Annotated in this window: 49 protein-coding genes, 1 tRNA gene and 1 pseudogene; 23 read left to right on the plus strand and 28 right to left on the minus strand. The window is 63.3% G+C overall.

What is annotated here, in order from left to right; translation table 11 throughout:
- Position 1: 1 nt before the first annotated feature.
- A complete protein-coding gene (locus tag MESS2_RS25855; RefSeq protein ID WP_008877526.1) occupies positions 2–868 on the minus strand; it encodes an SDR family oxidoreductase in 867 nt (288 codons plus the stop codon).
- Positions 869–1,045: 177 nt separating this feature from the next.
- Here MESS2_RS25855 and MESS2_RS25860 point away from each other — a divergent pair, with 177 nt between their 5' ends.
- A complete protein-coding gene (locus MESS2_RS25860) occupies positions 1,046–1,312 on the plus strand; it encodes a type II toxin-antitoxin system VapB family antitoxin (protein ID WP_008877527.1) in 267 nt (88 codons plus the stop codon).
- A complete protein-coding gene (locus MESS2_RS25865; RefSeq protein ID WP_008877528.1) occupies positions 1,309–1,698 on the plus strand; it encodes a type II toxin-antitoxin system VapC family toxin in 390 nt (129 codons plus the stop codon). The genes MESS2_RS25860 and MESS2_RS25865 overlap by 4 nt, the downstream gene beginning before the upstream one ends.
- Position 1,699: 1 nt before the next feature.
- On the opposite strand, the gene MESS2_RS33095 is transcribed toward MESS2_RS25865, so the two are convergent.
- Positions 1,700–2,365: a helix-turn-helix transcriptional regulator gene (locus MESS2_RS33095; RefSeq protein ID WP_008877529.1), complete on the minus strand. Its 666-nt coding sequence runs from the start codon at positions 2,363–2,365 to the stop codon at positions 1,700–1,702.
- A 7-nt stretch (positions 2,366–2,372) separates the two neighbouring features.
- Complete coding sequence (locus MESS2_RS25875) at positions 2,373–3,245, minus strand: S1C family serine protease (RefSeq protein WP_008877530.1); 873 nt, start codon at positions 3,243–3,245, stop codon at positions 2,373–2,375.
- A gap of 170 nt (positions 3,246–3,415) precedes the next feature.
- On the opposite strand from MESS2_RS25875, the gene MESS2_RS25880 reads away from it, so the two are divergent.
- Positions 3,416–4,363 carry a S1C family serine protease gene (locus MESS2_RS25880; RefSeq protein WP_008877531.1) on the plus strand — a complete coding sequence of 316 codons (948 nt, stop codon included), beginning with the start codon at positions 3,416–3,418 and terminating at the stop codon, positions 4,361–4,363.
- Here the strand turns inward: MESS2_RS25880 and MESS2_RS25885 are convergent.
- Together MESS2_RS25885 and MESS2_RS25890 are read right to left on the minus strand one after the other, a co-directional pair.
- The gene (locus MESS2_RS25885; RefSeq protein ID WP_040594054.1) at positions 4,330–5,262 is read right to left on the minus strand and encodes an arginase family protein; all 933 of its coding nucleotides are present in this window, start codon (positions 5,260–5,262) and stop codon (positions 4,330–4,332) included. The two genes, MESS2_RS25880 and MESS2_RS25885, sit on opposite strands and share 34 nt — an antisense overlap.
- Before the next feature lie 110 nt (positions 5,263–5,372).
- Positions 5,373–5,798 (minus strand): VOC family protein, encoded by a 426-nt coding sequence (locus MESS2_RS25890; RefSeq protein WP_008877533.1) that lies wholly within the window; start codon positions 5,796–5,798, stop codon positions 5,373–5,375.
- A gap of 66 nt (positions 5,799–5,864) precedes the next feature.
- On the opposite strand from MESS2_RS25890, the gene MESS2_RS25895 reads away from it, so the two are divergent.
- A complete protein-coding gene (locus MESS2_RS25895; protein ID WP_008877534.1) occupies positions 5,865–6,491 on the plus strand; it encodes a TetR/AcrR family transcriptional regulator in 627 nt (208 codons plus the stop codon).
- Here the strand turns inward: MESS2_RS25895 and MESS2_RS25900 are convergent.
- Positions 6,424–7,380 carry a LysR family transcriptional regulator gene (locus MESS2_RS25900; protein ID WP_008877535.1) on the minus strand — a complete coding sequence of 319 codons (957 nt, stop codon included), beginning with the start codon at positions 7,378–7,380 and terminating at the stop codon, positions 6,424–6,426. The two genes, MESS2_RS25895 and MESS2_RS25900, sit on opposite strands and share 68 nt — an antisense overlap.
- Positions 7,381–7,486: 106 nt before the next feature.
- Between MESS2_RS25900 and MESS2_RS25905 the strand changes: the two genes are divergently transcribed.
- Both MESS2_RS25905 and kce read left to right on the plus strand, forming a co-directional pair.
- Positions 7,487–8,125 carry an FMN-dependent NADH-azoreductase gene (locus tag MESS2_RS25905; RefSeq protein WP_008877536.1) on the plus strand — a complete coding sequence of 213 codons (639 nt, stop codon included), beginning with the start codon at positions 7,487–7,489 and terminating at the stop codon, positions 8,123–8,125.
- 295 nt (positions 8,126–8,420) lie between these two features.
- Positions 8,421–9,353, plus strand: coding sequence for a 3,5-dioxohexanoate:acetyl-CoA acetone transferase (gene kce, locus MESS2_RS25910; protein ID WP_008877537.1), 933 nt, complete (start codon positions 8,421–8,423; stop codon positions 9,351–9,353).
- Between the two features lie 38 nt (positions 9,354–9,391).
- On the opposite strand, the gene MESS2_RS25915 is transcribed toward kce, so the two are convergent.
- From MESS2_RS25915 to MESS2_RS25955, 9 genes are all read right to left on the minus strand, one after another.
- Positions 9,392–9,688: an HlyU family transcriptional regulator gene (locus MESS2_RS25915; protein WP_008877538.1), complete on the minus strand. Its 297-nt coding sequence runs from the start codon at positions 9,686–9,688 to the stop codon at positions 9,392–9,394.
- A 214-nt stretch (positions 9,689–9,902) separates the two neighbouring features.
- On the minus strand, positions 9,903–10,589 hold the full coding sequence (locus MESS2_RS25920; protein WP_008877540.1) for a PadR family transcriptional regulator: 687 nt from the start codon (positions 10,587–10,589) through the stop codon (positions 9,903–9,905).
- 117 nt (positions 10,590–10,706) lie between these two features.
- A complete protein-coding gene (locus tag MESS2_RS25925; RefSeq protein ID WP_008877541.1) occupies positions 10,707–11,075 on the minus strand; it encodes a thiol-disulfide oxidoreductase DCC family protein in 369 nt (122 codons plus the stop codon).
- Positions 11,076–12,149 carry a DMT family transporter gene (locus MESS2_RS25930; protein WP_008877542.1) on the minus strand — a complete coding sequence of 358 codons (1,074 nt, stop codon included), beginning with the start codon at positions 12,147–12,149 and terminating at the stop codon, positions 11,076–11,078.
- 45 nt (positions 12,150–12,194) lie between these two features.
- Entirely contained in the window at positions 12,195–12,830 is a 636-nt protein-coding gene (locus MESS2_RS25935) for a sulfotransferase family 2 domain-containing protein (protein ID WP_008877543.1), read from the minus strand.
- A 109-nt stretch (positions 12,831–12,939) separates the two neighbouring features.
- Positions 12,940–13,233, minus strand: coding sequence for a GYD domain-containing protein (locus tag MESS2_RS25940; RefSeq protein WP_008877544.1), 294 nt, complete (start codon positions 13,231–13,233; stop codon positions 12,940–12,942).
- A gap of 187 nt (positions 13,234–13,420) precedes the next feature.
- Positions 13,421–15,445: an RNA polymerase sigma factor RpoD gene (rpoD, locus tag MESS2_RS25945; protein WP_008877545.1), complete on the minus strand. Its 2,025-nt coding sequence runs from the start codon at positions 15,443–15,445 to the stop codon at positions 13,421–13,423.
- A 416-nt stretch (positions 15,446–15,861) separates the two neighbouring features.
- Positions 15,862–17,817: a DNA primase gene (dnaG, locus tag MESS2_RS25950; protein ID WP_008877546.1), complete on the minus strand. Its 1,956-nt coding sequence runs from the start codon at positions 17,815–17,817 to the stop codon at positions 15,862–15,864.
- 148 nt (positions 17,818–17,965) lie between these two features.
- A complete protein-coding gene (locus MESS2_RS25955) occupies positions 17,966–18,337 on the minus strand; it encodes an RcnB family protein (protein ID WP_008877547.1) in 372 nt (123 codons plus the stop codon).
- Between the two features lie 387 nt (positions 18,338–18,724).
- Here MESS2_RS25955 and MESS2_RS25960 point away from each other — a divergent pair, with 387 nt between their 5' ends.
- From MESS2_RS25960 to MESS2_RS25975, 4 genes are all read left to right on the plus strand, one after another.
- Positions 18,725–20,386 (plus strand): Na/Pi cotransporter family protein, encoded by a 1,662-nt coding sequence (locus MESS2_RS25960; RefSeq protein ID WP_008877549.1) that lies wholly within the window; start codon positions 18,725–18,727, stop codon positions 20,384–20,386.
- Between the two features lie 149 nt (positions 20,387–20,535).
- Positions 20,536–20,745, plus strand: coding sequence for a DUF2061 domain-containing protein (locus MESS2_RS25965; protein ID WP_008877550.1), 210 nt, complete (start codon positions 20,536–20,538; stop codon positions 20,743–20,745).
- A gap of 123 nt (positions 20,746–20,868) precedes the next feature.
- Positions 20,869–22,050: an MFS transporter gene (locus MESS2_RS25970; protein ID WP_008877551.1), complete on the plus strand. Its 1,182-nt coding sequence runs from the start codon at positions 20,869–20,871 to the stop codon at positions 22,048–22,050.
- A 26-nt stretch (positions 22,051–22,076) separates the two neighbouring features.
- On the plus strand, positions 22,077–22,388 hold the full coding sequence (locus MESS2_RS25975) for a Rossmann-fold NAD(P)-binding domain-containing protein (protein ID WP_008877552.1): 312 nt from the start codon (positions 22,077–22,079) through the stop codon (positions 22,386–22,388).
- Positions 22,389–22,418: 30 nt separating this feature from the next.
- Here the strand turns inward: MESS2_RS25975 and MESS2_RS25980 are convergent, their stop codons facing one another.
- Both MESS2_RS25980 and MESS2_RS25985 read right to left on the minus strand, forming a co-directional pair.
- A complete protein-coding gene (locus tag MESS2_RS25980) occupies positions 22,419–22,976 on the minus strand; it encodes a GNAT family N-acetyltransferase (RefSeq protein ID WP_008877553.1) in 558 nt (185 codons plus the stop codon).
- A gap of 46 nt (positions 22,977–23,022) precedes the next feature.
- Positions 23,023–23,472, minus strand: coding sequence for a GatB/YqeY domain-containing protein (locus MESS2_RS25985; protein ID WP_040594065.1), 450 nt, complete (start codon positions 23,470–23,472; stop codon positions 23,023–23,025).
- A gap of 329 nt (positions 23,473–23,801) precedes the next feature.
- On the opposite strand from MESS2_RS25985, the gene carA reads away from it, so the two are divergent.
- Positions 23,802–25,007, plus strand: a complete 1,206-nt coding sequence (gene carA / locus MESS2_RS25990; RefSeq protein WP_008877555.1) for a glutamine-hydrolyzing carbamoyl-phosphate synthase small subunit — start codon at positions 23,802–23,804, stop codon at positions 25,005–25,007.
- 18 nt (positions 25,008–25,025) lie between these two features.
- Here the strand turns inward: carA and MESS2_RS25995 are convergent, their stop codons facing one another.
- The 4 genes and pseudogenes from MESS2_RS25995 to mntR all read right to left on the minus strand — a co-directional run bounded on the left by MESS2_RS25995 (position 25,026) and on the right by mntR (position 28,377).
- Positions 25,026–25,772 (minus strand): DUF899 family protein, encoded by a 747-nt coding sequence (locus MESS2_RS25995; protein ID WP_008877556.1) that lies wholly within the window; start codon positions 25,770–25,772, stop codon positions 25,026–25,028.
- Between the two features lie 364 nt (positions 25,773–26,136).
- Positions 26,137–26,622: pseudogene (locus MESS2_RS26000) on the minus strand (MFS transporter); the annotation flags it as partial.
- Positions 26,623–26,775: 153 nt separating this feature from the next.
- Positions 26,776–27,708: a KPN_02809 family neutral zinc metallopeptidase gene (gene ypfJ / locus MESS2_RS26005; protein WP_008877560.1), complete on the minus strand. Its 933-nt coding sequence runs from the start codon at positions 27,706–27,708 to the stop codon at positions 26,776–26,778.
- 216 nt (positions 27,709–27,924) lie between these two features.
- On the minus strand, positions 27,925–28,377 hold the full coding sequence (gene mntR, locus MESS2_RS26010; RefSeq protein ID WP_008877561.1) for a manganese-binding transcriptional regulator MntR: 453 nt from the start codon (positions 28,375–28,377) through the stop codon (positions 27,925–27,927).
- Between the two features lie 237 nt (positions 28,378–28,614).
- Here mntR and MESS2_RS26015 point away from each other — a divergent pair, with 237 nt between their 5' ends.
- The 3 genes from MESS2_RS26015 to MESS2_RS26025 all read left to right on the plus strand — a co-directional run bounded on the left by MESS2_RS26015 (position 28,615) and on the right by MESS2_RS26025 (position 31,663).
- Positions 28,615–29,982, plus strand: a complete 1,368-nt coding sequence (locus tag MESS2_RS26015; protein WP_008877562.1) for an Nramp family divalent metal transporter — start codon at positions 28,615–28,617, stop codon at positions 29,980–29,982.
- A gap of 59 nt (positions 29,983–30,041) precedes the next feature.
- Positions 30,042–30,881 carry a protein-L-isoaspartate O-methyltransferase family protein gene (locus MESS2_RS26020; protein ID WP_008877563.1) on the plus strand — a complete coding sequence of 280 codons (840 nt, stop codon included), beginning with the start codon at positions 30,042–30,044 and terminating at the stop codon, positions 30,879–30,881.
- A gap of 128 nt (positions 30,882–31,009) precedes the next feature.
- Complete coding sequence (locus MESS2_RS26025; RefSeq protein WP_008877564.1) at positions 31,010–31,663, plus strand: dihydrofolate reductase family protein; 654 nt, start codon at positions 31,010–31,012, stop codon at positions 31,661–31,663.
- Positions 31,664–31,724: 61 nt separating this feature from the next.
- Here the strand turns inward: MESS2_RS26025 and MESS2_RS26030 are convergent, their stop codons facing one another.
- Positions 31,725–32,630 (minus strand): LysR family transcriptional regulator, encoded by a 906-nt coding sequence (locus MESS2_RS26030; RefSeq protein WP_040594058.1) that lies wholly within the window; start codon positions 32,628–32,630, stop codon positions 31,725–31,727.
- Between the two features lie 57 nt (positions 32,631–32,687).
- Here MESS2_RS26030 and MESS2_RS26035 point away from each other — a divergent pair, with 57 nt between their 5' ends.
- Positions 32,688–33,287 (plus strand): LysE family translocator, encoded by a 600-nt coding sequence (locus tag MESS2_RS26035; RefSeq protein ID WP_008877566.1) that lies wholly within the window; start codon positions 32,688–32,690, stop codon positions 33,285–33,287.
- A 15-nt stretch (positions 33,288–33,302) separates the two neighbouring features.
- On the opposite strand, the gene MESS2_RS26040 is transcribed toward MESS2_RS26035, so the two are convergent.
- Positions 33,303–34,094: an SDR family NAD(P)-dependent oxidoreductase gene (locus MESS2_RS26040; protein WP_008877567.1), complete on the minus strand. Its 792-nt coding sequence runs from the start codon at positions 34,092–34,094 to the stop codon at positions 33,303–33,305.
- Between the two features lie 187 nt (positions 34,095–34,281).
- Between MESS2_RS26040 and MESS2_RS26045 the strand changes: the two genes are divergently transcribed.
- Entirely contained in the window at positions 34,282–34,746 is a 465-nt protein-coding gene (locus MESS2_RS26045) for a MarR family winged helix-turn-helix transcriptional regulator (RefSeq protein ID WP_008877568.1), read from the plus strand.
- A gap of 29 nt (positions 34,747–34,775) precedes the next feature.
- Here the strand turns inward: MESS2_RS26045 and MESS2_RS26050 are convergent, their stop codons facing one another.
- Positions 34,776–35,954, minus strand: coding sequence for an MFS transporter (locus MESS2_RS26050; RefSeq protein ID WP_008877569.1), 1,179 nt, complete (start codon positions 35,952–35,954; stop codon positions 34,776–34,778).
- A gap of 193 nt (positions 35,955–36,147) precedes the next feature.
- Here MESS2_RS26050 and MESS2_RS26055 point away from each other — a divergent pair, with 193 nt between their 5' ends.
- From MESS2_RS26055 to MESS2_RS26075, 5 genes are all read left to right on the plus strand, one after another.
- Positions 36,148–36,501, plus strand: a complete 354-nt coding sequence (locus tag MESS2_RS26055) for an ArsR/SmtB family transcription factor (RefSeq protein ID WP_008877570.1) — start codon at positions 36,148–36,150, stop codon at positions 36,499–36,501.
- Positions 36,502–36,737: 236 nt separating this feature from the next.
- Positions 36,738–37,490: a metallophosphoesterase family protein gene (locus MESS2_RS26060; protein WP_040594061.1), complete on the plus strand. Its 753-nt coding sequence runs from the start codon at positions 36,738–36,740 to the stop codon at positions 37,488–37,490.
- Positions 37,491–37,704: 214 nt separating this feature from the next.
- Positions 37,705–38,622 carry an SH3 domain-containing protein gene (locus MESS2_RS26065; RefSeq protein WP_008877572.1) on the plus strand — a complete coding sequence of 306 codons (918 nt, stop codon included), beginning with the start codon at positions 37,705–37,707 and terminating at the stop codon, positions 38,620–38,622.
- 327 nt (positions 38,623–38,949) lie between these two features.
- Positions 38,950–42,453: a carbamoyl-phosphate synthase large subunit gene (carB, locus tag MESS2_RS26070; protein ID WP_008877574.1), complete on the plus strand. Its 3,504-nt coding sequence runs from the start codon at positions 38,950–38,952 to the stop codon at positions 42,451–42,453.
- 187 nt (positions 42,454–42,640) lie between these two features.
- Positions 42,641–42,922 carry a hypothetical protein gene (locus MESS2_RS26075; RefSeq protein WP_008877575.1) on the plus strand — a complete coding sequence of 94 codons (282 nt, stop codon included), beginning with the start codon at positions 42,641–42,643 and terminating at the stop codon, positions 42,920–42,922.
- On the opposite strand, the gene MESS2_RS26080 is transcribed toward MESS2_RS26075, so the two are convergent.
- Positions 42,909–43,511 carry a hypothetical protein gene (locus tag MESS2_RS26080; RefSeq protein ID WP_008877576.1) on the minus strand — a complete coding sequence of 201 codons (603 nt, stop codon included), beginning with the start codon at positions 43,509–43,511 and terminating at the stop codon, positions 42,909–42,911. The two genes, MESS2_RS26075 and MESS2_RS26080, sit on opposite strands and share 14 nt — an antisense overlap.
- 413 nt (positions 43,512–43,924) lie before the next feature.
- Between MESS2_RS26080 and MESS2_RS32480 the strand changes: the two genes are divergently transcribed.
- Together MESS2_RS32480 and MESS2_RS26085 are read left to right on the plus strand one after the other, a co-directional pair.
- Positions 43,925–44,323, plus strand: coding sequence for a hypothetical protein (locus MESS2_RS32480; protein WP_157357851.1), 399 nt, complete (start codon positions 43,925–43,927; stop codon positions 44,321–44,323).
- Positions 44,324–44,360: 37 nt separating this feature from the next.
- Positions 44,361–44,455 (plus strand) — tRNA-OTHER (locus MESS2_RS26085).
- A 145-nt stretch (positions 44,456–44,600) separates the two neighbouring features.
- Here the strand turns inward: MESS2_RS26085 and MESS2_RS26090 are convergent.
- From MESS2_RS26090 to MESS2_RS26100, 3 genes are all read right to left on the minus strand, one after another.
- Positions 44,601–44,993: a RidA family protein gene (locus MESS2_RS26090; RefSeq protein ID WP_008877578.1), complete on the minus strand. Its 393-nt coding sequence runs from the start codon at positions 44,991–44,993 to the stop codon at positions 44,601–44,603.
- A gap of 71 nt (positions 44,994–45,064) precedes the next feature.
- The gene (locus tag MESS2_RS26095; RefSeq protein ID WP_008877579.1) at positions 45,065–45,532 is read right to left on the minus strand and encodes a DUF6644 family protein; all 468 of its coding nucleotides are present in this window, start codon (positions 45,530–45,532) and stop codon (positions 45,065–45,067) included.
- Positions 45,533–45,922, minus strand: a complete 390-nt coding sequence (locus MESS2_RS26100) for a DUF6152 family protein (RefSeq protein ID WP_008877580.1) — start codon at positions 45,920–45,922, stop codon at positions 45,533–45,535.
- Positions 45,923–46,130 lie beyond the last annotated feature (208 nt).

Raw genomic sequence — 46,130 nt, forward strand, 5'->3', positions numbered from 1 at the left:
ACTAGTAGATTCTTTTGATGCTCGTCTCTGAATTCGCGAACACCTCGTCCGGCACGAAGAAGTCGCCGGCGAGCGGGCCGGTCGCAGCGGGCGCATAGATTGAAAAATCGCTGACGCCCTCGGCGCGCAGCACCTCCTCGTCGATGTAGAAATTGCCGGTCGCCTCGCGCGATGGCCGCATGAAGATCGCATGCGCGGCATCGGCCATGATGTCGGGCGAACGGCTCATCGCCACAACCGTCGCGCCGCCGAGAAGATTGCGCACCGCAGCCGTGTCGATGGTCGAGATCGGCCACAGCGAGTTGACCGCGATGCCGTCCTTGGCGAACTCCGCGCTCATGCCCAGCGTGCACATCGACATGCCGAACTTGGCCATCGTATAGGCGACATGGTTCTTGAACCACTTGGCCTTCATGTCGAGCGGCGGCGCCAGATTCAAAATATGAGCATTCTTGGCCAACTTCAGGTGTGGTATGCACATTTTGGAAACCAGGAAGGTGCCGCGCGTATTGATCTGATGCATCAGATCGTAGCGCTTCATGTCGGTCTCCAGCGTGCCGGTGAGCTGGATGGCGCTGGCATTGTTGACGCAGATGTCGATGCCGCCAAATTTTTCGACGGTTCTGGCGACCGCCTCGGCAACCTGCCCCTCCTCGCGTATGTCGCACAGAACAGGCAAGGCCTTGCCGCCGGCCTGCTCGATCTCTTGCGCCGCCGTATGGATCGTGCCCGGCAGCTTCGGGTGCGGCTCGGCGGTCTTGGCGGCGATCGTCACATTGGCGCCGTCACGCGCCGCACGCAGCGCGATCGCCAGGCCGATGCCGCGCGACCCGCCGGAGATGAACAGCGTCTTTCCCTTGAGCGACATTTTTGCTCCGCCTCGTTATGCCTCTTGCGCGATCCTTGCCCTCGCCCGCTTGCGGATACAAGACCTTGCTGCTCGAAGCCATGGTGACGCTGCGGACGCTGGCCCGGGTCTCTGCTGACAGCTGTTGGATTAGCCGAATGGTCGGTATATATTCTATATAAATAGGTAGATGATAGAATGGCTCTGTCGATTAAGAACTTGGAAGTCGAGCAACTGGCCCGCGAACTCGCTCGCCGCCGCCGCGTGTCGGTGACGGAAGCCATCCGGCAAAGCCTCGAGCGCGAAGTTGCACGCGAGCGGCTTGTGCCGCGCGATGAGAACAGTGACCTTTTTCAGCGCTTGATGGCGATTGCTGAAAGGGCCGCACAAATACCTGAGCGCGAAGACGCGATGAGCGACGATGAAATCCTCGGTTACGACGAACTGGGAATCCCAACGCGATGATCGTCGATTCTTCGGCGTTGGTCGCCATTTTGCGCACAGAACCAGGCTATGACCGTTTCGTCTTGGCAATTGCCCAGGCTGAAAGACGTTTGCTTCCGGCACCGGCGCTGCTTGAAACGACAATGGTGCTCGTCGGCCGCTGGCAGGACCAGATTATCGATCGCTTGGAAGCATTCCTGCACACCGCCTCGATCGAGACGATCGCCTTCACCGCCGACCACGCCGCGGTCGCCCGTCAGGCCTTCCTGCGATATGGCAAGGGCCGGCATCCGGCTGCACTGAACTTCGGCGACTGCATTGCCTATGCCACGGCCCGGCTCGAAGCCATGCCGCTGCTGTTCAAGGGTGACGATTTCCGGTTGACCGATATCGAACCGGCCGTGTAGGTCAGACAAGCACCAGGCCCTGCCGCATGGCGATAGCGATCGCGTCGGTGCGATTGGCGGCGCCAAGCTTGATCAGGATCGCCGCGACATGGAATTTTGCCGTGTGTACGGAAATGTTCAGCCGGCGCGCGATCACCTTATTGGGCGCGCCTTCGGCCAGGAGCGCCAGCACCTCGCTCTCACGCGGCGAAAGCGCCGGCCGAACGGCTCCATCGTCGACCGGCTCCTCGTCCAGCGCGTCGCCGTCGTGGAAAGCGAAATCATCATGCCTGCCCGTCATGCGGCGGGACCCGTCGGAAATCCGGTAACCTGCCGCGGCAAGCCGAACGGCAGCGGCGACCAACAAGTCGTCGGCCGCCGCCGGCAGCACGGCGAAAAGATTGTCGGCTGGCGGCTCGTGGCCGGCCCGTTGGGATAGCAGCACCCGAGGCATGGCGGGGTCGATGGCCAAGCGTTGCAGGTTCCGCTCGTCGACGACAGCGACATCCGCTCGCTCGCCGCCACCGCCGCTGCCGGCCGTGACCGGCAGGATATCCCCGCTCGCAGCGAGCGCCGAGGACAGGTGCCCGGCATGCGCCGCATCGGCAAGCGCGATCAGCACGGTCAGCCGCTGTTCCGCGACCACGCCATCCGCGGTCCTGTCCCTTATGATCGCCTCAACGGCCATGGATGCCTCAGCTCAGCGGCTTCTCGCCGATTGTGACCGCGACGTCACGCTGCTCGCCGCCGCGCACCACGCCGAGCGTTACCGGGGCGCCGGCGCTGTCCGGCCCAAGTCTGCGGATCAGGTCGCGCGGACCGTGCACGGCCTCGCCGTTCCACGCCACGATGATGTCGCCGAGCAAGAGGCCGGCCGCTTTTGCCGGGCCATTGTCATCAAGGCTCATCACCATCGCGCTATAAGCGTCGCGATCGCGGACCGGATGCAGGCCGGCGCCGAGATAACCGCGCGCGACATGGCCCTTCTCGCGCAGCGTCGCCACTGCCCGTTCGATCGTCTCGTAAGGCATCACCAGCGCCCGCCGGCGCGGCCCGAACAGGAGCATGCCTATCAGCGCGCCCTTGCCATCGAGCACCGGGCCGCCCTCGAAACGACCGCCGGCATTGACGGCCAGATTGATGCGCCGGTCGATCGTGCCGCCGCGCATCGAACGCCAGACAGGACCAACCTCGCCGACCGTGCCGAATACGGCAAGCGCGGCACCTTCGCTGTTACCGACCGTGACGGCCAGATTACCAGGCCGCACGACCTCCGCCCTGGCCAGTGAGTGCACGTCAGCGGCAGCGGCCGGCTTCAGCAGCGCGACACCGGTCGATGGATCGCGGCCGACCAGCTCGGCCTTCACGGTCTCGCCCGAAGCCAGCGTCAGCTCGATCTCCTCGCCGGTTTCCACCGCCTCCTCGGCGGTGACGAAGTAGCCGTCGCGCCAATGGAAAGCGCTGGCTGTGCGATGGTGATGCGTGGCGAAGCTCGCTGTCGCTGGCGCCGCCTTGGCGGCGATATCGGCAACGGCGTCGGAAAATGCGCTCAGGTTGAAATCGCTCATTATTTGTCTCCTGGGTTTTCTCATGCCCCAGATATCGCTCGGCAGCACGTTGGCCGGTACTCGCCTGACGGCTAGTTGAGCTGCGCACTGGCCATCTGGTCAGGTCGCGGCCGCACGAGCCGCTCCGCACATATAGTTACAATTCAGCCCGATAACACAGAGCCCCGCCGATGGCCCTCGCCGCCCAGAAACTGCAACCCGACGACGACCTGCTCGATGCCTATTCGACGACGGTCGCAGATGCTGTCGACCGCATCGGTCCGGCCGTCTGCCGCATCGAGCGCATCGGCGGCGCCGGCGGCCATGGCTCCGGCTTCGTCATTGCCCAGGACGGACTGGTCGTCACCAACTTCCACGTCGTTGGCGATGCGCGCGCGGTGCGCGTCTCGATGCCGGATGGCGCCTCGCGGGAAGGCCGTGTGCTCGGTCGCGACCCAGACACCGACATTGCGCTGGTGCGGGCCGACGGCAACTTTGCCGATGTCGCGCCGCTTGGCGATTCCAAACGCCTGCGGCGCGGCCAGATTGCGATCGCCATCGGCAATCCGCTCGGCTTCGAGTGGACCGTCACATCGGGCGTCGTCTCGGCGCTCGGCCGCTCGATGCGCGCCTCCACCGGCCGGCTGATCGACGACGTCATCCAGACCGACGCGGCGCTCAACCCCGGCAATTCAGGCGGACCCCTGGTGTCCTCGGCGGGCGAGGTCATCGGCGTCAACACCGCCATGATCCACGGCGCGCAAGGCATCGCTTTCGCGGTTGCCTCCAACACCGCCAATTTCGTCATTTCGGAGATCATCCGCTTCGGCCGCGTCCGCCGCGCCTTCATTGGCGTCTCCGCCGACACCACCAGTCTGCCGCGCCGCGCAGCACTTCTGTCGCAAGTGTCGAGCAGCACGGCGGTGCGGCTGCGCAGCGTCGAGAAGAACAGCCCGGCGGCCAAGGCCGGCCTGAAGGAGGGCGACATCATCGCCGCCATCGACGGCCGCCCGGTGAGCGGCGTCGACGACCTCGTGCGCATGCTCGACGCCGAGCGTATCGGCCGCGAGACGCTGTGCACGGTGGTGCGCCGCTCCGGCATTGCTCAGGTCACGCTGATGCCGGTGGCGCGAAGCTGAAAGACCCGGCCAAGCAGCGAAACCAGCAGCACTGCCAGCTCGCCGGTCGGATCGAGATCCGGATCGAAGATCGTGATGTCCATTCCGGCGCAGCGCGGGTCCGCCACCAGCGCCGCGAGGACGACGACGAGATCGTCCGGATTGATGCCGGGGCTGCCCGGCGAATCCACCGCCGGCATCACGGTCTGATCGAGTGCATCGACGTCGAAATGCACCCAATACGGCCAGCCGGTTCGCGCCAGCGTTGCCCGGGTCTTTTTGAGGACCTTTGCCGCGCCAAGCTCTCGCGCGGCAAAGACGTCGATCAGCGTCATCGCGGTCGAATTGATGTCCGGCCAGGCGAAGTCGGGATTACGGTTCTCGCGTTCGCCGATCTGGATCACCTGTTCGTCCGCAACAAGCGGCCCGGCGATATCAGGCCAGTCGGTCAGCAAGGGCTCGCCACGTCCGGTGGCGAGCGCAAGATCCATACCCGCGGCCGAGCCGAGTGATGCGTTGATATCGTAGTTGCCGGGGTGGCGGAAATCGCTGTGGCCGTCGACATGGATCAGCGCGAGCGGACCAGAACGCCGCGCTGCGGCCAGCGCGCCAAGCAGAATCGCGCAATCACCGCCGACGACCAGCGGTAACTCGCCCCGTCCGAGGGCGCTGGCGACGATCTCCGCAAGCTCCAGATTGAAGCTGCGTATCGCGTTGCCGTTGCGCAACCGGGTACCCAGCTGTGGCTCGGTGCTGTAGGCGGGCCGATCGAGATCGACCAGCTTGGCGGGCGAAAGCATCTCGATCAAGCCGGCTTCGGTCAGCGCCTGCGGTGCGCGCCACGTCCCCGGTACGTGACCCGGCCGCAGCGGACGAAGACCAAGGTTGGAGGGTGCGCGGACGATGCAGGTTTCACGCATGGAAAAGGGCCCAGAATTGCCAAGCTCACCATAGACCGCGAATGCCAGTCCGGTCACGCGGCTGGAGCCGTCGCCTCACCTCTGCCGACAGTTCCTGCCAGAGCGGTCGTTCAGGTTCCCGCTGCTCCTTCAACAAACTGCGCCAGGAACTCCGGGCTCGGCGGGATCGGCTTGATCACGTCGATCAGCACGCCATTGGGGTCTTTCGTGATGAAATGGCGCTGGCCGAAGGGCTCGTCGCACAAGGATCGCAGGATCGGCAGGCCGGCGGCAAGGATCCGTTCGTAGACCGCGTCCGGATCCCTGACCTCGAAGTTGATCAGCAGGCCCGACGTGCGGCCACGCCCCTCTTCCGGGATCGTCTCGTGGTCGCCATGGACGATACCGAGATTGACGCGACGGTCCTCGACAGATTGCAAATGCGCATACCAGTCGCTCGCAAACAGTGGCTTGAAGCTGAAGTGCTTGATATAAAAGGCCTTCGTGCCGGCCACGTCGCCCGTCATCAGCACTGGATAATAGCTCGTTGTCTTCATCTTTCCTTCTCCCGCTAGATCACATACACTCTGTATGTAAATGTTATTAACATACAGGCTGTATGTATGCAACAGAAATCCGGGCGCCGTTCCAACCGTGATCGCACCGAAGCAACGCGTGCCGACCTCATCGCGGCGGCACGCAAACTGTTCACCGAAAAATCCTATGCCGAGACCGGCACGCCGGAGATCGTCGCCGCGGCCGGCGTTACGCGCGGCGCGCTCTACCACCATTTTGCCGACAAGCAGGCGCTGTTTGCCGCCGTGGTCGAGCAGGAGGCGGCGGTTGTCGCCGAAGAGATCGAGCGCGCCTCGCCGCCGTCGCTGTTTGCCCGCGACGCGCTGATTGCCGGCTCCGATGCCTACCTCGCCGCCATGCGCGCGCCAGGCCGCACGCGGCTCTTGCTGCTTGACGGACCAGCCGTGCTCGGCCGCGCCGCCATGGACGAGATCGACAACCGCCACGGCAACCGTACCCTGCGCGAAGGCCTCGTGGCGGCGATGCGCGCGCAATCCATGGTGAAATTGCCGGTGGAAGCGCTGACTGCGCTGTTTGCGGCCGCCTTCGACCGTGCTGCTCTTGCGGTCGATGCCGGCGCTTCAGCCGACGACTATCGCGCCGTTCTCATGGCGTTGATTGATGGGCTGTCCCCGGTTCCTCATCAGGCACCTCGCCCGGCTCGAACTCGTTGAAACAGCCAAGCTGGCGCTTGAACTGGTCGATCAGCCAGGCCGCCGCCGGTTTCGGACTGCGGTCAGCCCGGTGCATGGCATAAAGCGGCGAGCGCACCTCGTTGTAAGGTTCCAGATCGAGCTCCACCAGCCGGCCGCTGGCCAGATCGTCGGCGATCAGCCATCGCGGCAAGCCGCCCCAGCCCAATCCTTCGCGCATCAGCGTGTGCTTGGTCCGCACATCCGTCAGCCGCCAGGTGCGGTAGGCAAAGACGCCGTAGTCGCGCCCCTTGGTGCGCTCGGACTGGTCGGAGACGACGAGCTGGATATGTTCGCGCACCTCCTCGAGCGGCACCGGCTTGGGAAGCAGCGCCAGCGGATGGTTGGGCGCGGCGGCCGGCACCATCGACATGAAGCCGATGCGCACAAGATGCGCGTCGACCTCGCCCAGCAGGCCGCCGATGCCGAGATCGGCCTGTCCATTGACGACATGATCGGGGATCAGGCCGAGCGTGCCGATATGCAGGCGCAGCATCACGGTTGGAAACTGCGCCTCGAACGCCTTCAGCACCCGAACCAGAACCGGTGACGGCAGTGTCGCGTCGACCGACAGCGCCACTTCCGCCTCCAGCCCCTGATGGTGGCCGTCGACGCGCGAACGGATACGCTGCAGCATGCCGACCATGCGCCGCGCATCCTCCAGCACCGCCCGGCCGATCTCGGTCAGTTGCGGCTCGCGCGTGCCCTCGCGCTCGAAGAGTTTCAGCCCCAGCTGGGCTTCAAGATTGGCAATGGTGTAACTGATGACGGACTGGGCCCGGTTAAGCTTGCGGCCGGCGGCCGAAAAACTGCCGGCTTCGGCCACCGCAACAAGCACCTGAAGTTGATCGAGCGTCGGATTGGGCTGCATTCACATATCCAAAAATTAGATGGGTTACATATAAAATATACCAGTTTTACGAATAGGTCGATGGCCCCACATGTGGCGGGACAATTCACCCGCTGGAGAGCCCGCCATGTCCATTCTTCTTGTTACCTCGAGCCCGCGCGGCAGCGCCTCGCACTCGACCCGCATCGCTACCGAATTTGCCGACAAGCTGGTTGCCGCCGATCCCTCGGCAACGCTTGTCGTGCGCGACCTCGTCGCCAATCCGCTGCCGCATATCGATCCCGACTATTCGACCGGCATCTATACGCCGGTTGAATCCCGCACGCCGCGTCAGGCGGAAGTGGTCGGCGTTTCCGATGCTGTGCTCGAAGAACTGCTCGCCGCCGACACCATCATCCTGGCCACCGGCTTCATCAATTTCAACATCTCCTCGACCCTGAAGTCCTGGGTCGATCATGTCACCCGTTCCGGCAAGAGCTTCGTCTATGGTGAGAATGGCCCGAAGGGTCTCGTCACCGGCAAGAAGGTCTATATCGTGCTCGCTTCCGGCGGCATCTATTCCGAAGGCGCCGCCGTGCAGATGGACCACGCCATTCCTTATTTGCGTAGCGTGCTCGGCTTCATCGGCATGACCGATATCGACGTCATCCGCATCGAAGGCGTCGCCATGGGCCCGGACACGGTCGAAGCCGCCCTGGCCAAGGCAACAGCTAAGGTCGATGCGGTGGTCACGGCCACAAGCGAGCGTGTCGCAACGGCGGCATAAAGCATCGGCCATCAGTCATCGAGTTGAAGAAGGCAGGCGCCCCGGCGCCTGCTTTTTGCATTTGTCGCCTGGCACGGTGGCATCTGGCCGGTCAACCCTGGAATCGCCTTGTCGGCCTATCGGTCCAGGCTGAGCGCTGGTGCTGACGTTTCGCCCGGCTGACACTGGCGGCGCTGCCGATAACACTGCTTATGTGGTGCTGTCGAAGCAGTTCATATCGGGTATCACCCAGGGGCGCAGTCAAATAGGGTGCGGTCAAATAGGGCGCGGTCAGACAAGGCAAGGAATTCGAGACGTGGCCAATCAGAACAAGATCATCATCACCTGTGCGGTAACGGGATCGATCCATACACCGTCAATGTCGCCGCATCTGCCGGTAACGGCGCAGGAAATCGCACAGGCAGCGATCGAGGCGGCCGAAGCCGGCGCGGCCATCGTCCATCTTCATGCGCGCAACCCCGCCGACGGCCGGCCCGATCAATCGACAGAAGCCTTCGCGCCTTTTCTGCAGGTGATCAAGCAGCGCTCCGACTGCGTGGTCAACATCACCACCGGCGGCGCCGCGACCATGACCGTCGAGGAGCGGGTCAAGCCAGCCGCGACCTTCGCCCCGGAAGTTGCCTCGTTGAACATGGGGTCGATGAATTTCGGCCTTTATCCGATGCTGGAGCGATTCACGACATTCCAGCATGACTGGGAGCGGCCCTATCTCGAAGGCTCGCGCGACCGCATCTTCCGCAACACCTTCGGCGACATCGAGCATATCCTGCGGACCTGCGCGCAAAATGGCACCCGTTTCGAAATCGAATGCTACGACATCGGCCATCTCTATACGCTTGCCCATTTCGTCGAGCGCGGCCTGGTGAAGGCGCCTTTCTTCGTGCAGAGCGTGTTCGGCATATTGGGCGGCATCGGCGCTTATCCGGAAGACGTGGCGCATATGAAGCGCACGGCTGACCGCCTGTTCGGCAACGACTATCATTGGTCGGTGCTCGGCGCCGGCCGCAATCAGCTCCCCATCGCCACGCAGGCCATCGCGCTGGGCGGCAATGTCCGGGTCGGGCTCGAGGACTCGCTGTGGATCGGCAAGGGGCAATTGGCGAAATCCAACGCCGATCAGGTGAGGAAGGTCCGCCAGATCATTGAGGGGCTCGGCGCCTCCGTCGCCACGCCCGACGAGGCGCGGCAGATCCTGCAACTCAAGGGCGGCGACAAGGTTTCTTTCTGACGTCGCTCCGAAGCCGGGCGACATCGTCATTCGTCAAACTATCCGAAAATCTTCTCGCCCTGCTCATCGACCAGTTGCATGCCCTTCTTGATCGAGATGTCGACGGCGTCGTCCAGCCCGGTGAACCGGTCGGCGCGGATGAATTTGTGTTCCTTTATTACGCCGTCGATCTCTTTCGAAACCACGCCGCAGGTCTGGTACTGGCCATCCGTCTTGTAGGGCGTTGCGCTGATCAGGAATCCCTTGTGCTCGACCTGCTTTGCCGGGGCTGCACTTTTCGGTTCGCCGGCGTCACTGCCGCCACCGCCGCCGAAAAGACGCTTCAGAAAAGACATGGGGTATCCTCCAACAGCAACCACCCTGCACCACATAGCGCGGCACAGGGTGATTTTCACTACCGGGCCTTGGCGAAACGGGCAAGGGCCGCATAGAGCGACGTGCGTCCACTTGGACGCACAAAGTACGCTCTAACATCTTGAATCTACGCATCGTGCTTTTCGAAAATCGGTTCCGATTTTCGGGCCGATGCGGCAGCTCGCCTGCTGGAGGTCAGCGGCGCGACAGCGCCTCGAGGGCTTCGGCGGTGTCTTCCAGGATGCTCATCGCCTGGGCCTGCTTTTCTTCGGACGCATCGACGATGTCGCTGAGCGCCGCGCGCAGGCGGTGGCGCACAGCACGGAATTCGTCGCGCTTTTCCGAACGGCCGCGGCCACGCCGCCCGCCATCCTCGCCGTCGTCGTTCCAGCCGAACCAGTCGCGCGCCTTGGCCATCTTGCGGCCGAAACGCTCGAGGTGGTCGAGCACGTGGTCGATCATCTCGCGGTTTTCGTCGAGATGCGCCTGCCCGGCATCGGTGATCGAGAACACCTTCTTGTTGCCTTCCGCCGACGAGACGGCATAGCCGGCCTCTTCCAGGAAGGTCAGCGTCGGATAGACCACGCCTGGACTTGGGCTGTAGACGCCGCTGGTGCGCTCCTCCAGCGCCTTGATGATGTCATAGCCGTGGCGCGGCGCCTCGGCCAGCAGCGACAGCGTAATCAGCTTGAGATCGCCGTCGGCCAGCATCCGCCCGGCGCGGAACATGTCGCCCGGCCCGCCGCGTCCGCCGCCACGACCGCCATGGCCGAACGGGCCGAAGCCGCCGCCACGACCGCCGAACCTGCCGGCCATATGCATGAAGGCGCGCAAGGGGTGCTCGCCGAAATGATGATGCCCGAAATTATCATGTTTGTGCATCGTTTTCTCCTAAGTTATGTCTTACGATATATCTTAGTTAGGCAAACAGGACGTGTGAGTCAAGATATATCTTACGATGTATCTGGAACGGCGCCAGCGGGATTGACTTGTTAAGCGCTACCAGCGGCCCTTGTGCCGGTTCCAGCCATAGAGGAGATCGGCGAAGCGATCATAGATAAAGCGCGTCAGCGGCAGCGCGACGGGGTTGCCGAGCAGCGTTGCCAGCCAACCCTCGCCCGGCGTGGCCTTCCAGACGGCAATCGCGACATCGGCGCCGGCCAGCAGCCTGCCGTCGGCGTCGGTTGCGTGCAGCCGGCGGCGGATGTCCTCCAGCGACACGCCGTAGCCGGCCAGTGCCGCTGGTTCGGCATTGATGTCGCGAAACGCGATGCGGCCGGCCTTGACCGCTTCGATCAGCCGCCGCTTCTGTCTGGCAATGCCGGCATCGCAGACCGGACAGCGGGTATTGTACCAGACGGTCAGCATCTAGGCGTGATCATGCCGGTGATGCATATCTGGATAATGCGGATGCTTGTGACGCATCGGCGAATGCCGGTGCCAGTGCGAATGCGGCTCCGTCACCGCTCCATCATGGTCGTGCCCGTCATGGTCGTGCCTGTGATGCTCGTCATGCACATGGCTGTGTTCGTGTTCCAGCGCCTCGTGCTCGTGCTCGTGCTCGTGGCGCTCCGACAGATGCAGCCAAAGGCCGACGCCCATCAAAAGCCCCGCAATCGCCAGCCTGAGCGACAAGGGATCACCAAGGATGGCGATTGCAAGCAAAGCTCCGATGAAGGGCGCAAGCGAGTAGTAGGCACCTGTTCGCGCCGTACCGAGATGACGCAGTGCCAGGATGAACATCACCAGGCTGACACCGATGACGAAGAAGCCGACTGCGGCCGCAGCGGCGACAAAGGGTGCGGCGGGAAGCGACGCGCCGGCAACGAGGCCCAGCCCGAGATTGACAATGCCTGCCACCAATCCCTTGAGCATCGCGATCACGACCGGATCGGTTGCCGAGATTTTGCGCGTGAAATTATTGTCCAGTCCCCACGCCGCGCAAGCGCCGGCAACAAGCAGGGCACCCAGGTTGAAGGCAACACCGTTGCCTTCCCAAGACAACAGGACCGCACCGGCAAGTATAGCGAAGGCGCCGAAAAGCAGCCGCCGGTCGACATTCTCGCGGTAGACGACCCAGGCGATCGCCATCGTCGCCAGGCCTTCAAGGTTGAGCAGCAAAGCCGAACTGGACGCCGTGTTGAGCGTGAGACCGAACATCAGCAGCACAGGCGCGACGACACCACCCATGCCGATCGCCAGCGCCAGCCATGGAATATCCTTTCGGTCGAGTTGTGCTTCGCTGGCTTTCGCCTCCCTCCCCCGGAGCAGCCGATAGATGGCCAGCCCGATACCCGCGCCGAAATAGAGCAGGCCGGCCAGCATGAAAGGATCGACCGTATTGAGCAGTAATTTGGAGAGCGGAGGCGCTGCGCCAAACAAGGCGGCAGAGCCGAGAGCGAGCGGCACACCGGGCCACAGATATGAATGCGGTTCGGCCATGCCCCATCCTATCACAATGCCGCATCCTGTCCTGCTCTTGCAAAATCAGAATGCGTAGCCGAAACGCTCGAAATCCCTGGAATAGAGCCGTTGGACGATGCTCCTGGCTTCGTCATCGTAATGCGCGCGATAGTCGAAAGGCGTGCTGACGTTCGTCCGGGGAAGCTTTATCTCGCCAGGCAGTCCGAGCCTTCCCACCATGATATTGAATTCTTCGGCTAGCCTTTCGAAGCGCAGGACCTCGTCGACGATCAGGTTTCCGCGCCGGTCCGAAATCCAGCTCGTCTGATCCACGCGCATAAACCGGTTCTTGCGTTCGAGATAGCGCAGGAACGTCTTGAAGTCCCAGTTCTGGGCCTGGCGATGCCGACGCCGCGTCGTGCTTCTGCGCAAGTGATGATAGTTGGAGACGGCCAGATCGAAAGGATTGCGCACCACGGCGAACTTGCAGGCGCCCTCGTAGAGCGGATAGGGCAGCTTGCGCCGTACCCAGTCCGCCTTGTCGTGCTGTCTGAGCACGGCCTTTTCCGGCGTCTCGCGAACCGGCAGATGCGACAAGAGACGCCGCCACTGCGTCCGCTTCGGCTTCAGGCACCATGGTCTGAGCGCATGCGTGATCGACGACCCGGCCGTCTTCGGGATGTGGATGAAAATGAAGTTTTTCTCGAGCGAGAGGAGCATTTCCTCTCATATCGTCAGATCAGGCGCCGTCAAGCGACGCCTGACTGCAAACTTCCCACGAAGCTTCTCAATCTGTGCGACACGCCTGTACGCTTGAGCCTGCAAGAGCTCACCCGAGCGAGGCGATGATCTCGCGATAGGCGAACTCCGGGAAAGCCTTGAGCGTCCGCGTCTTCACGTTGCCGCCTGCCGCCAGGATCAGCGCGAAACGGGCGAGCACCGCGTCGTCCGGCGCCTCGACCACCGCCACCATGTCGCATTCGCCCATGGTCAGGTAGAACGCCTTGAACGTGCCACCCATGTCTCCCAGCAGCTTCTTGGCGGCATCGAGCCGCTTCGGCGAGTCGCGCACATTCTTGGCGCCCTGTTCCGTCCAGTTGATCAGCACGATGTAAGTCGTCATGGCACACCTCCCTCCGGCGCCACGGAGCACGGCGGTTGGCCGTTCACGGCCAACGCCGGGGCGGGCATCCGGGTTGTCGCCCAGAAATGCATCCGACATGAAATTATCCTCCCGACCGGCACGAGCCGCAAGAATGAAAAAGGGCGCCATCGGCGCCCTTCAATTCATGCATGGCCAATTGCCGGCCTCAGCTGTCGAGGAAGCTCCTGAGCTTGCGCGAGCGGCTTGGATGCTTGAGCTTGCGCAGCGCCTTGGCTTCGATCTGGCGGATACGCTCTCGGGTGACCGAGAATTGCTGGCCGACCTCTTCCAGCGTGTGATCGGTGTTCATGCCGATGCCGAAGCGCATTCTGAGCACGCGCTCCTCGCGCGGCGTCAGCGAAGCCAGCACGCGCGTGGTGGTCTCGCGCAGATTGGCCTGGATAGCCGCGTCGATCGGCAGGATTGCCATCTTGTCCTCGATGAAGTCGCCGAGATGCGAATCCTCCTCGTCGCCGACCGGCGTTTCGAGCGAGATCGGCTCCTTGGCGATCTTCAATACCTTGCGCACTTTTTCCAGCGGCATGGCGAGCTTTTCGGCCAGTTCCTCCGGCGTCGGCTCGCGGCCGATTTCATGCAGCATCTGGCGCGAGGTGCGCACGATCTTGTTGATCGTCTCGATCATGTGCACCGGAATGCGGATGGTGCGCGCCTGGTCGGCGATCGAACGGGTAATCGCCTGCCGGATCCACCAGGTCGCGTAGGTCGAGAATTTGTAGCCGCGGCGGTATTCGAATTTGTCGACCGCCTTCATCAGGCCGATATTGCCTTCCTGGATCAGGTCGAGGAACTGCAGGCCGCGATTGGTGTATTTCTTGGCGATGGAAATGACCAGGCGCAGGTTCGCCTCCACCATTTCCTTCTTGGCGATCGCGGCTTCGCGCTCGCCCTTCTGCACCTGGTTGACGATCTTGCGGAATTCCAGGATCGAGATCGCCGTTTCGGTGGCGAGGTTCTGGATTTCGGCGCGCAGGTCGCGGATCGCGTCCTTCTCGTTCTTGGTGAATTCCTTCCAGCCGCGCGAGGTCAGATTGCCGATCGAGCGCGTCCAGTTCGGGTCGAGTTCCGAGCCCTGATATTCCTTCAGGAACTCCTCGCGGCGCACGCCATAGCTTTCGGCGAGCCTGAGCAGCTTGCCCTCGTTCTGCACCAGACGCTTGTTGATGTCATAGAGCTGCTCGACCAGCGCCTCGATGCGCGCCGTGTTCAGGGACAGCGACTTGACCGCCTTGATGAGTTGGTCCTTCAGCTCCTTCAGCCGGCGATCCTGGCTGGGCGACAAGGTGCCGGCGGCGGCCAGCCGGTTCTCGACCTGCTGGTCCTGCAGCTTGCGCAACTTCTTGTAGGTGTCGGCGATGACGTCGAGCGTCTCCATCACCTGCGGACGCAGTTCGGCTTCCATCGCCGCCAGCGACAGGCTGGCCTCGTCCTCGTCTTCCTCGTCGTCGTCAGTCAGGCCGCGCGTGTCGCCACCGACATTGGTGATGTCTTCTTCCTCGTCGCGCGAACGGCGCGGCTTGTCCTCGACCTTGGCGACCTCTTCGACCCGCTCGACCACTGGCGCCTGCTTGGCTTCCGGCCCGGCATAGGTCGCCTCGAGGTCGATGATCTCGCGCAAAAGGATCTTGGATTCGTTGAGCTCGTCGCGCCAGATGATGATGGCCTGGAAGGTCAGCGGGCTTTCGCACAGGCCCGCGATCATCGTCTCGCGGCCGGCCTCGATGCGCTTGGCGATCGCGATCTCACCCTCGCGCGACAAAAGCTCGACCGAGCCCATCTCGCGCAGATACATACGGACCGGGTCGTCGGTGCGGTCGGTCGGTTCCTTCTTGGTGGTGGTGGCCGCAACCGCCGTGCCGGTCTGCTCGGCCAGCTCGTTGGCGTCCTCCTCGGCGTCGGCGGTCGTGTCGGCGGCTTCGGTTTCCTCGCCCTGCTCGTCGTCCTCGACCACATTGATGCCCATGTCGGAGAGCATGGCCATCGTGTCCTCGATCTGCTCGGAGGTCACTTCCTCCGAGGGCAGCACCGAATTCAATTCGTCCATGGTGACATAGCCGCGCTTCTTGGCGGCCTTGATCATCTTCTTGACAGCATCGTCGGAAAGGTCGAGCAAGGGGCCATCGGTGGCGCCTTCACGTTCGGTCTCGACCTCTTCCTTTTCCTTTGTCGCCATTCTTTATCGTCTCCAAGCGGCTGCGTATCTAAGCCGCGTAAGCTGCCGGGCCGGTCAAATCGGATGCGCTCGCTTCAAACGCGCTTCACCGGGCCAGTAACCGCATCAAGTCTTTGTTTTTATGCCCGTTGCCCCAAAACCGGTGTCCACTTTTGGGCATCATGCATTAAGTCCAGATTAACCCTGATATCTGTGGCAGGACGTCGGCCTGTCCAGTAACCAAAGCCTTACATCGCTCATTTCCCGTCGACGCCGGGCACGGGTTAACGTTTCGAATCGTCCTGATTCCGCCATTCTGCAAGAAGGTCAAGCGCCTCTCGCATGATTCGCATGAAAAAAGCGAATCAATTACCCGACTTAGAGGCGTCGATTCGACGCGCCGCCCGTTTCCACTTCATTCTTTGCGCAGGTTTTACCTATGCGCGTCCAGCCCTGCCCGAGGACACGCCGAACCCTTCGATTAGCGCTTCCGTTGCTTGTACATCATTGAATTGCGCCTGAATCTCGAGCAGATGCCGGAAGTTTTCGTCCGAGGGATCCTGATCGAGCGTTGCCTGCGCCTGTTTCAGCTCTCTATGTAAGGTGCGCGCGCTGCGCTGCAAGTGCAGCGCCTGGTTGAAGGCATCGCGAGCATCGTCAAGTCCCGCGGTTTCCAGCGCCGGCCATTGCCGCGCGCGCTTGATCAGCGCCACCGCGCGTTCCCAGATCTCGCCGCAGCCGGCCCGCTCGATCGTCGCGATGACCGCATTGCGGTCGTCGGCCATGTCATGCGCCATCGCATCGAGGATTGCCGCATGCAGCCGCCTCAGGTCGGTGTTGGCGAGATCGAGAAATTCGACGTGGGCGAAATTCTCGTCGATCAGCGCCGGATGGTTGATCAGCGCCACGATGATCGTCGCCTCGCGCACCGACATGCCCTCTGCGCCGCGCTTGACCAGCGCAGAGCGGCCAAGGCTTTCCGTGATCGCGGTGCGGCCGCCGGCATTGCCGCCGCGTGCGAACTGTCCGCCCGGCGCCGCACCCTTGCCCTGGAAGCGCTCGCCTGGCCGGCCGCCTTGGCGCCCGCCGCGCTGGCTGCCGAAGAAGCTCAGCACCCGCTCGCGCATCTCCTGTTGGTAGTGATAGCGCAGGCTCTCGTCGCGGATGCGGCTGGTCAGTTCGCGCAGCGTCTTTTCCAGTTCCGCCCGCCGCTCCGGCGTGTCGAAGACGCCGACCGATGTTTCGCGCATCCACAAAAGGTCGGCGAGCGGCCGCGCTTCGGCAAGCACCGCGCGGAACGCGTCCGGGCCCTCGGCCTTGACCAGGTCGTCCGGATCCTTGCCTTCCGGCAGCAGCGCAAAACGCGCCGAACGGCCGGCCTGAACCGCCGGCAGCGCCATGTCGGCGGCCCGCCATGCCGCCTTCAGCCCGGCCTGATCGCCGTCGAAGCATAAGACTGGCTCGCCGGCCATCCGCCACAGAAGTTCGAGCTGGTTTTCGGTGAGCGCTGTGCCGAGCGGCGCCACGACATTCTCGAAGCCGGCCTGGGCCAGCGCGATCACGTCCATATAGCCTTCGACGGCAATGACGGTGCCGCCCTTGGCCAAAGCCCCCTTTCCCAGCGCTTGGCGGGCGCGGGCGAAATTGTAGAGCACATTGCCCTTGTGGAAGAGTTCCGTGTCGGGTGAATTCATGTATTTGGCCAGCGCATCCGGCGCCAGCGCCCGCCCGCCGAAGGCAATGATCTTGCCCCTGGAATCGGGGATCGGAAACATGATGCGGTCACGGAACCAGTCGTAGGAGACCGGAATGTCGTCGCCGTGGCGCACCAGACCGCAGGCCTCGATATCGGCCTTGGGCACGCCCTTGGCGGCAAGATGCTCCTTCAATGCATTGCGGCTGTCCGGCGCGTAGCCGAGGCGGAACGACTGCTGCGTCGCCGGCGTCAGCCCGCGCTCTCGCAGATAGGCGCGGGCTTTTGCGCCCTCCGGTCCCTGCAGCCGCTCCTGGAAGAAGGTCGTCGCCATCTCCATGACATCGGTCAGGCTGGCGCGTTCCTTCTCGCGCCGCTCCTCCTCGGCATCGCGCACCGGCATCGGCACGCCTGCCATGTCGGCGATCTTCTCGACAGCTTCGGGAAAGCTCATCCCGTCAAGCTCGGTGAGGAATTTGAAGTGATCGCCCGAGACCGAGCAGCCGAAGCAGTGATAGCGGCCCTTCTTGTCCTCGCAGTGGAAGGACGGGCTCTTCTCGCCATGGAACGGACAGCATGCCCAATAATCGCCACGCGGCGCGTTGGTCTTCCTCCTGTCCCACGCGACGCGCTGGCCGATAACCGATGAAATCGGCACGCGGTCGCGTATCTCGTCGAGGAAGGCGGGCGGAAAGCGCATGAGGAACTCTTTTCCCCACCATATAATCATACCTGCGAAGTCCGACGACCCCGAATACCGACCATACCCGGTTTCCACAGGGCAAAAAGAAGGCGGCCGTTTCGGGCCGCCTTCTTTCAGGTTCCAGCATGGCTGGCACAACGGGACTTTACTGCGCGGCGATGGCGCCGAAGATGATGCCGGAGGCAATGCTGACCAGCACGTAGTCGTTACCGACCCGGATCCACTCCTGGCCGCGGCCCGGACGGTGCAGGCCATAGCGGCCGTAGTCGCGGATCGGCTGGTGGCGCTTCCAGCTGGAATATCTCTGGCCGTTGCGCCAATGGCTCCTTTTCACGACGACCTTCTTCTTCACAACGACACGCTTCTTCACGTCGACGTGCTTGCCGGGCTTCTTCCAATCGACCTGACTGTAGTTTGACTGCGGGGCAACAGGCGCATTGAGCGGCGCTGCCTGGCCGGTCAGGGACGTGGCGGCCAGCATCGAGAGAGCGACTGCGGAAAGAATGATGCGTTTCATGGTGGGTACTCCTGGTTGTCGATGCGCAAGCAGTAGCTCCCGAAGGATGAACCGAAACTGAATATGCAGATTACGTTTTTGTAATGATTACCTATATTTACATCATCTAATTCAACACTCTCATCAAACCGGAGTTAAACCTATCGCCCGCACCTGATCGAGCGGGCCCGCACTGGGCGGCAGCCTGTGCAACCATTTTGCCATTCATCCATTTCCGACACGCCCTGTCGCGCGCCGGCCGCAGCCCGTATCGGGCAAAAATTATTATCCGGCTAAGCGTAATCAGAGTAATCTCGGCTTTGCAATGTCCATGATTCCAACCCTCTTCCGCCAGTTCGCCATCACGATGCACGTGCTGTTGGCGCCCGTCGGATTGCTGAGGCCGGCATGAGCGGCTCCGTCGTCCTCCTGCATCTTGCCGGCGCTGTGGCCCTGATGCTGTTTGCCACCCGCATGGTGAAGACCGGCGTCGAGCGCGCCTATGGCGATGTGCTGCGCCACAAGCTGCGCGCCACCATGCGCAATCCTTTCATGGCGGTCCTGGCCGGCTGCGGCCTGGCGGTCGCGCTGCAAAGTTCCACCGCCGTCACCTTGCTGGTCGGCTCGTTCGCCGGCGCCGGCATCGTCAGCGGCATGTCGGGCCAGCTTGCCGTGCGCGGCGCCGAGATCGGCTCGGCACTGGTGGTCAAGCTGCTCACCTTTGATCTCACGCTGCTGGTGCCGGTCTGCCTTGTCGCCGGCACCGTCATGTTCATGGCCACCGAACGGCGCGACTGGCGCCAGTTCGGCCGCATCCTGGTCGGTATCGGCCTGCTTGTCCTGTCGCTCGAAATGATCGGCCAGGCGTCGGAGCCGCTGCGCCAGAGCACGCTGATGCCGGTCATCGTCAATTACTTCTCCGGCGATCCGGTCACCGCCTATTTGCTGGCCGCGCTGGTCACCTGGCTGTTCCATTCCTCGATCGCCGCGGTCCTGCTTATGGTCACGCTTGCCGGCCGTGGCTTCATCCCGCCCGAACTCGGCATCGTGCTGATGCTCGGCGTCAATCTCGGCTCGTCGATCATCGCGCCGCTGCTCACCCGCAATGCGGAGCCAGCCGTGCGCGTGGTGCCGATCGGCAACCTCTTGATGCGCGGCATGAGCTCGCTGGTCATGCTCATCCTGTTCCTGTCGTTCGAGCCGCCGGTCGCCTTTCTTGGCGCCACCGTGCCCGACCAGATCGTCAACGCCCATATCCTGTTCAACGTCCTGATCCTGCTTGCCGGCCTCCCGCTGGCCGGCCTCGTCTACCGCGCCTCGGAGAAGATCGTCGCGCTGGGCACCAAGCCGGCGGCCGAAGGGCTCGAAATCATCGAGCTGTCAGCGCTCAACGACAGCGCTCTCGACACGCCGAGCCAGGCGCTGGCCAACGCCACCCGCGAGGTGGTCCGTGTCTGTGAAACGGTCGAGATCATGCTGAAACGCATCATCGAGCTCTACGAGAGCGCCGACGCCGGCAAGATCAAGGCGCTGGCTGCGCTCGACGATCGCGTCGACAAAAAGCATGCGGCGATAAAGCTCTATCTCGCCAAGGTCACCAAGAACCCGCTCTCCGAGGACGAGGCATTGCGCTGCCAGGAGCTGATCGGCGCCTGCGTCAAGCTCGAACAGGTCGGCGACATCATCGTACGCAACATGCTGGTGCATGTCAGGAAGAAGCTCGAACGCGGGCTGGAATTCACGCCCGAAGGCTGGCGCGAGCTGTCCGCCTTCCATGCCTCGGTGCTGGCTAATGCGCGACTCGCCTTCAACGTCCTGGTGTCGCGCGATCCCGAGACCGCCCGCCAGCTGGTGCTCGAAAAGGACCGGCTGCGCGATCGCGAGAAGGAAACCAGCGCCAGCCATTTCGTGCGGCTGCGCGACGGCAGCGCCAAGAGCGTCGAGACCAGTTCCATCCATCTCGACACGATCCGCGACCTGAAGCAGATCAACTCGCTGCTCGCCTCGATGGCCTATCCCGTTCTGGAAGAACGCGGCCTGCTCGGCGGCTCGCGGCTGAAGGCCGGTTAGGCCGGGCCTGCAAGCCGAAAATTGCTGTCGGGAATAGCGGCTTGGAACCAGATTCTACCTTTCGGGCCAAACCAGGAAAATTAGTCTTTGCTCATCCTTGGGTGTCTCGGCTAAGGATCACCCCGGTCTATTGGGAGGATAATCGGTCGATGGATACCCATTCGCGCAGCTTCGCCAAGGCGCTCTCCTGGCGCGTTACCGGCACCATCGACACGATGATCATTTCGCTGGTCGTGACCGGAAGCATCAAGCTCGCCGCGGCCATCGGCCTGACCGAGGTCGTGACCAAGTCGCTACTTTATTATTTTCACGAGCGGGCCTGGCTGAGAATTCCTTACGGCAGGAAGACAGCCGCATAGCCCTGCCGGCATCAACTGGCCAACAGCTCAAGAAAACCTAAAGCGGCCTCGACAATTTCTGCATTGCCCGCGGCTCTTATCCGTGATTTGAGGCCAACTCATTCAAGGATCGCTTTTCGCGTCATGCTGCCCCTCTTCGCCCTGTTCTTTGCCGCCTTCGCCTTCGGCACCACCGAGTTCGTCATTGCCGGCGTGCTGCCGCAAGTGGCGCAAGGGCTTGGCGTTTCGGTTCCGACCGCCGGCTATCTCGTCTCCGGCTATGCCGGCGGTATCGCAGTGGGCGGTCCGTTATTGGCCCTCGCCACCAACGGCATTTCGCGCAAGGCCTTGCTGCTCGGCCTCGCCATCGCTTTCACCATCGGCCAGGCCGCCTGCGCGCTGGCGCCCGACTTTTTATCCATGCTGCTTTTGCGCATCGCCGTGGCCGTGGCGCATGGCGCCTATTTCGGCGTCGCCATGGTGGTCGCGGTCGGCCTCGTTCCCGAGGACAGGCGCGGCATGGCCGTGGCGGTCATCCTGTCCGGCCTCACCGTCTCCAACGTCATCGGTGTGCCGGCCGGCACGGCGATCGGCACCCTGTGGGGCTGGCGCGCCACCTTCTGGGTCATGTGCGCGCTGGGCGTGGTGGCGACCCTGGCCATGCTGGCGCTTCTGCCGCGCACGACAGGTGCATCGAACCGAACGGCGGGGTTCGCCCGCGAGGTGCGTGTGCTGGCCCGCCAGCAGGTCTGGACCTCGCTGATCCTCATGCTGATGCTGATGATCGGCCAATTCACCCTGTTCACCTACATCACGCCGACATTGCTTGAAGTCACCGGCCTCGACGAGAGCCTGGTGCCCTGGGTGCTGCTGCTCAACGGCGTCGGCGCCACGATCGGCGTCTTTCTCGGCGGCAAGCTTTCCGACTGGAAGCTGATGCCGTCGCTGATCACCATGCTTTTCCTGCAGGCGGTGATGCTGGCGGTGATCTATGCCGTCAGCCCGTACCCGGTTCCGATGATCGTTGCGATCGTCATCTGGGGTGGCCTGAACTTTGCCATCGGCACGCCGATCCAGACCCGCATCCTGACCTGGACAGCAGACGCCTCCAACCTTGCCTCCTCGCTGATCCCATCCGGCTTCAATGTCGGGATCGCGCTGGCAGCCTCGCTGGGAGCCGCCATGCTCAATGCCGGCTACGGCTACCGCAGCCTGCCGGCGATTGGCGCAATCGCCATGCTGGTCGCCGTGGCTGTCGCGCTCGCCTCGCATGTTTCGGAATGGCGCAGCAAGGCCGCGCCGCCGCTGCCCGCTGCCGCCGAGTAGACGACACCGGGCCGCGCGGATAGGCCTTGTTCAGCCTGCCTGGACCGGCGCGGACAAACTTTGCGGCCGGCCTGGTCAGCGCCGAGCCTACGGACGCCTATGGGAACACGCCGGTCGGTGATATGCGCCGGGCTTTTGTCGAAGGTTCGTTCGAAGTGAAGGGCGATGCGCGGAAAATGGCCGAAGCGATGATCGCCTCAGTCGAACAGAATACCGCCCCCCGGCGGTTGACCTTCGGCGCCGCCGCCTACGCCTCGATCAGCAACGCGCTCCGGAGCAGGCTCGCCGAACTCGAAGACCAGAGGGATGCCGCTTTGTCGATGGATTTCGACGGCTGACGGATCAATCCGGCAATGCGTCTCCGAGCCCTACAGATTTATCCGGAAGCGCAGGCTTTCCGCGCCGCCATAGGCGGCGTCCTCGAAGAAGCGGTCGACCAGCTTGCCGCCATTGGCCAGGATCACCTTGTGCGACGCCGGATTATGCGGCTTGGCGGTGATCTCGACAAAGGGCAGACCGACCGCCCTCGCCTCGGCGAGCATCAGCCGCAGCGCTTCGGTCGCATAGCCGCGCCGCCGCTTCCACGGCACCTCCGCATAGCCGATATGGCCGAGCACATGCGACGGCAGTGCGGCGGTGCCGTGCTGCCAGCGAAAGCCGATGGAACCTGCGGCTTCGCCGTCCCAAATCCAGCGCCGGAAGCCCGGCAGCCGCGGCACTTTCGTGCCGTCGGGCAAGGTGACCGGCGGCCCCTTCGCTTCCGGATCGTCGAGGCCGGCCAGGAAGGCCACCGGATCCACCTCGATGGCCGCGAGCTGCTCGCGCGTCGCTTCCTCAAGCCGCACATTGTCGGGCGACCAGCCACGCTCCAGGGCGGCCTTGTAGGACGGAAGGTGCTCGAGCCCCGGTTTGACGATTTCGACCATGAGCCATGCTCCGCTGCCCAACCCACAAGGATGGGCGCAAAGAACCCTACTGCAGCAGGCTCTTGACGATGCCGCTGGCTTTGCCGAAATCCATCTGGCCGGCATATTTCTGCTTCAGCACCGCGATCACCTTGCCCATGTCCTTCTGGCTCGCGGCACCTGTGGCGGCGATGGCCTCGCGCGCCGCGGCCGTTATGGCGGCATCATCCAGTTGCGTCGGCAGAAAGCCGCGGATGATCTCCATCTCGCCGCGCTCCTGCGCGGCGAGTTCCGGCCGCTTGCCGTCTTCGAAGGCCTTGGCCGACTCTTCGCGCTGCTTCACCATCTTGGCCAGGATCTGCAGGATCTCCTCGTCGCTGGCCGGCTCCTTGCCGGCGCCGCGATTGGCGATGTCGCGGTCATGGATGGCGGCCTGGATCAGCCGCAGCGTCGGCAGCCGGTGCTTGTCCTGCGCCTTCATCGCGCTCTTCAGGGATTCGGCGATTTTTGCGCGCATCATGCTTTCTCCTTCGAACGCGGCGGAACATAGCCTCGCCGAAAGCACAAGGCAAATTTCGATTAGGCCGGCAAGCCACTGATATTGTTCGACGATTGTTCGACGAAATAAATCGCTGGCGGTCACTGGCTGTATCATTGACCGTTCTGGCGCCTTCCCCTATGTACTCGGCCTTGCATAAGACAATGAGTTTCATGTCGCCCAAACTGCGTAGCGGTTTTGGGACACCGACATGAACAGGACAGAAAATTGAGGCGCAGGCTCGAGAAATCGCTGCCGCGCGGTTTGCTGCGCCGGACAATCCGCACGCGGCGTTTAGGAGTGCCGCCATGGCGACGACGACCGCCCCCTGGGCCACCGAGAAGCCGACCGCCCTTTTGGTGCTGGCAGACGGCACCGTCATCGAGGGTCGCGGCCTTGGCGCTACCGGATCGGCTGTCGCCGAAGTCTGCTTCAACACAGCGCTGACAGGCTACCAGGAGATCCTCACCGACCCCTCCTATGCCGGCCAGATCGTCACCTTCACCTTCCCGCATATCGGCAATATCGGCACCAATGACGAGGACATCGAGGACCTCAATCCTGTCGCGCGCGCCGGCGCTGTCGGCGCCGTGTTCAAGGCCGACGTCACCAACCCCTCCAGCTACCGCGCCGCGGCCGGCCTCGACCAGTGGCTGAAGAAGCGCGGCATCGTGGCGCTGTCGGGCATCGATACCCGCGCGCTGACCGCGCTGATCCGGGAAAAGGGCATGCCCAACGCCGTCATCGCGCATGCGCCCGACGGCGTCTTCGACCTCGACGATTTGAAGCGCCGCGCGGCTGCATGGTCCGGGCTGATCGGGCTCGATCTCGCCAAGGAGGTCACCTCAGGCCAGTCCTCGGTCTGGCGCGAAACGCCCTGGGTCTGGAACGAGGGCTTCGGCGAACAGGCCGAACCGTCCATGCATATCGTCGCCATCGACTACGGCGTCAAGCGCAACATATTGCGCCTGCTTGCCGGTCTCGGCGCCAAGGTCACCGTGGTGCCGGCCAGGACCGGCGCCGAGGAGATCCTCGCCATGCAGCCCGACGGCATCTTTCTGTCGAACGGCCCCGGCGATCCGGAAGCCACCGGCGATTATGCCGTACCGGTCATCCAGGATCTGTTGAAGACGGACATCCCGGTGTTCGGCATCTGCCTCGGCCACCAGATGCTGGCGCTGGCGCTGGGTGGCAGCACCCAGAAGATGCATCAGGGCCATCACGGCGCCAACCATCCGGTCAAGGACCACACCACAGGCAAGGTCGAGATCGTCTCGATGAACCACGGCTTTGCCGTCGACGCCGACTCGCTGCCCGAGGGCGTCGAGGAAACCCATGTCTCGCTGTTCGACGGCTCGAACTGCGGCATCGCGCTGACCGGCCGTCCCGTGTTCTCGGTCCAGCACCATCCCGAGGCCTCGCCCGGCCCGCAGGATTCGCACTATCTGTTCCGCCGCTTCGTCAACCTCATTCGCGAGAAGCGCGGCGAGGAATTGCTGGCGGAGCGCGCCTGATCTTCCGGTGTCGCAGGTTCAACGTCTGCCGGTTCCCAGATCGTCGGAGTAACCGGCCTTGAGCCGAGCCCATTGGGCGGTGGGGCGGCCATCGGTGCGAATGCGCTGCTTGCCTTCCCACCATTGCGGCCAGCCGGCGGGAGAATCCTCCCACTTCTCCTGTCGTCCGTAGACGGTCAGGTCGATCAGGCGATAGCTGTTGTCCATCGCCTCGACACCGCGCATGGTCGTCCAGTAGGTCTCGTAGACATCGGATCCCTGCCTGAGATAGCAGATGAGGTACATGATACCCGCTGGGCGTCCGGCGAGCAGCGTGTCGAGCGAACCTTGCGCCGAATACCAGGACATCTCCCAGCCCATGAAGTCGCGGTAGCGGGCGCTCTCTTCATAGGGGCCCTGGCAGAAGGTGGCGTAGGTGATGTCGCGGGCATGGATGTAGGATAGCTCACGCACCATTGACGTCACCCAGGTGCAGCCCTCGCACTGGTCCGGCGCCGGCTTTCCGGTATACCACATGAAGTAATAGGCCATCAGCATGCGGCGGCCCTCGAACGCATCGAGCAGCGTCAGAGCGCCCTTCTCGCCGGTCAGCACTGCCGTGCCATCCACCTTGACCATGGGCAGCCGCCGACGGGCGGCGGCGATGGCGTCGCCCTCGCGCGTGTGCGCCTTCTCGCGCAGCCTGAGCTTGTCGATGCCAGCCTGGAAAGTTGGCCGGTCGACGATCTCCGGCGTTGGGAAATCGGTCTTCGTCATGCCTTTCATCTTCTTCTCCCTTGGTTTTCGCTGATCCCGGTCACGGCGCGCCGGTGGCGGCGTGCTTCTCGATCAGGTCGGCAACCGCATCGGGATTGTCGGCCAGCACGCAGTAACTGGCGTCGGGAATCTCGGCGCTCTCGTCTCCGACTCAGACCCCGCGTTGTTCCGACATAAACTAGGGCGGGAACTCGAATGGCCAGAGTTACAAATTCGGCGCGAATGCGTCGAAGCCGGATCGTGCGATACCGGCGGTTGCTTCGTCACCCTCATTCCCATCTCCATTTTCGACGGGATCCTTCAAAACCGGTCAACCGGTCTGTTTATGGTGAAGGGTGGGGACGAGCGGCGAAGTTCAAATCCCGTCGGTCGCCGCTTCCTGCCCGAACGTGCCGAGCAGCCCGATGACGAAGCCGACGCCGAACGCAATGCCGAGCAGGCCGAAATTCTTCGCCCGGTTCTCGTCGGTCGAAATGTCGGCGATAAATGCGGATGTCGTGGAATAGCTGGCGCCGGAAATGCCGGCCAGCACGCGCCCGATGAACAGAATCGGGTAGGACCAGGCGATGGCGCAGATCAGATTGTCGATGGAGAAGGTGAGCACGGAGGCGAGCAGGATCGGCCGCCGTCCGAACCGGTCGCTCAACCCGCCCATGATGGGCGCGAAAACGAACTGCATCGCCGCATAGACGAACAACAGCCAGCCGCCCTCGATGGCCGCCTCGCTGATGCCGACGCCGGTCAATTCCCTGAGATAGGCCGGCAGCACCGGCATGATCATGCCGAAGCCGACAATGTCGAGCAGCAGCGTGGTGAAAACGAGCGCAAGGCCCCGCCTGGCGGTTTTTGGGTCGATCACGACGGTTACCTCCTCGGGCCGCCCGGGGCGAAGGCGAAGGCACCTTATAGGTGAGCACGGCGCTGGGAACAATGCGGGAACAGGCGGGATGTCTCCATCTTGACATCCCCTGACGGCAATGCTGCCGTCGGATCAGCGAGAAAACCAGGTGCTTCAGATCGGATTGTTGAACGTATCGCAATCCGAAAGCTTGCCGCTCTTGTAGCCGCGCACCAGCCAGGTCTGCCGCTGCTGCGAGGTACCATGGTTGAAGCTTTCCGGCACGACATAGCCCTGCATCTTCTTCTGCATCGTATCGTCGCCGATCTGCTTGGCGGCGTTCAGCGCCTCTTCCATGTCGCCCTGTTCCAGAATGCCCTTCTGCGCGGTGAAATGCGCCCAGACGCCGGCGAAGCAGTCGGCCTGAAGCTCGACCCGCACCGACATCTGGTTGGCTTGGGCCTCGCCCATCTGCTGGCGCATCTGGTTGAACTTGGGCAGGATGCCGGTGAGGTTCTGCACATGATGGCCAACCTCGTGCGCGATCACATAGGCCTGGGCGAAATCGCCCGAAGCGCCGAATTGCTGGTCGAGCTGTTGGAAGAAGGTGGTGTCGAGATACGCCTTGCGGTCGCCGGGGCAGTAGAACGGACCGGCGGCCGAAGAGGCGAAGCCGCAGGCCGAGCGAATCTGGCCGCTGAACAGCACCAGCTTCGGGTTCTCGTAAGTCAGGCCCTCCGACTGGAAGATGCCAGTCCAGGTGTCCTCGGTCTCGGCCAGGACCGTCGAGACGAACTGCTTCATCTCGTCGGAAGCCGGCGCGCCGGTGCCACCGCCCTGGCTGCCGCTATTGTCGGTGATCTGGCCGCCGCCGCCCGGCATCAAGCCGCCGCCACCGTTCAGAATCTGCATGGGATTGATGCCGAAAACACCCCAGGCAATCAGGGCAATCACGCCCAGGATGATGATGCTCGACAGCGACATGCGGCCGCCACTGCTGCCACCGATCGGGATGCGGAACTGACCGGGACTGCCGCCGCCGAATCCGCCACCCTGGCCGCGTTGATCCTCGACATTGTCACTCTGACGACGGCCCTTCCAGAGCATGGCAACTCCCCGCGACGCAAATTTCCGGTTGATCGGGCTCAAGTCTCGATCCGATCGGACCCGACAACAATTATCTCAACGGCCGCGCCAAGTCACAGCATTTTTCTTTCCTTGAAGGGGCAGCAGCCTCATCGAGGCAGCGGTCCCGCAGGAGACGCTTGGGACGCGCGGCAGCGTCCGTTCACCAAATGCCGAAAGGACGGAATGGATTTCGGATCAGCGGGCCGCGATCATCGCCTTGCGAAACGCTTCGAGCGTCTCGGCGCTGACATGGTGCTCGATGCCCTCGGCATCGATGCGCGCGGTCTCGGCGCTGACGCCGAGCGAGCGCAGGAAGGCTTCCACCGTCTGATGGCGGATGCGGCTCTCTTCCGCGACTTTGCGGCCAGCCTCCGTCAGGAACACGCCACGGTAGGGCTTCCTGGACACCAGCCCATCGGCGCACAGCCGCGTCAGCATCTTGGCGACCGTCGGCTGGGCAACGCCGAGCCGCGCCGCGATATCGACCTGCCGCGCCTCGTTGCCGTCCTCGATCAGGTCGGCGATGAGTTCAACATAATCTTCTACCAACGCGCTGCGGCGCGCTTCGCGCGTCTGCCGGAAACCCTCCGAATGAACGTCGGCATCGGGCAACGGTTCGCGCAGGACCGGTTTCTTCTTCAGCGCCAATATGCGCTCCTCCTCGACTGTCGGCGGATGAGCCGGTGTGCATATTCATAGCACGGCGTCCATTGTTCCGGCCGTTTATTTGCATTCCAAGGCGGGCGCAACCGGCGTTCGCGGCTAACCATCCGAGCATTGATCGAGCACATCACAAAAGCATGATCAATGAAACATAGCATATTGCATAATGTTGAGCTGCGGCATAGATAGGGGCGCAACCCTCCATTCAAGCGGAAAGCCTCCATGTCAGACGCCGAAGCCACATCAGCGCCTCGATCCATGTTGCGGTTTGCCCGGCCGGAAGAAGACGAGCAGCCCAGCCTGCGCGAGGTCAACGCCTCGATCGCGGTGCCGCGGACCGGCGTCTGGTTTCGCCGCCTGTTCGCCTTCATGGGGCCGGGCTACATGGTTTCGGTCGGCTATATGGATCCGGGCAACTGGGCGACCGACCTCGCCGGCGGCGCCCAGTTCGGCTATACGCTGCTCTTCATCATCATGCTGTCGAACCTGATGGCGATCCTGCTGCAGGCGCTCGCCGCCAGGCTCGGCATCGCCACCGGCCGCGATCTCGCCCAGGCCTGCCGCGCCTACTATCCGCGACCGGTCAATTTCATGCTGTGGATCGCCTGCGAACTGGCCATCATTGCCTGCGACCTGGCCGAGGTCATCGGCACGGCGATTGCGTTGCAGCTCCTGTTCGGCATTCCGCTGATCGGCGGCGCCGTCTTGACCGCCCTCGACGCATTCCTCGTGCTGCTGCTGATGAACAGGGGCTTCCGCTACCTCGAGGCTTTCATCGTGGCGCTCCTGATCATCATCTTCGGCTGTTTCGCCATCCAGATCTTCGCCGCCGCTCCTCCGGTAGGCTCGATCCTGCATTCGATGTTCGTGCCGTCGTCCGAAATCGTCACCAACCCGGCAATGCTCTACATCGCCATCAGCATCATCGGCGCCACCGTGATGCCGCATAATCTCTACCTGCATTCCTCGATCGTGCAGACCCGCGCCTATGAGCGCACCGAGGCCGGCAAGCGCGATGCCATCAAATGGGCAACGGCGGATTCGACCATCGCCCTCATCCTGGCGCTGTTCGTCAACGCCTCCATCCTGATCGTGTCGGCCGTGGCCTTCCATGGCACCGGCCATCAGGACGTCGCCGAGATCGGCCAGGCCTTCGAGCTTCTGTCGCCGCTGCTTGGCCTCGGCATCGCCTCGATCCTGTTTGCCGTGGCGCTGCTTGCCTCCGGCCTGAACTCGACGGTAACGGCGACGCTCGCCGGGCAGATCGTCATGGAGGGTTTTCTTCGCTTGCGCATCCCGCAATGGGCGCGCCGCCTGTTGACGCGCGGCATCGCCATCATACCGGTCGTGGTCGTCACCGCGCTCTATGGCGAGAAGGGGACCGGACAGCTCCTCGTCTTCAGCCAGGTGATCCTGTCGATGCAACTCCCCTTCGCGGTGATTCCGCTGGTGCTGTTCGTGTCGGACAAGAAGAAGATGGGCACGTTCGCCATTCCGCGCGCCGTCGCCGCACTTGCCTGGGTGGTTGCCGCCGTCATCCTGGTCCTCAACTTCAGGCTGCTCTACGACGCCATCGCCGGCATTGGGTGAGAGTTCTCTCAGCCAGAACGGCCGCGACAAATCGGCAATCCGCGCTATCTTGCCAGGCCATGACGCAGATTGCCGAAGCTCGAAAATTCTACGCGCGGCTGCTGGCCGCCCATGCCGGCTCGGCCGATCCTCGCCTCGAGGCGGTTTTCACTGAGGTGCCGCGCGAAGCCTTTCTCGGCCCCGGACCATGGACGGTCATCGCCGGCAACGCCACGCTCGAAACGCCGAGCGCCGATCCGGTCCATATCTACCAGAATGTGCTGGTGGCGCTCGACGCCGCCAAGGGCATCAACAATGGCGAACCGGTCCTGCACGCCATGTGGATCGGCAAGGCGGCGCCAAAGCCCGGCGAGGCCGTCACCCATGTCGGCGCCGGAACCGGCTACTACACCGCGCTGCTGGCACGGCTGGTGTCGCCCGGCACCGTCACCGCCTTCGAACTGGAGGCCGATCTTGCCGCCCGTGCGGCGCAGAATCTCGAACCCTATGGCAATGTGACCGTCATCCATGGCGATGCGGTGACCGGCGGCCTGCCGCCGTCCGACATCATCTATGTCAATGCCGGCGTCGTGGCGCCGCCCGCCGACTGGCTGAAGGCGCTGAAGCCCGGCGGCCGCCTGGTCTTTCCCTGGCGTCCGGCCGAGCGCGTCGGCCTGGCGGTCATGGTCATCCGCGCAGAAAAAGGTTTCACCTGCGATCCGTTCATGCGGTCATGGTTCATCCCTTGCGTCGGCGCCTCGCTCGCAGGCCCCATGGCGAAAATCCCCGACCGCGACAAGGCCGCGCGCAGCCGCTCGATCTGGCTGACGGCCGACAAGGCGCCGGACCGCACCGCCATCGCCATCATCGGCGACGTCTGGTTCTCGTCGAAAGACATTCGCAGCCGACCGGCAGGCTGAAATCATCGGGTTGGATGAGCTGGGGTGTCAGAAATTTTTCCCGGCCCTGTCGGATGAGCGGCTGCCGGCCCGTCCTTTGGTTCGAAATCCGGCTCCAAGGGCATGGATGACAAAAAGGAGAACATCCAATGAGGAAGATCATCGCCTCGACATTCGTCAGCCTCGACGGCGTCATGCAGGCGCCCGGCGGACCGGAGGAAGACCCGGTCGGCGGCTTTGAATTCGGCGGCTGGACGTTCCATTACTGGGACGAAATGATGGGCGCCGCGATGGATGAGACGTTCTCGAAACCTTTCGCGCTGCTTCTCGGCCGCCGGACCTATGACATCTTCGCTGCCTATTGGCCCTATCAGAAGAACGGCCTGATCGCCGACAGTTTCAACGCCGCCACCAAATATGTGGCGACGCACAGGCCGGACTCGCTGTCCTGGCGGAACAGCCAGTCGCTTGGCAATGATGTCGTGGCCACGCTGCGCCGGCTCAAGCAGGAAGCTGGCCCGGACCTGCTTATCCAGGGATCGAGCGAACTGATCCAGACCTTGCTCGCCAACGGCCTGATCGACGAGATCACCCTGCTGATCTTCCCGCTGGTGCTGGGCAAGGGCAAGCGGCTGTTCGGCAATGACGCGATGCCCGCTGCCTTCAAGCTCACCAAGTCGCTGGCTTCGAGCACGGGCGTCATCATGGCGAGCTATGAACGCGGCGGCGAGATCAGGACCGGGTCTTTCGCCACGGAAGAGCCTTCAGAGGCCGAGATGGAGAGGCGCAGGAACTGGAAGTAGAACTAGGTTCCTCGCCCCCACGAATGTGGGGGCGAGGAACCCAAGTTTTGCAAAAGACCGTTCAAGCCGCCTCTCGCCGCCGCGCCAGTCCCTCGCGGATACACGCGGCAAACTCCTGCGCGGCCGGCTCGATGCCATGCTTCGGCAGATGCAGGTTGATCGAAAAATTCGGCAAGGCCGGTAGCTCCGGATCGGACAGGATGTCGAGATCGCCCGGCACAGTGGAGGCCAGCCAGGTGGTGACGGCAAGGTCCGAGCGCACCGTCGCCGTCGTCGCGTCGATATTGCCGTTCTCGAATACGGTGCGCCATTCCAACCCGTTCTCGTCAAGCGCCGAAATCACCGCCGGGCGGAAGGCACAGGTGTCGGCCACCATCGACACCGGCAAGGGGCGCTTGGCGCGCGCGACGCCGCCCTTCGCGCCAACCCAGACCAGCCGGTCGACCAGCAGGCATTCGCCGGCGGACGGGCCGACCCGCTCCTCGATCACGGCAAGGTCTATGGTTCCGGCCGCGAGCGCGGCGGCAAGCTCCGGCGAGGACGCGCAGGCCAACGAAATCTCCACTTGCGGATAAGTCTCGGCATAGGTCTTCAGCATTGGCGCCAACAGGGTGCCGACAAGGTCGTAGGGCACGCCGATCCGAACCTCACCTGCAACCGCCTTGCCATTCATCTCGGTCCAGATCTCGTCATTGAGCGCGAGCAGGCGCCTGCCCTTGCCAAGCAGCCGTTCGCCGGCGCGCGTCAATCGTAAGCCGCGCCGGTCGCGCTCGAACAGGCCGCAGCCCAGCACCTCCTCCAGCCGCTTGATCTGCTGGCTGACGGCTCCTTGCGTCAGGTGCAGCGCGTTCGCCGCCGCCGTCATGCTGGCCCTGTCGGCGACGGTGACGAAGGTTCGGATCAGTGCAGTATCGAGGTTGCGGGCCATGCCGGCATTATATATTCTAATGCCAAGCATATCAAACATTGCATTTACTGATAGAAGGCAATCGCTAGCATGCCGGTCTCCACAAAGGGAAACGGCATGTTCGAGAGCATCTTCCCGCTTGTTCTGTTCGCGCTGGTCGCAACCTCTACGCCAGGCATGGCCACGACCTTGTCGACGGCGTCCGGAGCCCGGTTCGGCTTTCGCCGTTCGGTTCCGTTGATGGCCGGAAGTGCGGCCGGCCTGGCCTCGGTGGCGGCCGCCGGCGCTGCCGGCCTCGCCGGCCTGCTGGCCGCCGCCCCGTTCCTGCAATTGGCGATGAAGATCGCCGGATCGCTCTACCTTGTCTGGCTTGCCCTCAAGATCGGCCGCAGCGGCCCGCCCAATCTCGACCCGTCGATGGCAAAGCCCAACAGTTTCTTCGGCAGCGCCGGCCTGCAATGGATGAACCCCAAGGGCTGGGCCATGGGGCTGGGCGCCGCTGCATCCTTTGCGGCGCTCGCCAATGGACCTTTGCAGCTCGCCCTGCTGCTCGGCGCTGTCTTCGGCCTGGCCGCGGCACTTTCGCTGTCACTGTGGTGCGTGGCCGGCACGCTGCTCGCCCGGTTGCTTGGAACCGAGCGACAGTGGCGTGTGCTCAACATCGCGCTCGGCCTGCTGCTCGCCGCCTCGATCGTGCCGATGTGGCGGCCGGCGTAAGACCGGCTGCAATATTCAAGCCGCGTAGCGCGCCGCCGGCTTGCCGGCCAGAAGGCTGCCGAAGAAGCCTTGCCGGGCGCCGAGAAAAGCGTCCAGCCTGGCAGCATCGGCAAGTCCGGGAGCGGTGACGGCTTCACCCTTGGCAAGGCCGACAAGCGCTGCGTCAACCAGGTCGTCGGCGCTCATGACGATCTCTTGCGGCACATTCGCAATATCGCTTCCGGCAACTTCCCAAAATTCGGTGCGCGTGGCCCCCGGCAGCACGACCTGCGCCCTCACCCCGGTGCCGGCGACTTCGCGCTGCAAGGCCTCGGTGAAGTTGACGACATAGGCCTTGGTGCCGCTGTAGATGCCGCCGAACGAGGTGTCGAAGGCGAGCACCGAGGCGATGTTGACGATGGCGCCGCGCTTTCGCGCGATCAGGCCCGGCAGAACGGCACGCGTCAGCCGCGTTAAAGCGACGATATTGACCTTGATCATGCGCTCGGCGAGGTCGGCGTCGGCCGTCGCCACCACTTGCGCTCCGCCGAGGCCGGCATTGTTGACGAGCAGTGTAACGCTCTCGTCGGCCGATATCGCCTGCTCGACGCGGCGGACATCATTGTCGTCGGCGAGGTCGGCGCCGATGACGCTGACCTTGCGACTGTAGGCATAGCGCAGCTTCTCCGCCAGTTCATCGAGCCGATCGGCGCGGCGCGCCACCAGCACGAGATCATAGCCCTGCCCTGCGAGCCGGTCCGCATAGACCGCGCCGATGCCGGACGAGGCGCCGGTGACCACCGCTGTGCCCTTGTTCTGATTGCTCATTTTTCCTGATCCTTCTGTTTTCGACCTTGGCTATAAGTGCGGCGGGCAACGCGCTCACCTGTCTCAAGCCGCTTAGTGGCATATGCCACTTTCTGAGAAGTAGGTATATGCCACTACCTTGTCAATCGGACTGTCGAAGATCATTTTAGGGCAGAATGCGAACGCCATTCGCCTCCAAGGAATTGCCATGACCCAAGCCGCCCCGCCCGGCCTGACCCTTTGCAACAACGCCATGCTACGGCGCGCGACACGAAAGCTCGGCCAGTTCTATGACGATGTGCTGGCGCCCTCGGGCCTCAAGGCCACGCAGCAGGGCCTGCTCTACCAGATCCATATCGGAGATGATCCGGCGATGGGTGCCATCGCGGCAGCCCTCATCATGGACCTGTCGGCGCTCGGCCATACGCTGAAGCCGCTGATCCGCGACGGGTATGTCGAGACCTTTGCCGACAAGGACGACCGCCGCATCAAACGCGTGCGGCTGACGCCGCGAGGTCTGGTCAAGCTCGATGAAGCCATGAAATTGTGGAGCCTCGCCCAGCAGCGTTTCGAGGCGATGGTCGGCAAGGACGAGGCGGCAAGGCTGCGCGCGGCGCTGGACGACATCGCCGCGCTGGATTTCGATACGCCGCCGGCCGCGCCATCGAAATGAGGCATCGGCCGGCGATAGGCTGTTAGAGGCTACTCCGCCGGCATGGCGACGGGCCGGGCCAGCATGCGTCCAGCCAGCACGACGCCGAGACCCATGATCGGGAACGCCGCCGCCACCAGGCCGAGATCGGCCGGCGCGCCGTAGCGCAGCACCGCACCGCCGACCACCGCGCCCAGCGCCACGCCGAGATAGAGCGCCGAGGCGTTGAGCGACAGCACGATCGGCGCGGCGTCTGGCGCCAGCTTGATGATGCGGCTCGCCTGCGCCGGCGGGAACGCCCAGCCGACTATGCCCCAGGGCACCATCATCGCCATCAGCGCCGGTCCGGCGATGCTGTGCGGCAAGAAGGTCGGGATCAGCGAAAAGGTGGCCAGCATGGCCGCGCTCAACCCCAGCGACCAGCTGACGGTGCGCGTCGCGCCGAAGCGGTCGGCGGCCTGCCCGCCGGCAATATTGCCGATGACGGCGCCGACCCCGAAGGCCAGCAGCATGCCGGGCAGTGCGATCGGGCTCAACCCGCCGCCTTCGATGGCCAGCGGCGCGACAAAGGCAAAGACGGTGAAGGCGCCGATCAGTGCCAGCACCGTGGTCAGGAGGATCGAGGGCACACCGGGGCGAAGTGCTGCCGCCAGTCGCTGCCGGAGCGGCAGCCTGGTGCCGACGATGCCCTGCGGCAGCCGGTACCACAGGATCGCGCCGGCCAGCGCGCCAAGCCCGGCAATGGCAAAGAAGGTGCCGCGCCAGCCGGCGATGGTCGCGACAAGCGCGCCGAGCGGCGCGCCGACCGCCACCGCCACCGTGGTGCCGCCGACAACGACGGCAATGGCGCGGGCCCGGTGGTGATCGTCGACAAGCGCCACGGCGGTTCCTTGCGCGGTTGCCGCGAACAGGCCCGACGACAGCGCCATCACGATGCGCGCGATCAGCAGTACTTCGAAGGAAGAACTCAACGCCGCCACCAGATTGCCGAGCACGAAGAACACCAGCGTCCACAAGATGACGCGGCGCCGGTCCCATTCGCCGGTCAGCGTCGCCAGGATCGGCGTGCCGACCGCATAGGCGAGCGCGAAGGCGGTGATCAACGAGCCGGCGAGCGGAACGGAGATGCGGGCATCGGCGGCAATGTCCGGCAGCAGGCTGGAGATGACGAAGCCTTCGGTCGAGATCGTGAACGATCCGAGCGCAAGCCAGAAGAGGCGCTTGTCCATGGGGAAATCCTTAGTTCAAAAGTTATTGAACAATTGGACATAACAGGGCATGATGTCAATGAAGCCAGGCACAAATAATCCAACCCTGCTGACAGCCCTGTGTCAGGACAGGCCGGAGCAGTGCCAAAGCCGCGGGCACCGGCGAAGGAGGAGACACGTTGAAATCGGCCCCGATTGTGCTTAATTCCTCGGCATGACCTTGCCTCATCCCAACGCCGACCAGATCAGCCTGCCGATCGTGCTTGCCGTGCTCGGCGACCCGACCCGGCTCGCCATCGTGCGCTATCTCGCCAGCAAGGAAGGCGTGCCGCTGAACTGCAGCCAGTTCCTCGATCTCGGCTCGAAGACCAATCTCAGCTACCACCTTGCCAAATTGCGCGAGGCCGGCGTCACCCGCGCCGAGGTGGTCGGCACCAGCCGGCTGATCACGCTGCGCCGCGACGATCTCGACGCCCGCTTTCCCGGCCTGCTCGACAGCGTGATCGCCGCCGCCGAGGATACCGCGCTACCGATGGTCGGCGGCCACGAGGTCGAAATATCAGCCTAAGCACCAACCGGGAAGCGACCTTCCAGAACTTGGTTTCCTCTCCCTCACGGAGTGGGGGGAGGTGGCTCGGCGAAGCCGAGACGAAGTGGGGCCTTGACGCCCCTTCCCCCTTCAAAGAAGTTTCACTTTTCTTCAGTGCGCCGCGCGCGAAAGGCCCCCACTCCGGCCGCTTCGCGGCCACCTCTCCCCCGCTGTGCGAGGGAGAGGAAATGCTGCCTCACAACCGGAGCTTCCTGATGCGCATCGCCGTCCTCGCCGATATCCATGGCAATGTGCTGGCGCTCGACGCCGTGCTTGACGATCTCAAGCAGCGCGGCGGGGCGGACCTCGTCGTCAATCTGGGCGACTGCGTTTCCGGACCGCTGTGGCCGCGCGAGACCATGGAACGACTGGAGGCCCTCGACCTGCCGACGGTGCGCGGCAACCACGACCGCCGTGTCGCCGTCGACCCGGCCGACGACCAGATGTGGCCTTCCGACCGCTATGCGCAGGAGCGGCTGACGGCGGCGCAGCGCGAGGCACTGTTCGCGCTGCCCCTGACGCTGGAGATCGCGCCCGGCGTCGTCGCCCTCCACGCCCGGCCCGACCACGACGAAAAATACCTGGCCGACGCGATCTCGGATGGCCAGCTGGTGCGTGCGCCGCTGGCCGCCATCAAGCGTCGGCTGAAGGGGCTCGACGCCTCTTGCCGCATCGTGCTGTGCGGCCACAGCCACCGCGCCGAGCTGTTTCGCATTCCCGATGGTCCCGTCATCTTCAATCCCGGCAGCATCGGCTGCCCCGCCTATCACGACGATACGCCGCCGGCGCATGTCTCCGAGCAAGGCTCCCCGCATGCGCGCTACGGCATCGTCGAACTCGGCCAACATCCCGACCGTTTCGAGGCCATCGCCGTCGACTACGACCACGAGGCGGCCGCGCGACAGGCCGAACAGGCGGGACGGCCAGAATGGGCCCACGCGCTGCGCACCGGGTTAATGCCGGGTTGAGCGAAGCTCATACCCCGGGTTGAGCGAAGCTCATACCCCGGGTTGAACGAGGCACCCCAGCTGATACCCCGCTGGAACTAGGTCCGTTTGCTCATGCCGCGGCCATATTTTCCGACTTACATGGCGCCATGTCGTCCCTTATAAATCGCTCGGCATGCGGCAGCACTTCCGTGCCTGGCCGCGCTTTCCATAATGCAATGCCCACGGCCAGGTGATGAGGCGCAAACTTACGCTCCCAACAACGCTGCTGCTTGCTGCCCCTGTGCTTCTGATGGCGATGCTGCCGACGGCGGCCAGAGCCCAGGAGGCGCAGGTCGTCTCCATCGTGACCGGTCTCGCGCCGGAAGATCTGCTGAACATCCGCGCCAAACCCTCGCCAGGCGGCAAGGTCCAGACCCGCCTGCCCAATGGGTCGAGCCTGAACAATCTCGGCTGCAACGACGTCAACGGCCACCAATGGTGCAAGGTCGCGGTGACCGACAACCCGCAAATGATTGGATGGGCTCCCGCGCGCTACCTCAGTTCCACCAATCCCCAGCCGGTGACCGACATGGAAACGACCGGCGAAGACGCGACCGCTTCTGCCGGGGTCGTAAACCCGGCGCTGGCCGCGCCGCTGCCCGACCTGAGGGAACGCCTGGGCGGCACCAGTGCCGAAACCCCGCCGACACCCGCCGAGGCAATCGGCAAGGCCGCCATCGAGGATGCTTACCGCCTGGCGCTTGCGGGCAGCGGAGACCCGTCGACCGGCGAGACGGATGGGTCCGCGGATGCCGTCCAGAATCTCGCGGCCAATGCGGCGCCTCCGGCCGACGCACAAACCGTTGCGCGGCTGCAGCCACCAGGGCCGCCAGCCGCCGGCGCCAAAAACAAGATTCCTTGCGCGCGCTATGTCGGCCAGCCGATGACCAGTTGCGGAGCCAATGTCGAGCGCCTGGCCGACGGCAAGGCCGCCGTCACCGTGACCTGGCCCGACGGCGGCACGCGCGTCATCAGCTTCGCCGCCGGCCTGCCGGCCAGTTCCGACGCATCGGGCGAATTCCGCTTCACCCGCGAAGGCACCCTGAACATGATCCGCGTGGGGGTCTCCGAGCGCTTCGAGATTCCTGATGCGCTGGCGTTGGGAGGTTAATGGTTTGGGAAATAAGGCAGTAGGGCAGTAGGGCAATATGTTTAGAAGGCGCTCGAACCTCTACCTACTGCCCTACTGCCCTACTGCCCTACTGCCCTACTGCCCTACTGCCCTACTGCCCTACTGCCCTACTGCCCTACTGCCCTACTGCCCTACTGCCCTACTGCCCTACTGCCCTACTGCCCTACTGCCTCATTTTCGGGGTTACATCGGGCAAAACTCTTCCCTATAAGGCCCTCCTAGCCTGATACCAGAATCGCGAGCACAACCGGCCGGGTCTTCCCGTCCGGTTTTTCGTGCAAGCCGCCTGCCGAACGGACCCTCGATATGCCAAGACGCACCGACATCAAGTCGATCCTGATCATCGGGGCCGGCCCCATCGTCATCGGCCAGGCCTGCGAGTTCGACTATTCCGGCACCCAGGCCTGCAAGGCGCTGAAGGAAGAGGGTTTCCGCGTCATCCTGGTCAATTCCAATCCGGCCACCATCATGACCGACCCGGAACTGGCCGACGCCACCTATATCGAGCCGATCACGCCTGAAGTCGTGGCCAAGATCATCGCCAAGGAGCGGCCGGATGCGCTGCTGCCGACCATGGGCGGCCAGACCGCGCTGAACACGGCGCTTTCGCTACGCCGCATGGGCGTGCTCGAGCGCTACAATGTCGAGATGATCGGCGCCGATGCGCACGCCATCGACAAGGCCGAGGACCGCGCGCTGTTTCGCGAGGCGATGCACAAGATCGGCCTGGAAACGCCGAAGTCGATGCTGGCCAACGCCACCGACGTCAAGAACGCCGACCGCAAGACGCATGAGGCCGAGCGCGCCGCACTCAAGGCCGAGAAGCCGGCCGATCTCGACTCGGCGCTCGACGCGCTGGAGACGCGCTGGAATCTCGGCGAAGGCGACCGCAAGCAGCGCTACATCAGCCATGGCATGGCGATCGCGGCACAAGCGCTCGACCATGTCGGCCTGCCGGCCATCATCCGCCCGTCCTTCACCATGGGCGGCACCGGCGGCGGCATCGCCTACAACCGCGCCGAATTCTACGAGATCGTCCAGTCCGGCCTCGACGCCTCGCCGACCACCGAAGTGCTGATCGAGGAGAGCGTGCTCGGCTGGAAGGAGTATGAGATGGAGGTTGTCCGCGACAAGGCCGACAACTGCATCATCGTCTGCTCGATCGAGAACATCGACCCGATGGGCGTGCATACCGGCGATAGCATCACCGTCGCCCCTGCCCTGACCTTGACCGACAAAGAATACCAGATGATGCGCAACGCCTCGATCGCGGTGCTGCGCGAGATCGGCGTCGAGACCGGCGGCTCCAACGTGCAGTTCGCCGTCAACCCGGCCGATGGCCGCCTGGTGGTGATCGAGATGAACCCGCGCGTCTCGCGCTCCTCCGCTCTGGCCTCCAAGGCGACCGGCTTCCCCATCGCCAAGATCGCGGCAAAGCTCGCCGTCGGCTACACGCTGGACGAGTTGGAGAACGACATAACCGGCGGCGCCACGCCTGCCTCGTTCGAGCCGAGCATCGATTATGTCGTCACCAAAATCCCGCGCTTCGCCTTCGAGAAATTCCCCGGCGCCGAGCCGGTGCTGACTACGGCGATGAAGTCGGTCGGCGAGGTCATGGCCATCGGCCGCACTTTTCAGGAATCGCTGCAGAAGGCGTTGCGTGGGCTGGAAACCGGCCTCACCGGCCTAGACGAGATCGAGATCCCCGGCATCGGCCATGGCAGCGCGCCGGCCAGCCATGTCGACGACCGCAACGCCATTCGCGCCGCCCTCGGCACACCGACGCCCGACCGGCTGCGCATGGTGGCGCAGGCGATCCGCATGGGCACCTCGCTGGAAGACGTGCACGCCATGTGCAAGATCGACCCGTGGTTCCTCGAACAGATCGCCGGCATCCTCGCCATGGAAGCCCGCATCCGGGAGCACGGTATCCCCGAGGACGCCGCCAATCTGCGCATGCTGAAGGCGATGGGTTTCTCCGACGCCCGCCTCGCGTCCCTGGTCAGGAAAGACGCCGAAGAGATTCAGAAGATTCGCGAAAAGCTCGACGTTCATCCGGTTTATAAGCGCATCGACACGTGTGCGGCCGAGTTCGCCTCGCCCACCGCCTACATGTACTCGACCTATGAAGTGCCGTTCGCAGGCAGCCTCGCCAACGAGGCGCAGGTCTCGTCGCGCAGGAAGGTGGTCATCCTCGGCGGCGGTCCGAACCGCATCGGCCAGGGCATCGAGTTCGACTATTGCTGCTGCCACGCGGCCTTCGCCCTGCGCGACGCCGGCTTCGAGGCGATCATGGTCAACTGCAACCCCGAGACCGTGTCGACCGACTACGACACCTCCGACCGGCTCTATTTCGAGCCGCTGACGCCGGAGGACGTGCTGGAGATATTGCGCGCCGAGCAGGCGTCGGGCGAGCTGGTCGGCGTCATCGTCCAGTTCGGCGGCCAGACACCGCTGAAGCTCGCCGACGCGCTGGAGAAGGCCGGCATCCCGATCCTCGGCACCTCGCCCGACATGATCGATCTCGCCGAAGACCGCGACCGCTTCCAGAAGCTCTTGCACAAGCTCGGCCTCAGCCAGCCGAAGAACGGCATCGCCTATTCGGTCGAGCAGGCCCGCCTCGTCGCCGGCGAGCTCGGCTTCCCGCTGGTCGTGCGCCCCTCCTATGTGCTCGGCGGCCGCGCCATGCAGATCATCCACGACGAGGGCATGCTGCAGACCTATCTGCTCGACACCGTGCCCGGCCTGGTGCCGGAGGACATCAAGCAGAAATACCCCAACGACAAGACCGGCCAGATCAACACGCTGCTGGGCAAGAACCCGCTGCTGTTCGACACCTATCTCTCGGGCGCCATCGAGGTCGATGTCGATTGCCTCTGCGACGGCAAGTCGGCCTTCGTTTCCGGCATCCTGGAACACATCGAGGAGGCCGGCATCCATTCGGGCGACTCGGCCTGCTCGCTGCCGGTGCATTCGCTGCCTGCGGAGCTCGTCGACGAACTGGAGCGCCAGACGGCAGCCCTTGCCCGCGCGCTCAATGTCGGCGGCCTGATGAACGTGCAGTACGCGATCAAGGACGGCACGGTCTATGTGCTGGAGGTCAACCCGCGCGCGTCGCGCACCGTGCCCTTCGTCGCCAAGACCATTGGCCGGCCCATTGCCAAGATCGCCGCCCGCATCATGGCCGGCGAAAAACTGGAAGACGCCTTCGCCCATTATGGCGCCATGCCCGACCCCAGAAACCCCGGCCACATCGCGGTCAAGGAAGCCGTCTTCCCCTTCGCCCGCTTCCCCGGCGTCGACATCCTGCTCGGCCCGGAAATGCGTTCGACCGGCGAGGTCATGGGCCTCGACCGCGATTTTGCCCTTGCCTTCGCCAAGAGCCAGCTGGGGGCGGGTGTTGATCTCCCCCGCGCGGGCACGCTGTTCGTCTCGGTGCGCGACGAGGACAAGAAAGGCATATTGCCGGCGGTCAAGCGCCTCGCCGGCCAGGGTTTTAAAGTGCTGGCGACGTCAGGCACCGCCCGCTTCCTCGCCGAAAACGGCGTCGTCGCCGAAAAGATAAACAAGGTACTGGAAGGCCGCCCCCACATCGAGGACGCCATCCGCAACCGCCAGGTCCAGATCGTCTTCAACACCACGGACGGCCAGAAAGCGGTATCGGACTCAAAATCGCTGCGCCGGGCGACGCTGATGCAGAAAGTGCCGTATTACACGACGCTGTCAGGTGCGGCTGCCGTGGCCGAGGCGATTGCGGCGCTGCGGGCGGGGAGTTTGGAAGTGCGGCCGCTGCAGGAGTACTTTGCGTGAGGAGCGCTTCCTTCTCCCCGTCTCTATACGGGGAGAAGATGCCGGCAGGCAGATGAGGGGCGGCGCCAGTCTCCGAAGATTATATTCGCTCCGTCGGATTCATCGGGCGCGCCCCGGCGACAAGACAAGCGCTTGCTCCTAACTCCTTTCAGAGTCATTCTCCTTCTTCAACTTTGGGAGGGGAAGAATGGCTAAGAAGGCTGGAAGGATTGGGGAAGCAGATATTTCAAAAGACGTGATAGCAATTATAGACGCCGAACCGAATAGAGAGATTTCTACCACAAAATTGATTAGAACGCTACGGCAGCGTATTCCGTTAAACGCCGAGGATGAAGAGCCGCTAGAGGGTCGACAAGACGATCGATTCTCCCAGATCGTCCGCAACATCAAATCGCACAAGGACCAGCCCGGAAACCTCATCCATGACGGGCATCTACAGAGCATCTATAGGGGCTTTAAGCGGCCCTAGCGAACTTCGCCTTATATCCCGGCTGAAACCATTTCAATTCAGTTTGCGCTGGTGCATTCTTGTCCCAGACAAACCATGCATAAGCCGTGGTGCCGGAACCAGCTTGAACAGCGCCTGCTGGATAAAAGGTGATGCGCTCGCTAAAGACCCAGACGCGCGCAGGTGGGCATTCAGCGAAGATCGTGTTCGCTCGATTTGCCCCTTCCAGAAAAGCCAGCCTCAGAAGCAACGCGAACTTGTTACGCGCCAGTTTCACTCCAGAGCGCACGAAACTTTCCGCGCTATTGTAAGGAGGATTGGTCACGATGTTGTCTGCCGGCGTCGTCGCCGTGTTGAAATCAATGCCAGCCTTGCCGAAGCCCCGGTCGAATAGGTCCGAACTGCGGACAGGGTTGCCACGACTTTCCAGCACGCGAGACATTGCGCCGTCGCCGCAGGCGCATTCCCAAATCCCGCCAGAGAATTTTTCGTTTTCCATTAAGGCATGCGTCGCCCAAGTGGGCGTGGGGAAGTAATCCGGACCGGCGAGATCGGCAAACCGCTTCATTGTCGGCTTGAAACCGCCGTTGAGATTATACGTCGCGTCCATAGTGATTCGACTCCTCTGGCGTAGAAAGTATAACGGAATCATATGGTTAAATAAGCCTTAAGACGGTGTGGCGAATTGACTCAGGCATCCGACCGGCAGGAGCGTCTGAATCATGCCAAAGGCGCATGATGCGTCATTCTGACACATATAGCCACTCGACTTCACTTAGGACTCGTTAACTATGACTCGAAAACTTGGCACTTTGGGCCAAAGGTGGCTACTGCGCAGCAAAACCCGTGCCAATCCCAAGCGACACTTAGGGACTCGTTAACCATGATGGAGTCCGATTTCTCTTGCAACGACGCAGGACTTGCCATAGACTTAACTACATGGCGTCGTTAAACGAATTCCTTACCCAAAGGCACAGGGCGCTGACGAGAGCGCTCACGGAAACGCGGCGCCAACTTTCTTCTTTGGAAGAAGAGATCGATCAAATTGAAAGAGCTGCGGCAGCAGCTAACATAAGCATCGAGACTCACGAAAGTTCTGATAATTCAAAAGAAAGGACGATGTCTTCGCAATATAAATTGCCAAACACCATGAAAGAGGCAGCTGTAGAGGCTCTGAAGGCCGCGAACCGTGGCATGACGGCCAACGAAATTCTTAAAATTGTTAATGATATACTAGGAACAAATTACCCAAGGTCCAGCTTAAGCCCTCAACTCTCTCGCTTGAAAAGCGACGGAATTGTCTACAGAGCAGATGACCGCTGGGTGTTGGCCACTCATGATCACGCAGCAAAGTCATCCGACCTCAATGAAAATGGAGCATCCGAAGACGCTCCAGAACTTGCCGGTCGTGAAGGAGGATAGTCGACGGTTCTTCGCGGTCTATGAGGAACCGGCGCATAGAGACGTAGTGTAACGGATAGCACGCCTGAGGTTTACGAAGTGGTGGCCAGCCAGCCCCAGGCAGTGGAGGTTCGAGTCCTCCCGTCTCTTCCATATAGCAATGCAAAGGACCGCGTCAAATTCCGGATACTATCTTGTCGGCATCATATCGATAGATGATCCCCTGTGGCGATTTCAAACAAGCAGCCAAGTCGCAGAAACCCGGGAACGGGCTACCCCGAAAAGCCCGTTGGCTCCCTCACGCCACCGCCACACACTCGATCTCGATATCGAACTCCATCGGCCATGACGCCACTGGCACGAAGGTCCGCGATGGCGGGTTTTCTGGAAAATGCCTGGCATAGACCCGGTTAATGGCGTTGTAGAAGCCGGAATTGGCGGCGTAGATGCGCACCATCACCACCTTGTCGAACGAGGTATCAGCCGCTTCCAGGCAATGTTTCAGCGCCTTCAACGACGCCTCGGTCTGCACCTCGATGTCGCCCTTGACTAGCTTGCCGGTCGAAATATCAAGCGGCGGCGTGCCGGAGACGAAGACCAGCCCCGCCCCTTTGGTCACCAGCGACAGCGGCACCCCCAGCGCGCGCACGGCCGCCGACAGCACCGGCACTTCGACGATTTCCTTGTTCATGACGATCTCCCAGTGTTTGCGGGGAGCTTATCTGCCTGCGTTGGGAAGGCCAGTGCCAACGCTCGCCTCAATCAGAGAAAACCGATGAACCGTCCGGCGAACAGCACCGATGTCCACAGCAACAGCGAAACAACCGCCAACATAGTGGCGTCCCCGCCGGCCAGTTCGTCCTCACCTCTCGCGTGGCACAACCGCATGAAGACGAGGAAGTTGACCCCGGCAAGCAGGATCAGCCCCATCTTGGCAAGAAAAACCGGCATCGCCGCATACTCCCTGGCCCTGACCGAAAACAGCAGCGCCCCGGTGACAAGCGCGCCGGCGAACGCGCCCAACGCCGTGCGGCGCAGCAGCGCGACGAACGCCGCTTGCGGCAGCGAACGGAAGGCGCCGATGACCCTGAGGTCCATCAGCATGACGCTGGTCAGCAGCGCGCCGATCGACATTATGTGCAGCGCGTTGACGATCGGGTAGGCGACGAAGGAGGCCTTCAGCCCCTTGACGAGAGCGAGTTGCTCGATGCCGGCGAAAACCCCGTCCATTCAGGCCGGCGGCACACGGTCGGGATAGACATCGTAGGTCTTGCCGCCGACGATGATGCGCACCGCCTTCATGCGCTTTTCCTTTTCGTCGCGCGAGCGGTTGCCGATCGCGGTCACCTCGTCGCCGACCTTGGCGACCTCCTCCGTGAAGCCGGCGGCGATCGTGCGCGACGGCGGCGCCATCTCCACCCGCCAGGCCTCGCCCTCCGCGTCGACATCCAGCGTGGCGTGCGGATTGCCGATGTAGATCGCCGTGATCCTGCCCCGGAGTTCGAAGAACCCGTCCTGCGTCCACGCCCAGCCGTGATGGGCATAGGCCGCGGTGCCGGCGGCAAGGATCACCGCCGCAGCCAGCGTGGCGCTCCGCATCCCGTTGAAAGGCGACTGCATGGCTCGTCTCCTCGGTTCATCCCACCAGCATCGAAGAGTAGGCCACGGCGCGGCAACGTCAAATCACATCGGGGCGAAAGCCCTCGGCGAAGCTGCGATCTCCCCCCTTGCGGGGGAGATGCCCGGCAGGGCAGAGGGGGGTGCTGTCCCTCCGACCTGTCAAGCAATCGCAGCCACACCCTCAGGTCGTTTTCGGTTGGGAACGCCT

Origin of the sequence: Mesorhizobium metallidurans STM 2683 (assembly GCF_000350085.1) — a bacterium.
Lineage (GTDB): Bacteria > Pseudomonadota > Alphaproteobacteria > Rhizobiales > Rhizobiaceae > Mesorhizobium > Mesorhizobium metallidurans.

What these genes read in the sequence shown, in the direction of transcription:
- MESS2_RS25855 (WP_008877526.1), bottom strand. Translation starts at nt 868, where the DNA reads ATGTCGCTCAAGGGAAAGACGCTGTTCATCTCCGGCGGGTCGCGCGGC.
- MESS2_RS25860 (WP_008877527.1), top strand. Translation starts at nt 1,046, where the DNA reads ATGGCTCTGTCGATTAAGAACTTGGAAGTCGAGCAACTGGCCCGCGAA.
- MESS2_RS25865 (WP_008877528.1), top strand. Translation starts at nt 1,309, where the DNA reads ATGATCGTCGATTCTTCGGCGTTGGTCGCCATTTTGCGCACAGAACCA.
- MESS2_RS33095 (WP_008877529.1), bottom strand. Translation starts at nt 2,365, where the DNA reads ATGGCCGTTGAGGCGATCATAAGGGACAGGACCGCGGATGGCGTGGTC.
- MESS2_RS25875 (WP_008877530.1), bottom strand. Translation starts at nt 3,245, where the DNA reads ATGAGCGATTTCAACCTGAGCGCATTTTCCGACGCCGTTGCCGATATC.
- MESS2_RS25880 (WP_008877531.1), top strand. Translation starts at nt 3,416, where the DNA reads ATGGCCCTCGCCGCCCAGAAACTGCAACCCGACGACGACCTGCTCGAT.
- MESS2_RS25885 (WP_040594054.1), bottom strand. Translation starts at nt 5,262, where the DNA reads ATGCGTGAAACCTGCATCGTCCGCGCACCCTCCAACCTTGGTCTTCGT.
- MESS2_RS25890 (WP_008877533.1), bottom strand. Translation starts at nt 5,798, where the DNA reads ATGAAGACAACGAGCTATTATCCAGTGCTGATGACGGGCGACGTGGCC.
- MESS2_RS25895 (WP_008877534.1), top strand. Translation starts at nt 5,865, where the DNA reads ATGCAACAGAAATCCGGGCGCCGTTCCAACCGTGATCGCACCGAAGCA.
- MESS2_RS25900 (WP_008877535.1), bottom strand. Translation starts at nt 7,380, where the DNA reads ATGCAGCCCAATCCGACGCTCGATCAACTTCAGGTGCTTGTTGCGGTG.
- MESS2_RS25905 (WP_008877536.1), top strand. Translation starts at nt 7,487, where the DNA reads ATGTCCATTCTTCTTGTTACCTCGAGCCCGCGCGGCAGCGCCTCGCAC.
- MESS2_RS25915 (WP_008877538.1), bottom strand. Translation starts at nt 9,688, where the DNA reads ATGTCTTTTCTGAAGCGTCTTTTCGGCGGCGGTGGCGGCAGTGACGCC.
- MESS2_RS25920 (WP_008877540.1), bottom strand. Translation starts at nt 10,589, where the DNA reads ATGCACAAACATGATAATTTCGGGCATCATCATTTCGGCGAGCACCCC.
- MESS2_RS25925 (WP_008877541.1), bottom strand. Translation starts at nt 11,075, where the DNA reads ATGCTGACCGTCTGGTACAATACCCGCTGTCCGGTCTGCGATGCCGGC.
- MESS2_RS25930 (WP_008877542.1), bottom strand. Translation starts at nt 12,149, where the DNA reads ATGGCCGAACCGCATTCATATCTGTGGCCCGGTGTGCCGCTCGCTCTC.
- MESS2_RS25935 (WP_008877543.1), bottom strand. Translation starts at nt 12,830, where the DNA reads ATGCTCCTCTCGCTCGAGAAAAACTTCATTTTCATCCACATCCCGAAG.
- MESS2_RS25940 (WP_008877544.1), bottom strand. Translation starts at nt 13,233, where the DNA reads ATGACGACTTACATCGTGCTGATCAACTGGACGGAACAGGGCGCCAAG.
- rpoD (WP_008877545.1), bottom strand. Translation starts at nt 15,445, where the DNA reads ATGGCGACAAAGGAAAAGGAAGAGGTCGAGACCGAACGTGAAGGCGCC.
- dnaG (WP_008877546.1), bottom strand. Translation starts at nt 17,817, where the DNA reads ATGCGCTTTCCGCCCGCCTTCCTCGACGAGATACGCGACCGCGTGCCG.
- MESS2_RS25955 (WP_008877547.1), bottom strand. Translation starts at nt 18,337, where the DNA reads ATGAAACGCATCATTCTTTCCGCAGTCGCTCTCTCGATGCTGGCCGCC.
- MESS2_RS25960 (WP_008877549.1), top strand. Translation starts at nt 18,725, where the DNA reads ATGAGCGGCTCCGTCGTCCTCCTGCATCTTGCCGGCGCTGTGGCCCTG.
- MESS2_RS25965 (WP_008877550.1), top strand. Translation starts at nt 20,536, where the DNA reads ATGGATACCCATTCGCGCAGCTTCGCCAAGGCGCTCTCCTGGCGCGTT.
- MESS2_RS25970 (WP_008877551.1), top strand. Translation starts at nt 20,869, where the DNA reads ATGCTGCCCCTCTTCGCCCTGTTCTTTGCCGCCTTCGCCTTCGGCACC.
- MESS2_RS25980 (WP_008877553.1), bottom strand. Translation starts at nt 22,976, where the DNA reads ATGGTCGAAATCGTCAAACCGGGGCTCGAGCACCTTCCGTCCTACAAG.
- MESS2_RS25985 (WP_040594065.1), bottom strand. Translation starts at nt 23,472, where the DNA reads ATGCGCGCAAAAATCGCCGAATCCCTGAAGAGCGCGATGAAGGCGCAG.
- carA (WP_008877555.1), top strand. Translation starts at nt 23,802, where the DNA reads ATGGCGACGACGACCGCCCCCTGGGCCACCGAGAAGCCGACCGCCCTT.
- MESS2_RS25995 (WP_008877556.1), bottom strand. Translation starts at nt 25,772, where the DNA reads ATGAAAGGCATGACGAAGACCGATTTCCCAACGCCGGAGATCGTCGAC.
- ypfJ (WP_008877560.1), bottom strand. Translation starts at nt 27,708, where the DNA reads ATGCTCTGGAAGGGCCGTCGTCAGAGTGACAATGTCGAGGATCAACGC.
- MESS2_RS26015 (WP_008877562.1), top strand. Translation starts at nt 28,615, where the DNA reads ATGTCAGACGCCGAAGCCACATCAGCGCCTCGATCCATGTTGCGGTTT.
- MESS2_RS26020 (WP_008877563.1), top strand. Translation starts at nt 30,042, where the DNA reads ATGACGCAGATTGCCGAAGCTCGAAAATTCTACGCGCGGCTGCTGGCC.
- MESS2_RS26025 (WP_008877564.1), top strand. Translation starts at nt 31,010, where the DNA reads ATGAGGAAGATCATCGCCTCGACATTCGTCAGCCTCGACGGCGTCATG.
- MESS2_RS26030 (WP_040594058.1), bottom strand. Translation starts at nt 32,630, where the DNA reads ATGTTTGATATGCTTGGCATTAGAATATATAATGCCGGCATGGCCCGC.
- MESS2_RS26035 (WP_008877566.1), top strand. Translation starts at nt 32,688, where the DNA reads ATGTTCGAGAGCATCTTCCCGCTTGTTCTGTTCGCGCTGGTCGCAACC.
- MESS2_RS26040 (WP_008877567.1), bottom strand. Translation starts at nt 34,094, where the DNA reads ATGAGCAATCAGAACAAGGGCACAGCGGTGGTCACCGGCGCCTCGTCC.
- MESS2_RS26045 (WP_008877568.1), top strand. Translation starts at nt 34,282, where the DNA reads ATGACCCAAGCCGCCCCGCCCGGCCTGACCCTTTGCAACAACGCCATG.
- MESS2_RS26050 (WP_008877569.1), bottom strand. Translation starts at nt 35,954, where the DNA reads ATGGACAAGCGCCTCTTCTGGCTTGCGCTCGGATCGTTCACGATCTCG.
- MESS2_RS26055 (WP_008877570.1), top strand. Translation starts at nt 36,148, where the DNA reads ATGACCTTGCCTCATCCCAACGCCGACCAGATCAGCCTGCCGATCGTG.
- MESS2_RS26060 (WP_040594061.1), top strand. Translation starts at nt 36,738, where the DNA reads ATGCGCATCGCCGTCCTCGCCGATATCCATGGCAATGTGCTGGCGCTC.
- MESS2_RS26065 (WP_008877572.1), top strand. Translation starts at nt 37,705, where the DNA reads ATGAGGCGCAAACTTACGCTCCCAACAACGCTGCTGCTTGCTGCCCCT.
- carB (WP_008877574.1), top strand. Translation starts at nt 38,950, where the DNA reads ATGCCAAGACGCACCGACATCAAGTCGATCCTGATCATCGGGGCCGGC.
- MESS2_RS26075 (WP_008877575.1), top strand. Translation starts at nt 42,641, where the DNA reads ATGGCTAAGAAGGCTGGAAGGATTGGGGAAGCAGATATTTCAAAAGAC.
- MESS2_RS26080 (WP_008877576.1), bottom strand. Translation starts at nt 43,511, where the DNA reads ATGGACGCGACGTATAATCTCAACGGCGGTTTCAAGCCGACAATGAAG.
- MESS2_RS26090 (WP_008877578.1), bottom strand. Translation starts at nt 44,993, where the DNA reads ATGAACAAGGAAATCGTCGAAGTGCCGGTGCTGTCGGCGGCCGTGCGC.
- MESS2_RS26095 (WP_008877579.1), bottom strand. Translation starts at nt 45,532, where the DNA reads ATGGACGGGGTTTTCGCCGGCATCGAGCAACTCGCTCTCGTCAAGGGG.
- MESS2_RS26100 (WP_008877580.1), bottom strand. Translation starts at nt 45,922, where the DNA reads ATGCAGTCGCCTTTCAACGGGATGCGGAGCGCCACGCTGGCTGCGGCG.